This window comes from Flavobacteriales bacterium (assembly GCA_025210805.1).
Lineage (GTDB): Bacteria > Bacteroidota > Bacteroidia > Flavobacteriales > CAJXXR01 > JAOAQX01.
This window is the reverse complement of sequence record JAOAQX010000032.1, coordinates 1-57,671: the sequence shown is the minus strand read 5'-3', so window position 1 is coordinate 57,671 and position 57,671 is coordinate 1. Positions and strand designations below refer to the sequence as shown.

At 33.3% G+C, this 57,671-nt stretch carries 52 protein-coding genes and 1 tRNA gene (1 of these 53 running past the window's edge); 17 read left to right on the top strand and 36 right to left on the bottom strand.

Annotated elements, in window-relative coordinates; genetic code table 11:
• The 4 genes from N4A45_12520 to N4A45_12505 all read right to left on the bottom strand — a co-directional run.
• Nucleotides 1–1,318, bottom strand: partial view of a TonB-dependent receptor gene (locus tag N4A45_12520; protein MCT4666044.1) — the 5' portion only. It extends 1,088 nt beyond the left edge of the window; 1,318 of the gene's 2,406 nt are visible here — the first part of the coding sequence; the start codon lies at nucleotides 1,316–1,318; the stop codon falls past the left edge of the window.
• Between the two features lie 12 nt (nucleotides 1,319–1,330).
• Nucleotides 1,331–3,019 (bottom strand): M23 family metallopeptidase, encoded by a 1,689-nt coding sequence (locus N4A45_12515; GenBank protein MCT4666043.1) that lies wholly within the window; start codon nucleotides 3,017–3,019, stop codon nucleotides 1,331–1,333.
• Nucleotides 3,016–3,921, bottom strand: coding sequence for a tRNA (adenosine(37)-N6)-dimethylallyltransferase MiaA (gene miaA, locus N4A45_12510; protein ID MCT4666042.1), 906 nt, complete (start codon nucleotides 3,919–3,921; stop codon nucleotides 3,016–3,018). Before miaA ends, N4A45_12515 begins: the two co-directional genes overlap by 4 nt.
• A 77-nt stretch (nucleotides 3,922–3,998) precedes the next feature.
• Entirely contained in the window at nucleotides 3,999–6,293 is a 2,295-nt protein-coding gene (locus N4A45_12505; protein ID MCT4666041.1) for a BamA/TamA family outer membrane protein, read from the bottom strand.
• Between the two features lie 13 nt (nucleotides 6,294–6,306).
• Between N4A45_12505 and N4A45_12500 the strand changes: the two genes are divergently transcribed.
• Nucleotides 6,307–7,035 carry an RNA methyltransferase gene (locus tag N4A45_12500; protein MCT4666040.1) on the top strand — a complete coding sequence of 243 codons (729 nt, stop codon included), beginning with the start codon at nucleotides 6,307–6,309 and terminating at the stop codon, nucleotides 7,033–7,035.
• 79 nt (nucleotides 7,036–7,114) lie between these two features.
• Nucleotides 7,115–7,189 (top strand) — tRNA-Pro (locus N4A45_12495).
• 38 nt (nucleotides 7,190–7,227) lie between these two features.
• Here N4A45_12495 and N4A45_12490 read toward each other — a convergent pair.
• The 12 genes from N4A45_12490 to N4A45_12435 all read right to left on the bottom strand — a co-directional run bounded on the left by N4A45_12490 (nucleotide 7,228) and on the right by N4A45_12435 (nucleotide 20,475).
• Complete coding sequence (locus N4A45_12490; protein MCT4666039.1) at nucleotides 7,228–8,382, bottom strand: T9SS type A sorting domain-containing protein; 1,155 nt, start codon at nucleotides 8,380–8,382, stop codon at nucleotides 7,228–7,230.
• A gap of 212 nt (nucleotides 8,383–8,594) precedes the next feature.
• Complete coding sequence (locus N4A45_12485) at nucleotides 8,595–9,752, bottom strand: T9SS type A sorting domain-containing protein (GenBank protein MCT4666038.1); 1,158 nt, start codon at nucleotides 9,750–9,752, stop codon at nucleotides 8,595–8,597.
• 557 nt (nucleotides 9,753–10,309) lie between these two features.
• Entirely contained in the window at nucleotides 10,310–10,825 is a 516-nt protein-coding gene (locus N4A45_12480) for a GNAT family N-acetyltransferase (protein ID MCT4666037.1), read from the bottom strand.
• Between the two features lie 87 nt (nucleotides 10,826–10,912).
• Nucleotides 10,913–11,389 carry a VOC family protein gene (locus tag N4A45_12475; protein MCT4666036.1) on the bottom strand — a complete coding sequence of 159 codons (477 nt, stop codon included), beginning with the start codon at nucleotides 11,387–11,389 and terminating at the stop codon, nucleotides 10,913–10,915.
• A 77-nt stretch (nucleotides 11,390–11,466) separates the two neighbouring features.
• The gene (locus N4A45_12470; protein ID MCT4666035.1) at nucleotides 11,467–12,489 is read right to left on the bottom strand and encodes a type II toxin-antitoxin system death-on-curing family toxin; all 1,023 of its coding nucleotides are present in this window, start codon (nucleotides 12,487–12,489) and stop codon (nucleotides 11,467–11,469) included.
• A gap of 376 nt (nucleotides 12,490–12,865) precedes the next feature.
• Nucleotides 12,866–13,753, bottom strand: a complete 888-nt coding sequence (locus tag N4A45_12465; protein MCT4666034.1) for a hypothetical protein — start codon at nucleotides 13,751–13,753, stop codon at nucleotides 12,866–12,868.
• Between the two features lie 325 nt (nucleotides 13,754–14,078).
• The gene (locus N4A45_12460; GenBank protein MCT4666033.1) at nucleotides 14,079–15,380 is read right to left on the bottom strand and encodes an aminotransferase class I/II-fold pyridoxal phosphate-dependent enzyme; all 1,302 of its coding nucleotides are present in this window, start codon (nucleotides 15,378–15,380) and stop codon (nucleotides 14,079–14,081) included.
• A gap of 86 nt (nucleotides 15,381–15,466) precedes the next feature.
• Nucleotides 15,467–15,856, bottom strand: coding sequence for an OsmC family protein (locus N4A45_12455; protein MCT4666032.1), 390 nt, complete (start codon nucleotides 15,854–15,856; stop codon nucleotides 15,467–15,469).
• Nucleotides 15,857–15,859: 3 nt separating this feature from the next.
• Nucleotides 15,860–17,467 (bottom strand): M1 family metallopeptidase, encoded by a 1,608-nt coding sequence (locus tag N4A45_12450; GenBank protein MCT4666031.1) that lies wholly within the window; start codon nucleotides 17,465–17,467, stop codon nucleotides 15,860–15,862.
• Nucleotides 17,464–17,811 (bottom strand): DUF1801 domain-containing protein, encoded by a 348-nt coding sequence (locus tag N4A45_12445; GenBank protein ID MCT4666030.1) that lies wholly within the window; start codon nucleotides 17,809–17,811, stop codon nucleotides 17,464–17,466. Before N4A45_12445 ends, N4A45_12450 begins: the two co-directional genes overlap by 4 nt.
• Before the next feature lie 3 nt (nucleotides 17,812–17,814).
• Nucleotides 17,815–19,938 carry a cation-translocating P-type ATPase gene (locus N4A45_12440; GenBank protein ID MCT4666029.1) on the bottom strand — a complete coding sequence of 708 codons (2,124 nt, stop codon included), beginning with the start codon at nucleotides 19,936–19,938 and terminating at the stop codon, nucleotides 17,815–17,817.
• A gap of 3 nt (nucleotides 19,939–19,941) precedes the next feature.
• Nucleotides 19,942–20,475 (bottom strand): hypothetical protein, encoded by a 534-nt coding sequence (locus N4A45_12435; GenBank protein ID MCT4666028.1) that lies wholly within the window; start codon nucleotides 20,473–20,475, stop codon nucleotides 19,942–19,944.
• Nucleotides 20,476–20,958: 483 nt separating this feature from the next.
• Between N4A45_12435 and N4A45_12430 the strand changes: the two genes are divergently transcribed.
• Entirely contained in the window at nucleotides 20,959–21,780 is an 822-nt protein-coding gene (locus tag N4A45_12430) for a mechanosensitive ion channel (protein MCT4666027.1), read from the top strand.
• Nucleotides 21,781–21,909: 129 nt separating this feature from the next.
• Here the strand turns inward: N4A45_12430 and N4A45_12425 are convergent, their stop codons facing one another.
• Together N4A45_12425 and N4A45_12420 are read right to left on the bottom strand one after the other, a co-directional pair.
• A complete protein-coding gene (locus tag N4A45_12425) occupies nucleotides 21,910–22,788 on the bottom strand; it encodes a bifunctional 5,10-methylenetetrahydrofolate dehydrogenase/5,10-methenyltetrahydrofolate cyclohydrolase (protein ID MCT4666026.1) in 879 nt (292 codons plus the stop codon).
• 403 nt (nucleotides 22,789–23,191) lie between these two features.
• Nucleotides 23,192–24,112, bottom strand: a complete 921-nt coding sequence (locus N4A45_12420) for an SRPBCC family protein (protein MCT4666025.1) — start codon at nucleotides 24,110–24,112, stop codon at nucleotides 23,192–23,194.
• Nucleotides 24,113–24,204: 92 nt separating this feature from the next.
• Between N4A45_12420 and N4A45_12415 the strand changes: the two genes are divergently transcribed.
• Nucleotides 24,205–24,330 carry a hypothetical protein gene (locus N4A45_12415; GenBank protein ID MCT4666024.1) on the top strand — a complete coding sequence of 42 codons (126 nt, stop codon included), beginning with the start codon at nucleotides 24,205–24,207 and terminating at the stop codon, nucleotides 24,328–24,330.
• Nucleotides 24,331–24,649: 319 nt separating this feature from the next.
• Here N4A45_12415 and N4A45_12410 read toward each other — a convergent pair whose 3' ends face one another.
• The 8 genes from N4A45_12410 to N4A45_12375 all read right to left on the bottom strand — a co-directional run bounded on the left by N4A45_12410 (nucleotide 24,650) and on the right by N4A45_12375 (nucleotide 32,654).
• Nucleotides 24,650–25,201 (bottom strand): hypothetical protein, encoded by a 552-nt coding sequence (locus N4A45_12410; GenBank protein ID MCT4666023.1) that lies wholly within the window; start codon nucleotides 25,199–25,201, stop codon nucleotides 24,650–24,652.
• Nucleotides 25,202–25,263: 62 nt separating this feature from the next.
• Complete coding sequence (prfH, locus tag N4A45_12405) at nucleotides 25,264–25,977, bottom strand: peptide chain release factor H (GenBank protein MCT4666022.1); 714 nt, start codon at nucleotides 25,975–25,977, stop codon at nucleotides 25,264–25,266.
• A gap of 90 nt (nucleotides 25,978–26,067) precedes the next feature.
• Nucleotides 26,068–27,462 carry an RtcB family protein gene (locus N4A45_12400; protein MCT4666021.1) on the bottom strand — a complete coding sequence of 465 codons (1,395 nt, stop codon included), beginning with the start codon at nucleotides 27,460–27,462 and terminating at the stop codon, nucleotides 26,068–26,070.
• A 730-nt stretch (nucleotides 27,463–28,192) separates the two neighbouring features.
• Nucleotides 28,193–29,398 (bottom strand): MFS transporter, encoded by a 1,206-nt coding sequence (locus N4A45_12395; GenBank protein ID MCT4666020.1) that lies wholly within the window; start codon nucleotides 29,396–29,398, stop codon nucleotides 28,193–28,195.
• A gap of 98 nt (nucleotides 29,399–29,496) precedes the next feature.
• Nucleotides 29,497–29,832, bottom strand: coding sequence for a hypothetical protein (locus N4A45_12390; protein ID MCT4666019.1), 336 nt, complete (start codon nucleotides 29,830–29,832; stop codon nucleotides 29,497–29,499).
• A 79-nt stretch (nucleotides 29,833–29,911) separates the two neighbouring features.
• Nucleotides 29,912–30,154 carry a 50S ribosomal protein L28 gene (gene rpmB, locus N4A45_12385; protein ID MCT4666018.1) on the bottom strand — a complete coding sequence of 81 codons (243 nt, stop codon included), beginning with the start codon at nucleotides 30,152–30,154 and terminating at the stop codon, nucleotides 29,912–29,914.
• Between the two features lie 117 nt (nucleotides 30,155–30,271).
• Nucleotides 30,272–31,765, bottom strand: coding sequence for a histidine ammonia-lyase (gene hutH, locus N4A45_12380; protein ID MCT4666017.1), 1,494 nt, complete (start codon nucleotides 31,763–31,765; stop codon nucleotides 30,272–30,274).
• 139 nt (nucleotides 31,766–31,904) lie between these two features.
• Entirely contained in the window at nucleotides 31,905–32,654 is a 750-nt protein-coding gene (locus N4A45_12375; GenBank protein ID MCT4666016.1) for a nicotinamide mononucleotide transporter family protein, read from the bottom strand.
• Nucleotides 32,655–32,749: 95 nt separating this feature from the next.
• On the opposite strand from N4A45_12375, the gene recR reads away from it, so the two are divergent.
• From recR to idi, 8 genes are all read left to right on the top strand, one after another.
• Nucleotides 32,750–33,370 (top strand): recombination mediator RecR, encoded by a 621-nt coding sequence (recR, locus tag N4A45_12370; GenBank protein MCT4666015.1) that lies wholly within the window; start codon nucleotides 32,750–32,752, stop codon nucleotides 33,368–33,370.
• Nucleotides 33,371–33,379: 9 nt separating this feature from the next.
• Entirely contained in the window at nucleotides 33,380–35,314 is a 1,935-nt protein-coding gene (locus N4A45_12365; protein MCT4666014.1) for a glycosyltransferase, read from the top strand.
• Nucleotides 35,311–36,141 (top strand): 50S ribosomal protein L11 methyltransferase, encoded by an 831-nt coding sequence (gene prmA, locus N4A45_12360; protein MCT4666013.1) that lies wholly within the window; start codon nucleotides 35,311–35,313, stop codon nucleotides 36,139–36,141. Before N4A45_12365 ends, prmA begins: the two co-directional genes overlap by 4 nt.
• Nucleotides 36,142–40,458, top strand: coding sequence for a hypothetical protein (locus tag N4A45_12355; protein ID MCT4666012.1), 4,317 nt, complete (start codon nucleotides 36,142–36,144; stop codon nucleotides 40,456–40,458). It abuts the gene before it with no gap.
• Nucleotides 40,459–40,520: 62 nt separating this feature from the next.
• Nucleotides 40,521–41,114, top strand: a complete 594-nt coding sequence (plsY, locus tag N4A45_12350; GenBank protein MCT4666011.1) for a glycerol-3-phosphate 1-O-acyltransferase PlsY — start codon at nucleotides 40,521–40,523, stop codon at nucleotides 41,112–41,114.
• A 1-nt stretch (nucleotide 41,115) separates the two neighbouring features.
• Nucleotides 41,116–41,499: a hypothetical protein gene (locus N4A45_12345; protein MCT4666010.1), complete on the top strand. Its 384-nt coding sequence runs from the start codon at nucleotides 41,116–41,118 to the stop codon at nucleotides 41,497–41,499.
• The gene (locus N4A45_12340; GenBank protein ID MCT4666009.1) at nucleotides 41,489–42,205 is read left to right on the top strand and encodes a LytTR family DNA-binding domain-containing protein; all 717 of its coding nucleotides are present in this window, start codon (nucleotides 41,489–41,491) and stop codon (nucleotides 42,203–42,205) included. The genes N4A45_12345 and N4A45_12340 overlap by 11 nt, the downstream gene beginning before the upstream one ends.
• 4 nt (nucleotides 42,206–42,209) lie before the next feature.
• On the top strand, nucleotides 42,210–42,713 hold the full coding sequence (gene idi / locus N4A45_12335) for an isopentenyl-diphosphate Delta-isomerase (GenBank protein MCT4666008.1): 504 nt from the start codon (nucleotides 42,210–42,212) through the stop codon (nucleotides 42,711–42,713).
• Between the two features lie 6 nt (nucleotides 42,714–42,719).
• Here idi and N4A45_12330 read toward each other — a convergent pair whose 3' ends face one another.
• Nucleotides 42,720–44,531 carry an SH3 domain-containing protein gene (locus N4A45_12330; protein ID MCT4666007.1) on the bottom strand — a complete coding sequence of 604 codons (1,812 nt, stop codon included), beginning with the start codon at nucleotides 44,529–44,531 and terminating at the stop codon, nucleotides 42,720–42,722.
• 388 nt (nucleotides 44,532–44,919) lie between these two features.
• Here N4A45_12330 and N4A45_12325 point away from each other — a divergent pair, with 388 nt between their 5' ends.
• Entirely contained in the window at nucleotides 44,920–45,240 is a 321-nt protein-coding gene (locus N4A45_12325; GenBank protein MCT4666006.1) for a septum formation initiator family protein, read from the top strand.
• A gap of 2 nt (nucleotides 45,241–45,242) precedes the next feature.
• Nucleotides 45,243–46,133, top strand: a complete 891-nt coding sequence (locus tag N4A45_12320) for a tyrosine recombinase XerC (GenBank protein MCT4666005.1) — start codon at nucleotides 45,243–45,245, stop codon at nucleotides 46,131–46,133.
• Nucleotides 46,134–46,146: 13 nt separating this feature from the next.
• Here the strand turns inward: N4A45_12320 and N4A45_12315 are convergent, their stop codons facing one another.
• The 5 genes from N4A45_12315 to N4A45_12295 all read right to left on the bottom strand — a co-directional run bounded on the left by N4A45_12315 (nucleotide 46,147) and on the right by N4A45_12295 (nucleotide 49,257).
• Nucleotides 46,147–46,689 carry a hypothetical protein gene (locus N4A45_12315; GenBank protein ID MCT4666004.1) on the bottom strand — a complete coding sequence of 181 codons (543 nt, stop codon included), beginning with the start codon at nucleotides 46,687–46,689 and terminating at the stop codon, nucleotides 46,147–46,149.
• A gap of 67 nt (nucleotides 46,690–46,756) precedes the next feature.
• Complete coding sequence (locus tag N4A45_12310) at nucleotides 46,757–47,086, bottom strand: thioredoxin family protein (protein ID MCT4666003.1); 330 nt, start codon at nucleotides 47,084–47,086, stop codon at nucleotides 46,757–46,759.
• Nucleotides 47,087–47,186: 100 nt separating this feature from the next.
• A complete protein-coding gene (locus tag N4A45_12305; GenBank protein MCT4666002.1) occupies nucleotides 47,187–47,663 on the bottom strand; it encodes a PD-(D/E)XK nuclease family transposase in 477 nt (158 codons plus the stop codon).
• Nucleotides 47,650–48,156, bottom strand: coding sequence for an Rpn family recombination-promoting nuclease/putative transposase (locus N4A45_12300; GenBank protein ID MCT4666001.1), 507 nt, complete (start codon nucleotides 48,154–48,156; stop codon nucleotides 47,650–47,652). Before N4A45_12300 ends, N4A45_12305 begins: the two co-directional genes overlap by 14 nt.
• A gap of 36 nt (nucleotides 48,157–48,192) precedes the next feature.
• A complete protein-coding gene (locus tag N4A45_12295) occupies nucleotides 48,193–49,257 on the bottom strand; it encodes a HesA/MoeB/ThiF family protein (GenBank protein ID MCT4666000.1) in 1,065 nt (354 codons plus the stop codon).
• A 422-nt stretch (nucleotides 49,258–49,679) separates the two neighbouring features.
• Here N4A45_12295 and N4A45_12290 point away from each other — a divergent pair, with 422 nt between their 5' ends.
• Together N4A45_12290 and N4A45_12285 are read left to right on the top strand one after the other, a co-directional pair.
• On the top strand, nucleotides 49,680–50,660 hold the full coding sequence (locus tag N4A45_12290) for a ribonucleotide-diphosphate reductase subunit beta (GenBank protein MCT4665999.1): 981 nt from the start codon (nucleotides 49,680–49,682) through the stop codon (nucleotides 50,658–50,660).
• A 30-nt stretch (nucleotides 50,661–50,690) separates the two neighbouring features.
• Nucleotides 50,691–52,358, top strand: coding sequence for a ribonucleoside-diphosphate reductase subunit alpha (locus N4A45_12285; GenBank protein ID MCT4665998.1), 1,668 nt, complete (start codon nucleotides 50,691–50,693; stop codon nucleotides 52,356–52,358).
• A gap of 144 nt (nucleotides 52,359–52,502) precedes the next feature.
• Here the strand turns inward: N4A45_12285 and N4A45_12280 are convergent, their stop codons facing one another.
• The 4 genes from N4A45_12280 to bioB form a co-directional block, all read right to left on the bottom strand.
• Complete coding sequence (locus tag N4A45_12280; protein MCT4665997.1) at nucleotides 52,503–53,450, bottom strand: peptidylprolyl isomerase; 948 nt, start codon at nucleotides 53,448–53,450, stop codon at nucleotides 52,503–52,505.
• Nucleotides 53,451–53,540: 90 nt separating this feature from the next.
• Nucleotides 53,541–54,728 (bottom strand): peptidylprolyl isomerase, encoded by a 1,188-nt coding sequence (locus tag N4A45_12275; protein ID MCT4665996.1) that lies wholly within the window; start codon nucleotides 54,726–54,728, stop codon nucleotides 53,541–53,543.
• Between the two features lie 2 nt (nucleotides 54,729–54,730).
• Entirely contained in the window at nucleotides 54,731–55,261 is a 531-nt protein-coding gene (locus N4A45_12270; protein ID MCT4665995.1) for an FKBP-type peptidyl-prolyl cis-trans isomerase, read from the bottom strand.
• Nucleotides 55,262–55,270: 9 nt separating this feature from the next.
• A complete protein-coding gene (gene bioB, locus N4A45_12265) occupies nucleotides 55,271–56,347 on the bottom strand; it encodes a biotin synthase BioB (GenBank protein MCT4665994.1) in 1,077 nt (358 codons plus the stop codon).
• 334 nt (nucleotides 56,348–56,681) lie between these two features.
• Here bioB and N4A45_12260 point away from each other — a divergent pair, with 334 nt between their 5' ends.
• Nucleotides 56,682–57,326 (top strand): hypothetical protein, encoded by a 645-nt coding sequence (locus N4A45_12260; protein MCT4665993.1) that lies wholly within the window; start codon nucleotides 56,682–56,684, stop codon nucleotides 57,324–57,326.
• The last annotated feature ends 345 nt before the right edge of the window (nucleotides 57,327–57,671 follow it).

Here is a 57,671-nt window from a genome sequence, read left to right as displayed (position 1 = left end):
TCCATTGTGATTTTTCATCGGGGTTTTCCTTTTTGAAATTTAAGGATACTCTATTTACTTGAGCCGAAAACCTGTTTCTTGCATGATTAAGATACTCTCCTACTCCAGTGATATTTGAAACATTACCAAAATTTTCTGAACCTGGATTATTATCTACTTGCCCTAAAATATAATAACCATCAATATCATAAAATTCTTGCTCAACGGTTCTAAAATGGCTGTATTGTGCACTTATTTCCGTGTTTTCATCAATATTTCTTTGATATTTTAAAGCCAAATTTGCACTTTCGTAATCGTCTATTTCTTGCCCTTCAAAAACCACACGAAGCTGCTTGATATCCTGTACTGTTCCAAAGCTTGTAGTACGAGTAGAGGGAATAAATTGATAATTGTTTCTGCTATAATTTCCTAAAAAAGATAGACTAGAAACGGCATTCAGATCATAGTGAACATAAGCCTGCGCATCAAAAAACTGAGGTCTATAATCTCCTTGTGTATCTAAGGATTTAAGAATAAAAGCTGGATTTTTATATCTAAAACTCCCCAAGAAGGTAAGCTTATTTTCTTTTATTTTCAATGGTGACCCAATGGTAATTCCTCCACCTTGGAAACTCATATTTCCTTGTAGTCCAAATTTTTCTGGTCGGCGATAAGTGATATCCAAAACAGAAGCCATTTTATCCCCATATTCTGCTCCAAAACCTCCCGCTGAAAATCGGATGCTTTCTACCATATCAGAATTAATAAAACTCAATCCTTCTTGTTTACCCGAACGTACTAAAAATGGGCGGTAGATTTCTAATCCATTTACATAAATAAGATTTTCATCAAAATTTCCACCTCTTACAGAGTACTGAGAACTCAACTCATTATTGGTAGTGGTAGAAGCCGAGATAGAACGAATCATACCTTCTACGCCTTGGTTTACACCTGATATTTTATTTATATCTTTCACTTTTACCTCTGTAGTATTGGTGGTACGGTTTTCTGATCGGTCAGTAACTGTTACTTCTCCAAGTCCTTCTACTTTTTCTTCCAGCACAATATGTTGAGCCGTATTCTGATTAGCAAAAATACTTACGAGGACTTCCTTTTTATGATGAGAAACTGTAGAATATGACACCTTGTGAGTTCCCACAGGTAATTCTAATTCATATTTTCCTAATTCATTTGATAATGCCGTTGCTTTTCCTGAAATTACGTGAGTTTCCGAAATAGGTTTATTGTTTTTATCCGTAATGGTTCCTATCAATGTTCCTGTTTGAGCAAATGATTGAGAGAGAATAATCAAAAAGAAAAATAAAAAACTGTGTTTCATAACTAGTAATCCCTAACGGATAAATTCTGTTTTTATGATTTTAGAATTGCCACAATTGTCGGTTATTTGAAAACTAAACTGATGTTTTTTTCCATTTGGCTTATTTTCAAAATAATGGTAAAAACGATTCCTTTTGGCATCATAGTCTACAATAACCCATTTTCCGTTGAGTTTTGCTTCATATTTTTTTATGCCAGATTGTAAATCTAATCCTTTTATAATGATCTTTTTCTTTTTTGTAAGATTTTGCCCTTTCTTGAAATTTAAGATTTTGATATAAGGTCGGTCATTATCATAATCTAAGGTGAAATCTTTGAGATTCCTTGTTTTTATAAAAATTCGCTTGCCTTCAAAACGGGCCTTTTGATAACTTCCATTAAACACAAAACAAAGCTTATGAATTCTAGAGAGTAATTTCTCTGGGCAATCCATTTCAATTTTTATTTTCTTATGAATTCCATAGTTCTCAGGTTCAATATCTACTTTAGGAATACCTTTTACCCATTGGGTATCTAGTGTAAAAGCGATATCGTGATATAAACTCTTAGACGAAAACGCCATTTCAATTCCTTTTTCATCAACAATAGAAGCTTCTTTATAAGATAAATTGAGTCCTTCTTTTAAGGAGCTATTTTTTTCTTCTCTAGATTTTTTAAACTTCCACTGTGCTACCGAAATATTTCCTTTTATATCTTTTACAATCACTTTTGCCTGATGCACAAGATTGTCCTCTATTTCTTTAAACAGTATTTGCTTATCATAATCTATGACACTCAATTTCATATTCGGCATAGGAAATAGTCTTAAAAATCTTTCTTTCGCTTTTTTTAAAAAATCGTAATCTACTAAAGCATTTATGTATCTACTTTCTGCATAAGAATACTCGTCCATAAGTACTGAAAACGCCTTTTGATTATCCACATAATAATCTAGGCTATAAAATCCGTTTTTGTTTTTTGCACCATTTGCCCGATCATAAATTTTTATTCCAAAGGCAGGAAATCCAGTCGTTTTAAGCGTGTCTGAAATCATATATTTTCCGCTTCCTGTTTCCTTAAAGGTGAATTTTTCACGACGATTAATGAGTCCCTCTGCATCTGAAGCGAAATCATACACCATTAAAGATGAAATATCTGGTGGTATTTTGTCGCTCACTTTTTTAAAAACATACTGAGGATTTATAGGGTGCTGATTTGCCATATTTCTTACCTCAAAATGCAAATGTGGACCTCCAGAACCTCCAGAATTTCCAGAAAGACCTATTTTCCCTCCTTGTTTTATGGGTAATTTGCCTTCCTTAACGGTTAAATCAACTTCATTCTTCTTATTTCTTTTTTGATACGATTTTATAAAACGATCTATTTGAGGGTTGAACTTTTGAAGATGCGCATAAACACTAGTAATCCCAGATTCAGGATGGTGGATATATAATGCTTTTCCGTATCCGTATGGAGAAATTTTTATCCTCGAAATATATCCATCGGCAATAGAAACAACCTTTTTTCCCTCTACTCCTCCTGTTTTAATATCTAATCCGCCATGGAAATGATTGGAACGTAATTCACAAAAATTTCCCGATAGTTTCATGGGGAAATTCACTGGTGGTACAAAGTGGTATTTACTTAGTTTTTTTTCCCAATTTGTTTGACTCCATGCAAACTGACTGAGGAGTAGGAATAAAAAGATGATTTTTTTTATCATAAATATTTTTCTATAAATTGTATTATTTCTTGCTTTTCCGAGGGATGAAAGAACTGCATTTCTTTATCTCTTCTAAACCAAGTCATTTGTCTTTTTGCATATCTTCGTGTGTTTTGTTTTATTTTCTCCACACAGGTTTTTCGATCTATTTTATTGTCAAAAAAATCAAAAAACTCTTTGTATCCCACAGTTTGAAGTGCTTGTCTGTGTTGATGATTAATCAACTCTCTAACTTCGTTTTCTAATCCCTCTTCCATCATCAAGTCTACCCGATGATTAATACGTTCATAAAGTTCTTCTCTTTCTCTCTGAAGAGCTATTTTCAATACGCTAAAAGGTCGTTCTTTCGCCTTTTTGTTTTTTTGATAATAACTTAAATTTTTTCCTGTTTGCCAATACATTTCAATAGGACGCATCAATCTTCTATGGTTTTGTTGATCCACTTGTGCCCAAAATTCTGGATCTATTTCTTTTACCAGTTCTTGAAGACCTACTAAGCCTTTTTGTGCAAAAAGAAGTTCTACCCGATCTCTAGTTTCTTGTTCAATGGGCGGAATATCATCAATCCCTTCCAGTAATGCCGAATAATATAAACCAGAACCTCCTACAAGAAAAGCGATATTCTTTTTTTGAAACAATTGTTCTAAAATCTGTAGAGCATCTCTTTCAAATTTACCAACGGAATAATGCTCATCAAGTGATAAATGCTGAACAAAATGGTGTTTTACATCTTGCATTTCTTTTTCACTTGGCACAGCAGTTCCAATAGACATTCCCTCAAAAAACTGACGAGAATCACATGATAATATTTCTGTACCAAAATATTTTGCCAATTCTACGCTCAAATTAGTTTTTCCAATGGCGGTTGGACCTGTTAATAAAACAAGAAATGGTTTTTTCATCAGTTTTTTTTAAATAAAACACAAAAGTAAGAAAAAGAGATTGTACAATTTTGCTTTCCTTATTTGAACAACATGACCTAAAAAGGATATCCAATTCCAATATTTAGCTGAACATTAGAAGTGGTAAAAGGCTGATTAATAATCCACCTTTCAGATCTTGGTAGTGAGATATACTCTTGACTCCCTGGTTGATTTTTGTCGTAATTTGGATTTCTTTTACCCAAAGTAGGATCATAAAGCGGATATCCTAAATCGACTCTAAAAACAGCAAAATCGAAATCGAATCTTAAACCAACTCCTGTACCCAAGTACAATTGGGTATAGAAATTATCTAAAGCGAAAGTTGCTCCTGGTCTCAATAAATTCCCTTCATTATCACGAGATTCTCTTAAATCCCAAACATTTCCTGCATCTACAAAAAATGCTCCTTTAAAGGATTCATAGATGGCAAAACGATATTCAACATTAAGCTCTAATTTAATATCTGCGGAATAATTGAGGCGATTGTTATCGCTGTATTCTCCAGGTTCTGAGACTATAGGAGGAAAAGCACGAATATCGTTAGAACCTCCAATAGTATATTGCTTGTTAAACGGTAGTGATACAGAATTTCCGTAAGGGATTCCAAGACCGGTAAACATCCGAACTCCTAATTCTGTTTTCGTTCCAAACTTAAAAAAATGTCGATAATCCAAATCTAGTTTGATGTATTGAGAAAATGGAATTCCCAAAACGGTATAAGTACCCTCTTCTGTAGTCTTAAAAATACTCGTAAGATTACCTAAGGTTCTGAGTATATTTCCACTAAATTCCACCCGTCCTATAAAGTAATCATAATCTAGTGATTTTCTTGGATTTTGATTATTATAAGTAAATACATAACTGGTAGATGGGTTGGCAAAATTGGAAAAATTCTGTTGAATCTCTGGACCCGAAAAACCTGATAAATCAGAGTTTTCATCCATTCTAATAAAGTTGATCTGAACAGGATTTAGTTGATGCCCTGTTTTTCCAAATTTCCAAGAATAACCAAAATAAGCACTCGACTCTACCCTTCCATACAAAGGGTTTTTGAATCTATTAAAACTCAATGCTACCTTTGTTTTAGCATAACTGGTGGGTGGAAATAGTTTCTGGGTATTAAACGGAGATAAAATTTTCGGGAATGTGATATCCGTTTCAAGACCATAGGAATGAATACTGAAAAAGTTGAATCTTTCATTTTCCCCCAAATTATTGAGATCTCCCCTCATGGATCCAAATAACTTTACTCCCCAGGTTTCCCCTCCTCTAAATAGATTACGCCTCGTAAGCTCTATTCTTCCAGAAATACCAAATGCTCCAGTATGGTGGATCCCTTCCAAAAGTTGTGTCTGAGAATAGCGTTTTTGTTCGTTGAGTTCTATAAAAATGGCAATATTTTGAGGTGATGACTCAGATATATTAATTCTAATTTGCTCAAATACATTCAAATTATTGAGCTTAGAATAGGTTAAATCTATTGCTTCTCTATTATATAAGTCCCCTTTTTTGAACAAAAGACTTGAAGTAATTACCTGTTTTTTTAAAGGAAAAGGCTTATTGTTTTCTAAGTAAATGGTGAGTTCAGGATACTTTACTGTATCAATCTTTACTACAGCATCTGACTTAGAATCAATCAATCTGATATAAATATCTTCATAGGTATATTTTTTAAAATTAGAAACCACAGAATCCTCAGATATTCTCCTATGAATAAGATATCTAAGTTCAACATTTCCATTTTTACCCAAAGTATCCGCAACAAAACGGATATTATTTTCATTAAAATCAAAATATCCTTTACTTGCCAATAATTTTTTAATGTGTAGTCGTTCCTCTGCTATTTTCCAATAATCGTAGGCATCACCTTCTCTTAGTCTATTTTCATAAGGAAATCGTTCTATCAAATGGGCAATCGCCGAATCTTTTATTCCTGTTTTATCCATTTGAGAAACAGGATAAGATTTTCCTCTGTAAACTCTATAGATTACTTTCGTTTTTCGTTTTTTGGTAATTTCTTCAACCGTTACACGGTTTTGGAAATAGGATTTATTTTTAAAATAAAAATGTAGCTGTTCTCTTGAATTCTCTGTAGCAGCCGGATCATATAGGACTTTTACATTTTTGAGACCCATGAACTTTTTCTTAGGCTTTTGCTTGATATATGAAAGGATTTCTTCATCCTGACTTTTTTTTCCGTCAATAAAAATCTCTAAACCCGTAAGAATAGATTGGGTTTCTGGAACCCCTTTAGTAACACTACATGACAAAAAATGAGCAGACAGCCCTAAAATAAAAAGGAATCGTATAATTTTACCCAGAATAATTTTATTCGCTATCATTCGTTTCATTCAAATACGTGGTATGTTATCAAAAGCTAAACAAAAGTACATACAATCTCTCCAAAGAAAAAAGATTAGATATAAAGAAAACCGATTTATCGCCGAAGGGAAAAAAACCATCGACACACTCTTGCAGTCTAATCTTGAAGTAGAACATCTGTTTTCTTTACAAGAATGGAACCAATTTACGCAATATCAAAATACTAATTTTCACTTAATTTCAAAAGAAGAATTAGATTCTATTTCCAATATGTCTCAGGCTGACGATGGTATTGCTATTGTAAAAATACCTGAAGAAGCTATTAATACTTCAGAAATATCGGAATGGAGTATTTTATTGGATCAAGTAAACGACCCTGGAAACCTTGGGACTATTATCCGTTTAGCAGACTGGTATGGTATCAAACAAATTTTTTACACCAAAGGAACTACAGATCCTTATCAACCCAAAACGGTTCAAGCTTCTATGGGTGCTATTGGAAATATTACAATCTCTGAAGTTCCTGATCATTTTTTATCCAATATTGAGCTTCCAAGTTTTGGAACGGTGATGGATGGCGAAGCTCTAAAAGCTGGAGATTTTCCTGAAAAAGGTATTTTAATTATGGGAAATGAAGCAAATGGAATCCGCCCAAATATCTTGGAACAGGCTGACAAAAAAATTAGAATTGATGCACATTCCAATACTTTATCGGAGTCTTTAAATGTGGCTATGGCAACAGGAATCTTTCTAGATCGAATTTTTCATTAATATTTTTTTAGCTAAATATTGTTTAAAACAAAATAAAAACATAATATTGCACCCGCTAAAGGGCAAAAACACTAAAATTCGGGGTGTAGCGTAGCCCGGTTATCGCGCCACGTTTGGGACGTGGAGGCCGCAGGTTCGAATCCTGCCACCCCGACTAAAAAAAGCATTTGATTTTCATCAAATGCTTTTTTTTTATAAACTAACTTTGAGTATCTCTCGTTCCTCTTCCCCTTGTAAAACAACAATATATAAAGCATTTGGAAATGCTGAAAAATCTATTTCTTGTTGATTATTTAAATTTCCAAAAAAGGAGACCAATTGACCCGAAGTATTGTAAATTCTTAAAGAATACTCTTTATCAACTTGGAGAAGTTTTAAACTTTTTTGACTTGAAAGGTATATCATTTTAGAACGCTCAGCAGAGGTTTTTTCAACTGAAAGATTGGTATTAAAATACATCCGACTCATAACTCTAGTCATCCAATTCCCGTTTTCATAATTTTCAAATTTCTTTTTCCAAAAAGCCTGAAAAGGAGTCTGAATAGATAAAGAAAATCCATCTTCAAAAGGTTCTACCGTTTTTAGCTCAGACCATGAAAAAGGGATTAGAAAGTAGGTACTCCTATCACTTGGTTTTAAATTTCCAGAGTGAATAACATAATGCGTTGCTGTTACTTTACCTTCTTCATAAACAAAATTTGTTTGAGAATCATCTGTCCATATTCCTTTCTTTTTCCTTGTTACTTTACTTTGAGACAATAAATTATCTAGATCATAAGAGTATTCTGTCTTATAATCAACAGAGGCAATAAGATCCTTTGAATATGTGGAATCTACTTGTCCATTTGCATTATAATACAAGAATATTTTTTGAACAGTATCTTGCTCTGAAGGATAAACTTTTACATAAGTAATTTCACTCAATAAACCCATTGAATTATATTCATAGAGTTTTCTTTTATAATCCAATTTTTTATCAAAGAAATCAAAATTATCTCGATGTTCCTTTAACTTTCCATTTGGATAAAAAATACTCCTAAATTCTCTTGTCGTATCACTATTTCCATTAAAAAATCCAGTTGTAACATAAGTTCTTACTTCATTTGGAGAATATGAATATTTTGTTTGAGTATAAGTGGTGGATGTACCACTATAATAGCCTCTGTTTTCACTAGAAACACATTGGTTTCCTATAAAAGTAAAATGCCTTCTATAACTATTGGAATCTAAAGAACCATTATTCCAATAATAATCCACCACAACTGAACTATCTACTCTGTGAAGATTCTGGGCATAAGAAGGAAAAAAATTGTACAAGATCAAAAAAACTAAAACTAACCTATTCATTTTCTGATGGTTTTAAAGGTGTAATCATAAAAATAATAAAAAAATCTAGATTACACCATTTATGAAGCTAACTCACTCATTAACAATGGTGAAATACTAAAATCAACCACAAAGTAGTGACTTAGAGAGTAGTTTTAGCCAGTAATCGTTATTAATCCATTTCAATCTGGTTTTAACCAAAGCCAATCCCGTCCTTAAAGTAGAAATCCGTTCTATAGTTTAAATTTCAATACTTGACGCCCCTTTTTACTTTGCAAAACGGCAATATAAATACCCGTACTCAATTTTGGAAGTTGAATATTTGTTTCTCCTATAATCCCGCCATATTCATTTATTGTTTGTCCTGTAATATTCAAAATACTCAAAGAAGAATAATTTTCTAATTGTGTAATTTTCAACAAACCTGTTTGGGCTTCGTAATGCATTTTTGCAAGTTCGTTTTCTTGATATTCTTCTACAGAAATTTTTGGCGTGAAATAATATTTTGTCTTTTCATCTACAATCCAAGTTCCAGAATTATTGAGATCTACTTCTACTACCTCTTGTGTAAAAGCGTTTACAGGTAAATTACTCTCATAATCAAATGGGTTTGTAAGTTTAAGAGGCGAGAGAGTATGATCCCAAAGGTGGTTGATAATATCATAGGTTACTCTTTCTTTAGATTCCCAAACTCCATTTTCTCCAAGTAATGTTTCTTTTATTACTTGGGTCGCACTATTGGTATAAGTAATATCTTTATTCTGCTCCCAAAAAATGTCACTAAAATCATAGATCTTTTCACTAGTAAGCTTCCCGTTTGTATAAAAATAGTGATATTTATTTGCTACTCCTATATCACCATGAAGTGTTTCAACTATAGAATCTAATTGTGATGAATTATTATAATAAAAATGTGCAACTTTATTAACCACAGGAGGTGTTTGAGATACATTATAGTTTATTAACTTATTGATTCTTCCTTGTGAATTGTATTCATATTTCACTTTGATAAACTGAGTAGAATTACCCATAATTTTCAGAAACAATTGATGCTCCACCAATCGGTTATTTTGATCATATAAGTTTCTTGTGTGGCTTAAAGTATCTATAGAACCATTGTTTAAAGTATCTATATATCGCACATTCGCCTCATTTGCACCATACTCAAAATCAATAGCATAATTATCGAAAATAGTATCTTCAACATAGGTTATATACCCTTTTGAACATTGATTTCCTGTATATTCAAAGTCTACAGACTGGAATGCGGTATCAATTCCATCATCATAATGATAATAGGTTATTTCCCTTATACTATCTAACTGATTAGTAATTTGAGCAGATGCAACTGCAAATAGTAATAAACTAAAAGTGAATAGATTTTTCTTCATAGCTATGAATTCGTATTTGTTTTAAAATTATGCTCAAAATTATCGTCTTATTTTTTATTCAATATTATTTTTCAGTTCAATACACCTATTCAATCGACTAATAATAAATATTTTACACCAATTATTTATTCAGCACTTACATTAAAATGGTATTAAAACCATTTACTCATATTCGCACTCAATTAAAAAAGCCTAATCAAAAAATTTCTTGATTAGGCTTTTTAAAAATATTTTCAGATCCTGAGTTCTAGCTCAAATTCAATCCTTCAGCTAATGCATCTCTAAGAACGGTAAAACCTTCTGCTTCTACAGAGCGTGCATACACATTGTTGAACTAAACCCGTTTCACTGGTAGCTTTTTCTTAAAAGCACCTAAAACTACAAAATTCTCTAATTTTAAGAAAGTTAAAGATCATGAAAAAAGACCTTTGATTACTCAAAAGTCTTTCGATATTTTCTAAAAACGTCCTGTTTAGAGATTTTAGGTTTTAGCCGATCCCGATGTTTTCGGGACAAGCTATTGTCTTCAGATTTTGCTCTGCGAGGAATTTGAAGACTTAGTTATTGTACTGCGTTTTATTTATTCTATAATATACTGAGTTCTCAATCCCTTCACAACTGTCATTTTTCCAAAATTTCATTTTCAATTTTTCTAAAACTACAATAGACGCTTTATTATCAATAGAAGCTCGCCCAATAACTTCATTAATTTTTAAGTTATTGAATCCGTATTCCAAAGAAGCTCTTGCCGATTCAGTTGCATAACCTTTTCCCCATTGATTTTTGAAGAAACGAAAACCTAAATCGATTAATTTTTCTTCATTGAGTTTTAATCCACACCAACCTATAAAATCATTAGAACCCTTAGAAATTACTGCCCAACGTCCAAATCCATTTTTTTTATAATCATTGTAATTTCTCAAAAATGATTCAGCTTCAGAAACTGATGAAAAAGCTCTATCTCCTGTATATTTTAAAACTTCAGGGTCTGAATTTAGATTATAAAAATCTTCTGAATCCGAAATATCTAGTTCACGCAATATAAGTCTTTTTGATTCAATTATTTTTTTCATTCCTTAATGCAATATTGTTAGTTTAGTTAAAAATTTAAACTTAGGCAAGTTTACAATTATATTTCTTTAAACCGTCAAATTGTAAGTTTATCGAACTTTGTTATTTGTACCAATTTTTTCTAATTCTTTCCATTTTTCATAAGAAATAATTCCATTTTCGGGTTTTCCTTTTCCATCCAAAATTCCAATATATTCAAGTGAATGTCCATCAGGGTCTTCAAAATATATCGATATAGCAGGCATCCAAGCAAAAACCATAGGTCTCTCAGTTCCATCGTTTAGGAAATTCCGACACTTAATATTATGTTTTTTTAAATATTCAACAGATTCATTTAAAACCCAATCAGGTTCACATTCAAAAGCAAAATGTCTTATATCAATTTCCTCTTTTGGTTTTTCCCATAGTCCTAACATAAATTGCTTAGGTTTTCCAATCCAAAAAAAAGCAGCTCGCCTTTCATCTTCAAAATGGCATTGTTCTAATTTCATTTTTTTCGAGTAAAAATCAATCGATCGTTCAAGATTTTCAACAAATAAATGTGTTTCAAAAAGTCCTTTAATCATCTATATTTCCTGTTTTTCAATGTAGTACAACGTTTCGGCTATGTGTAGTGTCCCGAAGGGCATTACGTATATTAGGCTTAGTTTTTTATTAGGTTCATTATTAATTTCAGAATAGTATCTCTTTGCTCTGGCAAACTTTGAGCAACAGCAAGTGCTAATGTTACAAGAGTGTTGTCATCAATTTTTCTTTTTCCTACTTGATTTTTGTGATAATTATTCTGCTCAAGGAACCAAACAAAAATGAACGATCCAATTCTTTTATTTCCATCACTAAAGGCGTGTCCCTTTATTATTGAGTACAATAACTGAGCAGCTTGTTCTTCCACTGTTGGATATGCAAGTTTTCCAAATACTGTTTGAGATATGCTTCCTAATATTCCTTCAAATGATTTGTCTTTTTCATTTCCGAAGATTTCAGACGCTTCTCCTTTTTGAATAAGAGACTGTTTAAGTTCTTGGATTGCCTTCTTTACGTCATCGTAGTTTATTATGTAAATAACATCTTCATTCAATCCTTCCATTGACAATTCTTCTGTGTCATATTTATTTAGAAGTTCGAATGATTTTGAATAGTGTCCTATTATTGAAAGGAAGCCATCGGTTATTTGTTTTTGATTTTGAAAAGCAGCTTCATTTAAGTAGTCTATCTGTAATTCAAGCTCTTTAATTTTTTCGGCACTAGATTGAAGAAGGCTTTTATTTATGGTGTAACCTTTAAGTAAATATTCCTTTAATTTATCTGTTGCCCATATTCTAAATTCCGTTGCTAGAGGAGACTTTACTCTGTATCCTACAGATATTATTACATCAAGGTTGTAATGAACTACTTCTCTTTGGACTTCTCTACTGCCTTCTAGTCGAACTTGTGCAGTTTTTGCACTAGTTGCTGCTTCATCAAGCTCTCCTTCTTTAAAAGCATTTTTTATATGTCGATTAATAACAGTTCTATCCCTTCCAAAAATATCTGCAATTTGAAGCTCAGTTGCCCAAAGAGTATCAGCACCTTTGTCCAGAATTACTTGGTATTCAGTAACACCTTGAGTAGGCTTAAAAGCAACTAGTGCTCTCTTCTCATCAGTATTTTTAGATTCTGTGTTCATATTGTGTTTTCAAATTAACCCCAACGGTGCGTATAAGAATAGTAGCAGACTGTGTGGTACTTTCCTATCAAGTTACAGAAAAGTTAAAGCGGGCTACAGCCCTTGAATTCACTACTATCTCGGCTATTATTTTTATAAAGTGTTCAACTAAACCCGTTTCACAGGTAGCTTTTTCTTAAAAGCACCTAAAACTACAAAATTCTCTAATTTTAAGAAAGTTAAAGATCATGAAAAAAGACTTTTGATTGCTCAATAATCTTTTGATATTTTCTGAAAACGTCCTGTTTAGAGGTTTTAGGTTTTAGCCGATCCCGATGTTTCGGGACAGGCTACCTAGTTCAGATTTTGCTCTGCGAGGAATTTGAAGGCTTAGTTATTAGGTGCTGTTATTTATTATTCTATTAATTACTTTCATTTTACGTCTTACGGTTCTATAACTTAAATAATGACTATAAAATTGATTTTTATAAGTATTTAATAATGCTTGCATTTGGATATACTGGTGAGTACAATCTAATAAATCTTTATCAAAAACTTTAGTGATTTCTAATTCATAGTATTCTTTTATTAAATCTAACGATGGCTTTATTACATAATTATAAGTGATGTAATAATCTGTTCTTTTGTCTTCATCTAAATTTTGCCAATCAAACCATATCAAATCTTGTTTATTTATGAATTCTGCAATTTTACTGGGTAATTCTTTACCGTTAACTTCTACCATTAAGTGGTCAAAATTTAATCTGAATTTACCTAAAGCATCTTTATATTTATTATGATATCCAATATGTTTATCAACCATTGTTATTAAATCAGGTTCAATCCTGTTTTCTGTAAATTTTAGAACTTTTAACGAAGCCCAAAGCTTGTGGAACGAAATCTCGTCTTTTTTTCTATTGCAAAAGCAAAATTTCCATTTTCTTTTAATTCGATATGCTTCGTATATATCTGTAAATTTAAGCTCATAAAAAGTATCTAAATATGTTAACTCTTTATGAGTTAAACTCCAACTTTGATTATGTTCTATGGACACTGTTTTGTGAAATTTAAATACATTTGACTCAGAAACTTCAAGTTCACTAATAGTTTTACTTATAAGTATTTTTATAGTATTTCGAATATCCTTTCGCTTTTTAAATTCATTACTTTTTTGAAACAAATACTTAACGATTCCACCTGTTATAAAAATGAATAGGGAGATTATCGCTGTAAAATAAATTTTGTTTGCAGGGTTATTAATAAAATCCCATAATGTTTCTTTCATTAAAGTTCACGGTTTTAATAGTGCCTAACAACCATATAAACACCCCCTCACATAACACAGGTGCATTTATACGCCTTATACGTTTATACTTTTTGTCATAATCAAAAACACAAAAAGCCCAGTAAATACAAGTTTTGGAAGTAAATCTAGAGGTACTATTTATATTTTTGAATATCATGATACTAAGGTACAAAAAACATTTTTATGGAGAAAAAATAAACGAATAATACCAATTACTATTTTTCAACTTCAAGCAAAAAGCCTGATCAAGAAATCTAAGTAAATTTCTTAATCAGGCTTTATTAAAATACTTTATAATTTGAGTCTAGCTCAAATCCAATCCTTCCGCTAATGCATCTCTAAGAACGGTAAAACCTTCTGTTCCTACAGAGAGTCTTACAAGAGAATTGGTAATTCCTCTTAAACATCTTTCTTCTTCTGGCACTACCGAGTGAGTCATACTTGCGGGGTGTTCTATATAAGAAATTACAGAACCTAAACTTACCGCCAATTCCATTGGTGTTTCAGGTCTTGCAAAGTAATTCATTAGGCTTACTCCTGCATCAAAACCACCTTTTAGTTCAAAGGCGATCATTCCTCCACCATTTCTCATTTGTGTTTTGCACAATTCATGATCTGGGTGAGACTCAAGTCCTGGATACCATATTTGATCTACTTTTGGGTGATTCTCTAAAAACTCTGCAAGTTTTTGAGCAGTACCACACTGAGCTTCCATACGGATTCCTAAATCTTGTACACTCAAGCTATTCAACCAAGAATCAAAAGGTGAAGGTGTAGGTCCGAAATCTTTATAAGCTAAGAAAAGATCATTTGAAAAATATTCAAATGGTCCTAAAGCCGCACCTGCAATAGAAGCAGAATGCCCATTTACATATTTTGTTAAAGAGTGAATAACGATATCTGCTCCTAGCCTAAAAGGTTGTTGTAAATAAGGAGAACAGAAAGTATTATCCACAATCAAAAGTGCTTCATCGGCTTCAGTTATCTGAGATAAAGCTTCAATATCGCACATTCTTAATGTAGGATTATCTGGTGTTTCTACAAAAAGCGCTGCAATATTGTGGTGTTTTTCAAACAAGGCCTTAACTGCTTCGGTGTTTGTAGCGTCCACAAAGTGAACCTCCACTCCCCAACGTTCCTCTAAATACCTTGCAAAAGAGTCTGTACAACCATAAACATTACCAAAAACCAAAGCATCACCTGGTTTTACAAATCCCATAATTGTTGTTGAGATTGCTGCCATCCCTGATGAAAAAACCAATGTTCCAATAGTTGGTTCTTTTTCATCATTTGCCAAAGCATCATCTATCAAGTGCTTACATTCAAGCTGGAACAATACTTTTTCTAAATACTCTGTATTTGGATTTCCTAGTCGGGTATAAATTCTTGCAAAGGGTTTTTCTCCTGAAGGGGAAACTCCTAAGAATCTGTCAGCTCCATCTTGTACATTACGAAATTTGAATGTAGATTTTTGATGAATACTCGGCAAACCTGTACCAGAACAAATTGCGTTGAACACATCGGCATTCAATTGTTTTTCTTCTGAGCGGAGGTATTTATTTTTTTTCTCAACCCAATTGGGCCACCAATCAAATCTTCCTTTCATGGGTGATTTATTTTAATGTTTACTATAATTTTAGGCGAATTTATTCCTATTTTTTGAATAGGAAATTATCCATTCTTCAAGATTCTTTAAAAATCCCAAGAAACGGTAATTTCACTGTTTCCTGCCAATAATTTATGTACAGGACATTTTGGCGCTATTGCTTTTAATCTTTTTTGCTGTTTCTCATCAAAATCACCCTCAATAGAAATATGAATATGAAAAGCTGTTGAACGATCTTCTTTCATTTCAAAACTGGTGTCGGCAGTAATACTTCCTACTTCCCATCCTTTTCTCTCAATATACATTTTGAGCGTCATCGTTGTACAACCACCCAATGCTGCAGTTAAATGCTCTTTTGGACTTGCTCCATAATTCCCTCCATTATTTGCAGGTGAATTATCCATTTGGAGATTATAATCTCTTACCGCTGTATCAGTTTTGTACTGATCTTTTGTTGTTGTTTTTGTAGTAATCATGTTTTATTTTAGATTGATATCAAACAGAAAGTGTCTAAAAAGATAATTTTGAAATTCTTCCCGATGTTTTTTGGGAATTTTTATCTTGTTTTTGCTCAAAATATATTTTCGATTGCCAATTTCGATAGGAATTTTAAGATTACCTAATCCTTCCAGATAAATAAGATCCTTTCTTCGCTTTCTTTTGATAAACACTCGGGGGATTTCTTTTTGATCTAAATAGACCTTAAAAAATACATCCAACTCTTTATCAAGAGATTGTTCCAAAAAATCTTTTACTTCTTCTCCTGTTACAATTTGATGGCGAAATTTAAGTGATAATTTTTTAATGGTTTGTAACCAAAGTCTATCATCAGCCACGATATTTCTCAAAGTATGCAACACCCAAGTTCCTTTAAAATAGATATCAGTGTGGTGACCACTTTTATGAGTATGAGGAACTCCTTGCAGAGGAGCATCGTGAGTAATTCTTTTTCTTTGATAAGCTAAATAATCTAACATCGACTCATAACCATACAAATCCTCCACATACAAAGCTTCTGAATACGTACAAAAACTTTCGTGAATCCACATATCTGCACGATCTTTCATGCTCACAGAGTTTCCCCACCACTCATGACCACTTTCATGAATAATGATAAAATCAAAATCTATTTCCTTTGGGTAAGCTCCTAAATACCCCTTTTTGTATTGATTTCCATAAGCGATTGCAGACTGGTGTTCCATACCTAAATAAGGTGTTTCTACCAAGGCATAACCGTCTTTTGGAAAAGGATACGCTCCGAAATATTTTTCGAAACTACGAAGCATGGGTTTCACTTGTGTGAATTGCTTTTTGGCTTTTTTAAGATGATTTTTTAAAACATAATAATCTAAATCAATAACAGCTCCATCTACACTTTGAAAAGTATCAGAAAAATGGGTATAATTTCCAATATTCATAGTGATATTATAATTATTGATGGGATGATGTGTTTTCCAAGTTGTTTTACGCCACCCGTTTGCTAAAATAGAATCCGCATAAAGGTTTCCATTGCTCACAAAAAATAATGAATCAGGGTAAGTGCAAGAAAATGTTACACTATCTGCTTCATCTGACAACAAATCTTTATTTGGCCACCAAGTACTGGCACCATCACCTTGACAAGAAACCCCTAACCAAGGATTTGCTTGCGTATCTTGATACCATGTAAAACCGCCGCTCCAAGGGGGATTTTTTGCTTCAAGAGGACTCCCTTCATAATATATTGTAAACTGACTATTACTTCCTTTTTTTAACATTTCAGGAAAAGTGATCATCACTTGTCTATGAATTCTTTTGAAAGGAAGTGACTGCCCACTCCAAATAATTCTATTTATAGATAAATTTTTGTGTAAGTCAACAGAAAGTTTTTCCGTTTCATTATTAAGTTCAAAATAAACTGTGACATGCCCTTTCAGCTTTTTCTCCTCAAAACTTACTTGTAAATCTAGTTCATAATGATGAACATTATAGGCTAATCTTTCTTTGTTTGGCGTTGCCAAAAGAATATTTTCTTGTCCATAAACAGAGGTTTTCAAACTTAAAAACATCGATAAGATCAAAAAAAATGTGATGGTATTTTTATTCACAACTGATGGTGTTTTTTTACAGTTTCTAATATTTCCAAAAATTCTTCTTCGGGAAAATCGCCCTTGGGGTCAAAATGAAATACTTTCACCCATTTTCTTCCTTCAAAAACTAATCTAGGGTGATCATAATTTTCACCTTGCATAAAACCTAAATAAAATGCTTGCTTTTTTTCATTTTTATATAGATAAATTACGTTTTTTCCATTCAGACAAAAAAAAGGAACTCCATACTTTTTCGCTTCATCAAATTCTGGAATACGCTTTTTGATCAATTCTCGGATATACAAATAAGTAGCACGGTAATTCTCCGAAAGATTGTGGTAATATTCCTCTACAGCATTCATCTTCTATTTTTTTGTTTTTAACCAAAGTGAATTCCCCACTACTACGACATCAGAAAATGCCATAAACAATGCAGCATACATTGGATCTACAAATCCTAGAAGTGCCATGGGAATGGCAACCAAATTATAAGAAAATGCCCAAAATAGATTTTGCTTAATTGTTTGATAAGTAAGGTAAGAAATTCGATGTGCCTCTTTTAATTGACCGATTTTATCAGGATTCAACAAGAGAATATCTGCTTGGTGCTGGGTAATATCATTGGCATGAGTAAAAGAAACACCTATGTCAGCTTTTTTCAAAGCGGGTGCATCATTTATTCCATCTCCTACCATAGCTGTATGTGCGTTTTGAGATGCTTTTTGAATAAGCAAAAGTTTTTCATCTGGCAATAATTCGCCCTTTGCTTCTATTCCGAATTCAATGGATAATTCATCTACTTTTTCCTGTTTATCTCCGCTGATAATTGACAAATTAATTCCACTTTTCTCAAAATATTTTAAAGTTTCTTGGGTATCTTCTTTTACCTCGTCACTCAATTTTACAGAAGCAATATGCACTTGATTTTTAATCAAAAATAGATGAAAGTCTTGAGCTTTATTTTGCTCAGGCAACCATCTATAAGAACCTAATTTCCAAATATTGCCCTCAGGATCTTTACCAAGTATTCCGAAACCCGCTTGCTCTTCAATATCATTTAATTCTATTATTTCTTTTTCATGATCTATTAAAGAATTTCTTATTGATTTAGCGATAGGATGGGAAGAATGGGATTCTAATGCATCTATAACACTTCGCACTTTTAGGGCAGATTCCTCTCCAAATATTTTAATTTCATCCACCACAAATGATCCTTTGGTGAGCGTTCCTGTTTTATCTAAAAATATTTTTTTCACTTTTGCAAAATGCTCTAAAGCTTGAGCAGATCGAAACAAAACTCCTTTTTTAATTGCTTTTCCAATTCCCACGACTACCGCTGTAGGCGTTGCTAAGCCTAATGCACAAGGACAAGAGATTACTAAAACGGCAATACTTCTGAGTACCGAAGCTTGTAAACTAATATCAAAAAGGAAATAGTTTAAGAAAAAACCTAATACAGAAATACTCGCAACAATAGGTACAAACCAAGCACTCACTTGATCCGCCAAATGCTGAATGGGCGCTCTTTGAACTTCCGCTGACTCCATCATTTCTACAATTCTAGAAAGTGTACTGTTTTTTGAGACTGCTTCAACACGCATCACAAAACTTCCATGAACATTAATAGATCCACTTTTTACGGTATCTCCTTGTCCTTTTGTTATCGCATGAGATTCACCAGTAAGCATAGATTCATCAAGAGAAGCGTCTCCAGACTCTATCCTTCCATCGCAAGGAATTGCGTCACCTTGATTAATCATTACATAAGCACCAATGGGAATATCTTTTGTTTTCTTTTCTTCTAATCCTTCGGCTGTTTTTACGGTGTAAACATCCTCTTCAAAACTTCTTAGCTCACTCAAAGCTGTATTGGTTTTTTTGAGGGCATAATGCTCGATCACAGAACCCAAAAGAACCAAAGTAATTATGGTTGCCGAAGTTTCAAAGAACATATATTCGCCAGGGTTTTGAGTAAAAAACAACCCGTATAAGCTGTACCCAAAGGCCGATAGAGCCCCCATAAGAATCAGAACATCCATATTGGCTAATCCTGCACGGATAGAACCTATTGCACCTTTTCCGTAATTCATCAGCCCGATAATCAAAACAGGAATAGACAACACTAGCTGAACATAACCATTTTGTATCCAGCTTCCTTTAGAAAAAAACATTGCTGAAAACAATAATAAAGAAAAGGGCAAAGTCAAAAAGAAATACAAGACTGCTTTATGGGTGCTTCTTTTGCTTTTTAGTGCTTCAATATCGTTATTTTCATCAATAATTTGTGCTTTAAAACCCGATTTTTCAATGTCTTTTTTAATGGTTTCTAGGTCAATATTCTCCACAAAATCAAAACGCACTAAATCGTCTTGAAATCTTACATCAACGTTTTTGAGCCCCTTAGCTTCAAGTGTTTTTCTTACAGAAAGTGCACAATTTGCACAGGTCATTCCTTCTACAATAAACTCTTGTTTTTTTATACTAGCCATGGTTTAAAATTGTTTGGCAACTTCCGTTCGAATTTGAACCAAAGCCATATCCGCTATCCATTCAACCGCTTCTTCATGTTCTTCATCTAGCTTCGCTTGCATCATTTGGAAAAATGCAGGCGATGGCGTTTGAGGAGGCATTCCTTTTGACAATTCTGCAAGCTCCAACACTACTTGATTTTTTGCAGCTTCAATGGTTTCCCAAAGCTCACGAGACACATATATTTGCTGTGAAATATTGTGATCAAATTCTTGCTGAACACTTTGTTGTAAAACATTTTTATACTCCATTGCCGAAATATTTTCTTGAGGATGCATTCGTATGATCAAGCTTTTTGGATGAATTCTTTCAAGAAATAAAGCCAACCTTTCATAAGCTTGTAGCCTTGCTGGTGTAGCAATTTGTTGATTCATTTTCCTCAATTCTAAATAACGCATTTCTTCTTCTCTTTGTAAAAAACGCTGAATAAGTAGATAAATTCCACCCAAAACAATGAGAAAAATTGCTACAATACTTAAAGTGATATATAATTCCATATTTATTGTTGTTTTAGTCTTACTTTGGTAAAGGTAAGCATTGCTCTGAATATTCTGAACAAAGCTAAAAGCGCTTCCCTCAAAAATAGATCTTCTGCGACAACAATTATCATCAAAAACGGCAACTACAGCTAACAAAGATTAGATATAAATATTTGTTGGATATAAAAGAATCATTCGATATTATTATCGACTTTACACCCTTTTCCCCCATTTATTAGCAGAATCACAATGTATAACTACACTTTCACCTTTGAATTCTCTTTTGATCTTCAAATAGAATTAATTAAGCTCAAATCCCAAAAAACAACTGACAAATCTCGAAAAATTGAATTTAACTAACATTTTACTACAATTCACTTTTATAACACTCCATTTATAGAAAAATCATTTGCACATGAACACAATCTATCTTAACTTGTAGTCATAAATCCTAATAGAACTATAATTAGGATAGAAACTTTAACATTATTATAAAAAATTATGGAAACGATTAAACAATCTTTAGATGCATTTATTACATCTGGAATTCAAGGTGCTGGAGAATGGGCACCAAAACTTTTAGGAGCATTAGTTGCTTTATTTATTGGTTTTCTTATCATACGTCTTTTGATTAAAGGAATTTCGAGGTTAATTCATGCTTCTAAGATGGATGCCACTTTAAAACCATTTATCATTACCACTGTTGGGCTCTTGCTTAAAGCCTTATTATTTATTTCTGTTGCTTCCGTTTTAGGTGTAGAAATGACTTCTTTTGCAGCTTTATTAGGAGCAGTTGCTTTAGCAATTGGAATGGCATTCCAAGGTTCTTTTGGAAATGTAGCTTCTGGGGTAATGATTCTCATATTCAAACCTTTTAAAGCCGGTGATTTAATTGAAGTAAATGGACATTTAGGTTTTGTAAAAGAAGTATCCGTATTTGTTACATTTTTAGAAACTTTTCAAAACAAAACAGTAATTGTACCTAATGGAAAAATCACTGCCGAATCTATTGTGAATTTCTCTGCAAAAGGAAATGTAAGAGCAGATATCCCTTTTGCAGTAAGATATGATGCAGACCAAGACAAAGCTCAAGAAATTGTTTTGAATGTTCTTAAAAACTCACCAATTGTTCTACAAGATCCAGCACCTTCTGTTTATGTAACAAATCTTGGAGAAAGTTCTGTAGAATTTCTTGCTTTACCTTTCTGTACTGTTGAAAATTACTGGGATGTTTATTGGGGATTAAGAGGACAAATAAAAGCTGAGCTTGGAAAAGCTGGGTTTGAAGCTCCGTTTAAGCAAGTGGTTTATAACCAAAAATAATCATTGAAAATTTTAGCGAGTAATCGTATTACTCATTAAAAAAGGAGTTGAACCATTTGATTGGTTAACTCCTTTTTTTTTGATTTATACCGATGAATAAATTAACACCAAAAATGGGCTATTTTTTATTTAGTTCGCAAATTTCTGGTATGCTTTTAAAGTATTCTGTAATAAAGAAGCGATCGTCATGGGGCCTACACCTCCAGGTACTGGTGTAATTGCTTGTACTTTTTTAGAAACTCCAGCAAACTCAACGTCTCCTTTCAGTCTAAATCCTCTTGGAGCCTCAGGATCATCGATTCTATGAATACCCACATCGATCACCACGGCACCTTCTTTTACCATATCTTCTTTTATAAACTCCGCTTTACCAAGTGCCACAATCAAAATATCAGCATTTTGGCAATGTTGCTTTAAATTCTTCGTTCTACTATGCGTAAGCGTTACGGTAGAATTCCCCCCTAAAACATTCCTACTCATCAAGATACTCATAGGAGTTCCTACAATATTACTTCTTCCAACAACCACACAATTTTTACCTTCGGTTTCTATATTACTCCTTTTCAAAAGCTCAACAATCCCATTAGGTGTTGCTGGTAAAAATGTATCCATTCCTAAAACCATTTCACCAATATTTTGTGGATGAAATCCATCCACATCTTTTGATGGATCAATCGCCATAGTGACATTTTCTTCTGATATATGCTTAGGTAAAGGAAGCTGCACAATAAAACCATCAACTGAAGTATTTTGGTTTAACTTTTGAATCTCTTGTATCAATTCTGACTCTGATATATTTGCATCAAATCTCAAAATTTCTGAGGCAAAACCTACATATTCACAAGCCTTCACTTTTGCATTTACATAAGTTCTACTTGCTCCATCATCACCCACTAAAATGGCTATAAGTTTTGGTGCTCTTTTTCCTTCTTCTTGAATTGTTTTACAAGTATCTTTTATTTCATCTTTGATGCTTGCAGAACATTGGGTACCGCTTAAGAGAATCATGCTAATTTATTTTAATTGAAACATAAACTAGCGAACAAATTTACATCAATTTTGTTATTATTATTTAGAAAAAAAAATGAAGATTTCAACAACCAAAAATTAAAGAAAAATTTAAAATATGTATTTACAAGTATTTTAAATAGATGTTTAGTTTTTAACATTTCAAAAACTAATGAATACTAAATAAGAATGTTGTATATTTATCATTATACTTTGTTATAATAACGCCTTTAAAATGTATTATTTTTATAACAATCTATATTTTTTTTATTATATTTGTAAATACATTTAAATATTCGAACAGAATCTGTTCCTATACCTATAAATGTATTATTGTGCGAGTTAGAAAACCCCTATTTGTCAACGGACAAAAGGGGTTTTCTTTTTATATTTATTTTCAAAATTATTTTTTAGCAAAACAAATATCTACAACAAGCTCAGACATCGACGTGTCTCCTGGACTGTTTTGATAAACTTCAAATGGATGGTAGTTTTTCTGCGGTTTAAACTCCTTGTTTCTTTGCATCATTACTTGTGCTGCCCAAGCATTTCCAAGATGTTCGTAGCGTCCCTTATGCCTCACTTTATTAACAGAAATGGCGGGCAAATTACCGGTTATTATTTCTCCAGACAATTCCTTTGGTACATTGTCTACTGGGAAACCAGCTGTGTAAACAACTTCTTTACTTACAAAATCAAATTTGTGATACTGAGAAAACGGCAATGTGTTCATCTCTAATTGACGCTCTTGTGCAAACTTTGTAAGTGTTAGGAAGTCTTTTTTCATCATGTCTCCCATTTCCTCAATAGTTGTCGATCTTTTAATTCCGATAAAAGTACAACCGTCAAAGTGTTCATCTGGCTTAATTTCGAGTGAGCTTTCTACAGTACCCAACTCTATAAAATCTTTTAACATTTTGAGCCCTCTTTCATAATCCATCCCAACATAGGCTTCCATTTGTTTTTTCATAAAGAACATAAACCAAGGCATCTTACTTTCCATCGTCCATGTGACTTCAACTCCGTCATTAATATCTTTCAAACGAAAACTTACATTTGCTTTAGATTTAAAGGGCTTTAGAAATGCTAAACGATACTTTATTTCATCTCCTAGATCTTCGGTTACTTCCATTTCACCTGCTCCTACTCTTTTCCCTTCCCAAGAATAATAGCTTTTAGCTGAGTTCACTTCCACTTTTGCTTCGGGCTCACAGATAAGCCACGGCGACCAATTTGTCCAAGTATTAAAATCGACTAAAACATCGTGAACTTTTTGTTTATCAGCATTAATCATAATTTTTCTGTGGATATTCATTTTCCCCATAATGTTCTTTTTTAGATAATTAATAAATAAAAATACCCATTTTTTGATGATTTTTGATCGTTTGGATAAAAAAAATACTCTTGAAGAAAAACATGAATCTAGTTATCGAAGAAATTCTAACAGAAATTAAAATGCAAAACAGAAAATTTGGCGTTCAAAACTATACAGCAGTGGAATGGATTCCTATTTTTCGTATAAGAAATAGGCGAAACCAGTAAAGAAATCGTAGATTATCATGAAGTGAAATAAATGAGTATTGAACAAGTAATCGGTATGATTCAAGTAGCAGCACTCGCTATTCAAATGATTGATTCTTTATATCTTAAAAAAATTAGTTTATTGCTATTTAGAATAATTAAAAATAAGTAACTTTGGAGCCACAAAGAATTTATATGGGCTCAAAAAAAACGAAGAAAAAGGATCATAAAATTATGGTAAAACATTTGGATTCAAGCGAAAAACTCAAATCCAAATGTTGTGATAAGTACAAAAAGTCTGAGAAAAAAAGGTGCAAAAAATGCCCATGTTTTGATTTAATCAAAAAAACAGCCTAAACCCCTTTTTGGTCTCTTTTTGAGGCAATACCTCTTCTTTTTGCACTTTAGGTAATCTATTCATTTTTCTTTGTATTCTATCCTTTTCACTTTTAATATAGCTCTCAAATTCTGCATTATAACCATGCAATAAGGCATCATTGAGTGCTTCTTTAGCTTCTGCAAATTTTTGTTGATATTCAAACATGATTGCTTTTTGAACAAAAAGGCTTCCTTTGTCGACACCCCTTACGGTTAGTCCTCTTTTTATGACCTTTTCTGCAGCTTCATATTCTTCATTTAAAATCAACAATTTTGCATAACTAGGATACAATTCTATTGCATCTATATTAATACTAATGGCCTCTTTAAAATAATATTTCGCCATTCTATAATCTTGTAAATATTCCGTATAAATTTTCCCCATAAGAATCAAAGCATTCACTTCTTCTTGATTATAACTTAAAGCTAATTGCAAGGCTTCAACTGCTGTTTCAAGCTCATAAGGGTAAGCATTCATTGCTTTCAATACATATTTTTGTGATAAAGTTGTCATTTCTATTCCTCCTTCATTTTGACTCTTTCAAGTCTATTTTCAAGAAGACATTACTTAGGTAATCAAGTTTCTAAGCGGATCTTCTCAAGTTCATTTTTTAATTTTTGTCTTTGTGATTTATAAGGCTTTTTGCGTTCTTTATTTTTTCCAAAACTTGCCTTAAAATCTTTGCCTTTAAAAGTTCTAACAGGATTTCCTCTTTCTATTTCTTGATGATTTTTCCAGTATTCTTTTACTTCTTTACGGAGTTTATCCATCTCAAAATTCGTGAGTTTCTCACTGAGTCGTTCTTTTGCCAGTTTTTTATTCATTTTTTGTGATCTTCTTTCGCTTGCAACCACCTGCAAACCTGTAGGTAAATGTTTTAAACGAATTGCCGAACTCACTTTGTTTACATGCTGTCCTCCTGGACCAGATGCTCGGATGGCTTGGTATTTTAAATCTTCATCTCGTAAGGTCTTTTCTTTCAAAACACCCCACTCTTTGCAGGCGATATACCAGTTTTTTCTTTTATGGAATTTTCTATATTGAGAAGTTCCAACCCATAAAATGGTTCCACACCATTTAGAAGACAATTCCGACAATCCTGTCCCTTTTATTTGAATTATAACCGACTTGAGCGTTCTTTCTAATGCTCCTTTTTCTTTATGAAGAATTTCATAATCTATTCCGTTATTTTTAAGATCTTCCAAAAGGACTTTGAGTACTTGTGCAACTACCCAATGGCATTCCACTGGACCTGCTCCTGCAGTTAATTGCCATATTTTAGTTTTCATAATCTTGTTGTTTTTGTTTCCAAAACCATTGATTATTTAGCGAAGTTATTAACAAGCTGTGTCAATTATTGTCACTAAATAATCATGATTCTACTTATTCATTCTCACAATTTTTGGCTCAAATTTCCCTACGATTTCAATTAAATCCGTCTGAGCTTCCATCACTTTATGAATATCTTTATAAGCCATCGGGGCTTCATCTACAGAACCTCCAATAAGACTTACTCCATGTGTTTTCAATTTCTTACGGATATCACTTTTTGTAAATTTACTTTTACAAGCAGACCTCGAATGCTTTCTTCCTGCTCCGTGTGAAGCGGAATTTAAAGACGCTTCATTTCCTTTTCCGCGAACTAGAAAACCTGGTTCTGTCATGGTTCCTGGGATAATTCCATATGCTCCCTTGGATGCCGGAGTTGCTCCTTTTCTATGGACAATCAATTCTTGCCCTTGATGCACTTCTTTCCACGCAAAATTGTGATGATTTTCTACAGAAGCCAAAAACCTTGTTCCTAAGAGCTTACTAATTCTGTAATGAATATTATCATGACAGGCTTTGGCATATTCTCCTGCCAAATTCATGGCAAGCCAATATTCTTTACCATCATGAGTATTGAGATCTAACCAAGCTAAATGTTCTACATTTTTAGGCAATGGACATTGTTTCTTTGCCAAATATGTATAGTGTTTTGCCACATTAGCTCCCAAACCTCTTGATCCACTATGAGTAAGTAATGCCAAGTATTTTCCTGGAGATAAATTCATTGCATTTGTTTCATCGTAGATACTTAGAGCGCCAAATTCCACAAAATGATTTCCTCCTCCTGATGTACCTAGCTGATCATAAGCTTTTTTCTTAAGTTGCTTTAGGATAGGAATGTCTTGAAACTCTGATCTCGAGAATAATTCGTGATCCATTTTTTTATCATGAGTTTCACTCATCCCAAACTTGGTATGATTTTGTAGAATTCTTTCAAACATCTCTCTCTTTCCTTTTAAATAATCTACAGGAATAGGAAAAACACTTAACCGCATTCTACATCCAATATCCACACCTACGCCATAAGGAATTACCGCATTTTCGCAGGCCAAAACACCTCCTATAGGCAATCCATATCCTGCATGTCCGTCGGGCATTAAAGCTCCAGCTTTAGCAATAGGTAGTTTTAAGGCACTATACAGTTGATATTTTGCCATATCGTCTATGGCATCTTCTCCAAAAATTTTAAATGGAGCTCGAGTACTCATCAGCTCATGCCTGCGTACCTCTACAGGTTTTGTTAATCCTTCGGCTACTTTTGCCCAAAATGTATCGTTTATATACATTTCTGGAGATTTCAAAACTTCTTTCGCTTCTTGAAGTACCGTTTCCTTTTTTTCTTTTTTACGATACCTGTTTATAAGTCCTAAAGCGATATTTAGACTATTTCCTTTTTTGGGAAAACCGATTCTTATCAAATCTTTCCCGCGCATTTTATTTGCCATGATATTTTTTTTTTAAATGCATGGACTCTTAGCCTTCCTAAACTCAAGAATATTCAACACACTAGTAATCATCAAGTGAATATTCAAGAAAATAGTTCAAGAAGAAAAAATTGCGACTCAAAAAACGGTTTCGGAAAAAGTCCGTAGCAAAAAAAAATCCGAAACTCTAGGGCTTCGGATTACTAATCATATTTGCTTTTCTTAGACTAAATAGATGGGTAATCACGAAGCATCATTGTACCTAAACTTGGTACAGAATGACTGAGCCCTTGGCTAAAAGTGTATGTATCAATCATATTACTTCGTTGTTTATAAGAATCAAATAATGACTCTTGGTTCTGTGCTTTATTGCGATGCAAATATTGGAATAAAATTTTAATTACCAAAACTCAAAATGCTATATATCAATTCCTTAAATATAAAAAAAGACAATAGAATTCCTCTCGCTCGTTGGCGATTTTATATTTCGTTGTATTTGAGATATTTTGGAATTGGATGTTTTGTCAAAATTTTGGCAAAAAAAAATCCAAATTTTTCAATTTGGACGTTTTTAATCAAAATGGATTTATTTAAACCCTATTTTCCTTGTTGAAAATGACTAAAAACGTCCTGTATGTCTATAAAAATATTTTGCATCTGCTTCTTTTTGGGGTTAGTAATGGTACAAATATGCACTTTTTTTTCGGTTTTTATGATTCCCTCTTTTATTTATCCACTTCTTTCTGGGGTATCATTCCTCAAGTAGTTGACGTTTTCCATAAAGAAATAAAATACCACAAGCTAGGAAAATAAGTACAATCATGATCCACCAAGTGAGATCGTATCCAAACTGATGAATGATTTGCATTCCTGAATTATGACCAAAGATATGCCCTACTGAAAAAGTAATACTATACAGTGCCATATATTGACCCTGCAAACCTTTTTTTGCTGAATTTAATGCAATGGCATTAGAAAATGGAAAAGCAATCATTTCTCCAAAGCTCATCAAAGCCATTCCCAAAATAATAATACCAATATGAACAGAGAAAAGTACTACAAAAAGACTCAACCCCACCATAAGTGTTCCGACGATGAGCATCTTAACATTGGAAAACTTTTGATTCTCTAGGTATTTCACTAAGGGCATTTCGGCAATAAATATCAGAATCCCATTAAAAGCCATCAATAAACCTATTTGATCTTCACTTATACCCGCAATATCTTTGTAAAACAAGGGAACTGTTGAGAAATATTGTAAAAAAACAAGACTCATAAACATCAAACCTAAGAGAAACAATAGATAAGATGAATCTTTCCAAGGTGACAAAGGGTTTTCCATTTTTTTGATTTCATCTAGAATGACGCTCTTTTTGGGACTCAATAAGAATATCATTAATATTCCTGCAGAAATACAGGTAATTCCATCAAGCCAAAAAAGATACGCATAGCCTAATTGATGAATAATCCAACCGCCAATTGCAGGTCCAATAGAAAACCCCAAGTTAATCGCCAAGCGAACCAAACTGACACTTCGGATTTTATTTTCGGGTTTACTATATTGATTTAAAGCCACAAAAACGGCAGGACGAAATGCATCTGCTAATATCATCAAAACCAAAATTCCAATTCGAAAATCCCAAAGCGAAGTAAGAGATTGAAGTACAAAAAACATAAGCCCTGAACTAATCAAACTTAGAACCATCACTAAATAGGGACCTATTTTGTCTGTTAATTTTCCACCGATCCAAGATCCAATTACAGATCCGATTCCAAAAAAGGTCATCACCCACCCTACTTCTGCTAAACTAAAACCTAAAGATTTATTGAGGTAGAGGGAAATAAATGGTATAACCATAGTTCCTGACCTATTGATGAAGGTGATGAGAGATAACCACCATACTTCCACTGATAAACCAGTGAAAGCGTTATAGTAATTTTTAAAAAGTGTATTCATTTCCTTATATTTTGCTTGTTTGATAAAAATACAAAAGCCCGTTTAGAAACGGGCTTTTAAATGATTGATAAAGGTAATAGACTGATTAATAAAATCGATTACGCTATTTCATTTTTTCCAATTTCTTCTATTTCACTGAAATTTTGAGGTTTATTTTGCCATTTTTTAGATAATAACTTATAAAAAACAAAGGCGGATAATGCTCCTATGAACATACAGCCATAGTTGATTATTGTAAAATTAGAATCTTCTATCCACATGAATGTTTCTTCATCAAATATTGACCATATTCCAATTATTAATCCAATAATAAATATTGGAAAATAATAGGATACAATTCCCAAAATGACATAAACCCACTTTGATTTTCCATGGACTTCTGCCAGTTTGAAGAAATATCTTCCAATAAAATAAATTACTAAAATCGCTAACATTGTTATTTACTATTTATAAAACCCCAAAAAGCCATCAACTTTTCAGAAGATGGCTAGATATTTTGGGAAGTATTAGAAATTATTTTCCTGAATACGTTCCTGCTTCTTTAGCTCTTTTAATGGCTTCCGAAATTCCAACTTTGTTGATTGTTTTCAAAGCTGAAGCAGCGATTCTCAAAGAAACCCACTTATCTTCTTCTGCAATGTAAAAACGTTTTTTGATCAAGTTTACATCAAACGTTCTTTTCGTTTTTCTCATAGAGTGCGATACATTGTTCCCAACCATCGCTTTCTTTCCTGTTAATTGACAAACTCTAGACATTGTATGTTTTTTTTACTTTATTTCTACTTTTTAAGGTCAGCAAATCTACGCAATCATTTTTAAAATACAAGGCTTATAATGATTTATTTAAGTCAACCTTACTTTCTTTCTTCTCACTTATTCAAAATCAAATCGCAATTGATCTATAAAGTTAAGACTTTTCTGCATATAATCATGGCTAAGAACATCTTCATCAATAAAAGGAATATCAGCTCGATATGCTTTTAAAAGACTTTCACCTAAGGTTCCTGTTTTATAAGTCCTAAAAGACATTGCTTGGGATGCATTTAATAATTCTATTGCCAAAACAGACTTAGTGTTTTTTACAATTTCCCACATTTTAGTAGCGGCATTTGCTCCCATGCTCACATGATCCTCTTGCCCATTTGAAGAAACAATAGAATCCACTGAAGCTGGGGTTGCTAATTGCTTACTTTGACTTACTATGGAAGCAGCAGTATATTGAGGAATCATCAAACCTGAATTTAGCCCTGGCTTTGCAACCAAATATGCTGGCAACCCTCTTTCTCCTGAAATCAATTTATAGATCCTACGCTCTGAAATAGATCCTATTTCAGCCATTGCCAAAGAAAGGAAATCAAAACTTAAAGCTAAAGGTTGACCATGAAAATTCCCAGCAGAAATCACTCGATCTTCGTCAGCAAAAACATTTGGATTATCTGTAACCGAATTTATCTCTGTGATAACTACTTTTTCTATATGGCTCAAAGCATCTTTACTTGCTCCATGAACTTGTGGTACACAACGGAAAGAATATGGGTCTTGCACATGAACTTTTTCTTGTCGAATCCCTTCACTATCCTCCAATAATTCGAAAATTTTCTCTGCTGTGTGTAATTGTCCATTATGCGGTCTAATGGCATGAGAGAATACTTCAAAAGGCTCTATTCTTCCATCAAAGGCATCTAATGAAATAGAGGTAATGATATCCGCTAACTCCAATAGTTTTTTTGATTCCAATAAAGAAACAACTCCATAAGCTGACATAAACTGCGTTCCATTCAGCAGCGCCAACCCTTCCTTGGATTTTAAAGTAATTTCCTCCCAACCCATTTTTTGGTTAAGTTCTTTTCCTGAAATTTCTTTCCCTTCAAACACTACTTTTCCTGCTCCAAGAATAGGTAAACTCAAATGAGCTAATGGAGATAAATCACCTGATGCCCCAAGACTTCCTTGCGTGTAAACTACAGGAAAAACATCATTATTATAAAAATCAATTAATCTTTGAACCGTCTGCAATTGCACTCCAGAATGCCCGTAGCTCAATGATTGAATTTTTAAAAACAACATCCATTTTACCATTTCGTGAGGAACTCTCGCTCCCATTCCACAAGCATGAGAAAGCACCAAATTCTTTTGCAATTGACTCAATTCTTCTGTTGAAATACTGTGATCACAAAGTGAACCAAAACCCGTGTTTACCCCATAAATTGGCTTTTCTGTAGAAGCTGTTTTATGATCTAAATACGCTCGGCATTTTTCTATTCTCTGAATTGCTTCGTCTGATAAAGCCAATTTTTTTCTTTCTGAATGCAAAGAAATAAGCGTGTTCATCCCTATAAAATCGGGTGAAATATGATGGATTTCCATAGTTTTAAATCTGATTTTTATACAAACGCACAAAGATAATAGGAATCCTGTTGATTTAAAAATTAATCCCTACGAAAGGATTGAAAACCGTTATGATAAATCTATTCAACAAATAGACACAAGAAACGTAAAATCCTATCTATCGATCTTTCCGATCTCCATTCATTTTCCAATCCGTAAAAGTAAAAATGGAATTGAAGAGATAGAAGATATACTTTGCCACATTGGGAATATTTCCTTGAAGCCCATTTTTAATGAGCTGTATAATATTATAAGCAATCCAACTTAAAAAAGTGTCTTGATATTTAAACACATTAGAGAAATTTCCATTGATAGAAAGTCCGAAACTAATGGCAATAGAATGAAAAAGCATGGCTTTAGTTTCCAAAAAATTGGAATCATCAAAAAGCCAAAACCCTAGGTAAACCAAAGCATATCCTAAAAACAGTCCAAAAACATTGATGAAATAGAAGAATCTATCAGGTTTTTTTATCCGAATTCCTTTTACCCAACGATATGAAGCTAGAATATGTGCCAAAAAAGAAAAAGGATAAGTAATAATTGCGGATCTGTTTCCTAATAAAAAATCATTGAGTCCTGAATTAATCGTGGTAAAAATGGAAATAATATTTCCTTTATTATTTTGTCTTCCCACCAAACGTGTTGTGAGTAAAGAAAAAACCGCACCAACTGTAGCCAACAAACCTAAAGGGTAAGCCCCTGATAAAACCGCTTCCCACCAAAACTCTAAAGATCTAGTACTGCTTATCTCTCCATTAAAATATATGGTCTTATGATACCCTTTCACCAAAGTGATAACTAGAACCAAAATCGCTCCAAAGAGGTCCAAAAAAGGGGAATTTACCCATTTACGCACCCAGTTTTTCATGATATTTTTCCTGAAAATTAACGGCTACAAAGGTAGGTTTTTTAGCTTGTAGAAAGCCTTCAAAGCACTAAAAAATTCTAGTATCTTTGTGCCCTATGAAATTATCTTCTAAAATACTGGAAGAAGCCGTAGAACAAATTGCGGCATTACCAGGTGTGGGTAAAAAATCGGCATTTAGACTTGCCTTGCATTTCTTGAAGAAAGACAAAGCCTTTGCAGATCGTTTTACTCAAGCTATTTCTACACTCAAAGAACAAGTTTTTGAGTGTGTAGAGTGTCATTATATTTCTGACCAAGAAGTATGTGAGATTTGTTCAAACCCTACAAGAACGAATGATTCTATCTGTGTTGTAGAAGATATTAACGATGTGATGGCTATTGAATCTACCCAACAATTTAATGGGAAATATCACGTTCTTGGTGGTGTAATCTCTCCAATGGATGGAATTGGTCCTTTGGATTTACATATCAATGACCTAATTAGCAAAGTGGAAAAACATCAACCAAGTGAAGTTATTTTAGCCTTAAACCCCACTATGGACGGAGACACTACACAGTTCTATTTATACAAAAAACTCAAGAATTTCTCGGTAGAAATCTCTACATTGGCAAGAGGAGTTTCTTACGGCGAGAACCTTGAATATACTGATGAAACAACTCTTGGAAGATCTCTTCACCAGCGATTACCTTATGAAAAAACTGTCAAGCGAGCTTAAAAAGTATCTATGAAACTCTCCATCATCATTGTGAACTATAATGTTCGTCACTTTCTTGAACAAGCCATTTACGCTGCCGAAAAAGCAATCAAAAATATGGATGCCGAGATCCTTGTGGTGGATAATAATTCTCAAGATGATTCTGTAGAAATGATGGAAACCGTGTTTCCTCACATCACATGTATTGCAAACAAGGATAACCCAGGGTTTTCTAAAGCCAATAACCAAGCTATGAAAATAGCAAAAGGGGAATATTTCCTATTGCTAAATCCCGACACTTTAGTTGCAGAAGATACTTTTGAAAAATGCTGTGATTACCTTGACAAACATCCAAAAGTTGGTGGTTTGGGTATCAAAATGATTGATGGAAAAGGAATTTATCTTCCTGAATCAAAAAGAGGTTTACCCAGCCCAATGGTGGCTTTTTATAAAATTTTCGGACTTTCTGCTATTTTTCCAAAGTCTAAAAAATTTGGAAAATACCACCTCTCCTATCTAGATAAAAATGAGAATCATCAAATAGAAGTCCTTTCGGGTGCTTTTATGATGATGAGAAAAACGGCACTTGACAAATGTGGCTTACTAGACGAAGATTTCTTTATGTATGGAGAAGATATCGATCTTTCCTACAGGATAGAGCTTGCTGGCTTTGAAAATGTCTATTTTGCCGATTCTCAAATTATCCATTATAAAGGAGAAAGCACAAAGAAAGGCTCTATCAACTATGTTTTTGTTTTTTATAAAGCCATGATTTTGTTTGCAAAAAAACATTTTCAGAAAACAAATTCTTTCCTGTTTCAATGGGCTATTTATTTGGCTATTTATCTGAGGGCTTTTTTGGCTCTAGCCAAAAGGTTTTTTCAAAAATTCACTTTACCCATCATTGACGCTAGCGTATTAACGCTATCTTTTGTGTTTATAAAAAACTATTGGGAAGCCAATCACTTATATATTTTGGGAGGTGAGTATCCCAGTTTTTTACTCCAAAACATGCTCCCGATGTATATAGGTATCTGGATGCTCGGTTTATTCTTTAGCAGAACCTATCACAAAACCGAAAAAATTATTTCCTCACTTAGAGGAATTGCTATGGGATCTATAGGAATTCTGGTATTCTATTCACTACTACCCGAAAGTCTTAGAACTTCAAGAGCGCTTATTTTATTAACTTCATTGGCAGGTGGAGTTTGGTTATTTCTTAGTCGAACTTTTTTCCAACTCAGAAACCAACATAAAAACCACCTAAAACAAGGGAAAAACAGAATTCTTATTCTCTCCACAGCAGATGATTATAAGCAAATTCTCCAAAAAAAATTACTCTCAGAAGAACAAAGTTATCACAAAGTGATTCATGAAAAATGGTCTGTTAAACACATTAAAAACACCATAAATACTTTTCAAATAAACCAAGTTTTATTTTCTAATAGCCTCTTATCTCACAAAGAAATTATTGCACTAATGGAAGCTCTTCAACCATTAGATTTAGAATTTAAAATAAAATTACAAGAAAAAGATTTTATCTTAGGCTCAAACTCAATTCATCGTCAAGGAGACGTAATTACCGATATGAAATTAAACCTCGCCCAAAAAGAAAAACAATCTCAAAAAAGACAATTAGACTTTGTACTCAGTCTGGTTCTTTTGTTAATTTCGCCCTTATTATTCTTATGGATGAATCATCCTGTGGGATTTATCAAAAATATCTTCTTTGTACTTTTTGGAGACAAAACGTGGATTGGATATCTTCCTCAAGAAGAAACAGACCCAAGACTCCCTAAGATAAAGGAAGGGATTATTCATCATGCTATCGCCAATGAAAATTGGCAAACACTCAAACCCGAAGAAAAAAAGGAACTTAATTTTCTTTATGCCAAAGACAATAGTTCTGAAGAAGACTTCTCATTACTTCTTAAAAACCTCAAAAAACTAGGAACAGAATCATGAAATATTTCGAATTTTTAATTGATGTAGAAACAGCCTACCCAGGAGAAGTGGCTATCTGGTCGCCAATAATTACTGCCGAACTTGCTGAAATAGGTTTCGAAAGTTTTGTGGAAGAAGGTAATGTTCTAAAAGCGTATGTTCAAGAGGAAAACATGGACCATAATGCGCTAGAAGATTTATTTTGTCTTCAACAAAAAAACTATACATTCCAAGAAATTGAAAATCAAAATTGGAATGCAGAATGGGAAAAGAATTATACAGCAATCAATGTGGATAACCAATGCGTAATTAGAGCCGATTTTCACCCAAAACAACCTGTAGAATTTGATATTCTTATCAACCCAAAAATGTCTTTCGGGACGGGGCATCACGAAACCACTCACATGATGACTTCGTTTGTCCTAGAAACTAGCTGCGAAAACAAAGATATTCTTGATATGGGATGCGGAACAGGTGTTTTAGCCATCTTAGCAAAAATGAAAAATGCGGCCTATGTTGAAGCGATTGACAATGACGAATGGGCTTTTGAAAACAGTGCTGATAATATCCGCCTAAACAAGCAAGAAATCACTTGTAAACTAGGAGATGCAAGCCTACTTGGAAATCACAGTTTTGATATTATTTTAGCAAATATCAACAGAAATATCTTGCTTAATGATATGCCAGAATATGTGAAAAATCTAAAAGAAAATGGCTTAATTTTCTTTAGCGGTTTCTATACAATGGATATTGAGAAAATAGAAGCTAAGGCCAATGAACTTGGACTTCAATTATTGGATCAAAAAGAAAGAAACGATTGGGTTTCTCTTAAATTTCAAAAAGCATAAATGAGCCGAGCAAAACTTCTTTTCGTCATCATATTTGGATTTTCTGCTAGTCTTTCTTTTGGACAAACAGAAACGGATAAAGATCTTTTTCTTAAAAAACTTAAACAAGAAATCTATCCTTACCTTCATGCCGATGTGTACCAAGAAGGGAAAGTTTTTATAAATTATTATAGGGAAAACAACCACCCTATATTAGACCGAAAAATGCGAACTTTCCATCAGCTCATGAAAGAGAATCATCTCTCGGTTTCTGAGGATTATTTTCACCTTTTCAGAATTTACAACGCTTATTACCAAGGAAAATTTGACGAAGACCAACTGCTTGATCTTATCAATTTTTCGGGGAAGTTTCTTCAAAACGCAAGAGTATCAGAGATCAAAAGGCTGGTGGTGGTTCTTGCCAATTTCTTGGAAGAAACTACTCTTTTCGCTTCTCAAAATTATTCTTGGAAAATAGAAACAGACAAATGGAAATTTGAAACAGAACCCACAGCAATTATTCATTTCCCAAAAGCCAATTTGATTTGTTCAAACGGAGATGATGAATTTAAAATACGGAGTACAAAAGGAGATTACTATCTACTCAATGGAGATTTTGTGGGACAAGGAGGAAATACTTCTTGGCAAGGTGGACAAAGAAAAGCAGAAATAGGAGCTTATCAGTTTAAAATAAATAGTATTTATTTCCAATCTGAAAATGCCACACTTTTTGATCGTAGTATTTCTCACAAACCTATAAAAGGAACACTTACCCACAGAATGTATTTTCAAAATGAAGAAAATATCGCTTTGGAACCACAATTTGTGAGTACAGAAATTATCCCCATAAAAAGGAAATCTCCAAACCTCAAAATAGAATCTGGGATCCACGTAAAAGGGCATCTACTAGATTTAATTGCCCCCAAAGGAAAAAGCTCAAAAATCACTTTTTATCAAGACGGAAAAGCCTTTGTAAAACTAGATGCTCAAAAATTCACCCTAGAATCTGGACGTTTTTTTGCTAGAGAAGTAATGTTTAAGCTCTTCTTACTCAACGATAGTATCACACACCCAAGTATTGATTTAAGTTTTGATATCAATGCACTAAAAATGGAGGCAAAAAGATCTGAGAACAAACTAGGAAAAACCCCTTTTTATGATGGACTACATGAGCTCCAAATTGTGGCAAACTTTCTTACTTGGGAAGATAAAAATAAAGAACTGATTTTCATGAATAAAGCCATGTCTCGTTTAGAGCCTGTGTATTATCAATCTCTGCATTTTTTTGATATCAACTGGTATATAGACTTATTTGATTTTGGCACAAAACATCCTACATCTGGACTTCTTCAACTCACGAAAAGAAATAAAGATAGAAGAAGTTTTTACCTCGAAGAATTATTTGAAGTTTATAAAGAAATGAAAGAAGAAGAACTCATTTCTTTAATGGAGGACTTTACGAATCAAGGCTTTGTTTATTACAACCCTTTTGAAAGAAAAATAGAAGTTAAAAACCGATTTTTTCGTTTTGTAACTGCATTAAATACAAAATCGGATTATGATCAAATAAGATTCCGATCAAATATCAATAATCGCCCTGCAAGTATCATTGATTTGGCTTCTGGAGACATGACCACTTTTGCTGTAAAAGAAGTCCAAATTAGTCGCCCAAAAGATGTTTCGCTCCATCCATCGGACCAGCAATTATTAATTTATCCAAAACTGGATATTGAATTTGATGGACTCACCACCTGCGGAAAATTTGGTTTTTTTGGAAACAATCAACTCTTCAGATATGAAGACTATGTCGTAGATTTCGAAAAAATAGATTCTTTTAGATACCTCTTAGAATCTAGAATGCACCCTGAAGATACTTCGATCCTTATTAGACCTTGCCAAACTTCTATTCAAGAAGTAACTGGACTTCTAAAAATAGATAAACCCAAAAATAAAAGTGCAAAAAAAGAACACCAAGAATACCCTATTTTTGAAAGTAAAGAAAATAGCTATGTCTTTTATGACCGAGTAAGAGACGGACTCTACCCTAAAGAAGATTTTCACTTTGAAGTATTTCCATTTAAGATTGACAGTTTAATGACCAAAAATACTTTTAATCTCAGCTTCGGTGGAACTTTAGTATCTGGAGGAATATTTCCTAATATAGAAGAACGTCTGTCTTTATTCCCAAATGATCAACTGGGTTTTGAAAGAAAAATGACCCAAGATTATGCACTTTTTGAAAAAGGAAATTATCGTTCTTATCTTAGACTAAACAATGATGGACTGAATGGAAAAGGAACAATTAATTATCAAGATATTTATCTAGAAGCAGATTCTCTTGATTTTTACCCAAGTTACCTTTTTGCTGATGTACAAAAAATGACCAACAATTCTACACAAAGCTTTTCTCCTAATCTAAGAGGAAAAAACTTGCGTTTAGACTGGTTTAAATCAGACGAAATTTTGGAATTCAAAACCCAAGATCAACCCATTTCAGTTAACCACACCTCTACTTTAGAAGGAGGAATAGAGATCAGTCCTTATGACTATATTGCCTATGGAAAATGGCAAGATCGAAACATATTCCTGAGAAGTGATTCTATTTTACTCACAAGAGAAAATATGCAAGCCAATAAAGCATTTTTCAAAGTATTTGACGAAAACACTCAGAACTTTTTAGAACACGAAATTGTATTAACCGCACCTAGCTCTCAAGTGGAATATCAATATGGTAACGATATGTTCCAGAATAATGACATTGAAAAATCTAGTAAATACACGTCCCCTTTTTTAAGGTATCGTTTTGTTTACCCAATGTTTACCTACGAAAGAGCTAACTCCGAGATATTTTTTGAAGAAAACACAGAAGACAGCACTAAGCAAACAACAATAGTAGAATCTTTAAACCCGTTCACAGGACAAATAAAATATTTGAGTCCCACTGCTCATATTAACATGAAAACACACAAAGTTTCTATGTATGATATACAAGGAATTCAAGTAGCCGATGCACAGATAAGACCTAAAGAAGAAAAACTTACCCTACTTGCAAGTGGACTTCCCGAAAAACTTTACGGAGCAGACTTAGATCTCATCAACCCTGCGGGAGATATTCGTTACTCCTTTGAAAATGCGGATATCAATATCATTCATGCTGATGACTATATCGCTTCCGCCGATTTTATTTATACCAATAGATTAGGAGAAACTCAAAAAGCCCGTTTTGACAGTCTCCAAGTCTCAGAAAATAAAATTTCCTATGGAAGCACCGAGGTTTCCTCTAATTTTAAAATAGATCCTCAAATGAGCTACACAGGTACATTGGACCTCAAAGAAAGTAGTAAAAAAATGGAACTAGACGGACATTTAAGCTTTGATGATCCCTGCTTAGGGAACAGCTCAGAACTTTTTAGTTATCAAGATACATTGAATAATGAAAATATACAATTTGGATCTGTCGAGAGCAAAGACTCTATACTTCCAGAAGCCCGATTTGTTTTCAACACATTTAGTCATCAATTCTATGTACAATATGCAAGTAATCAGCTTTCTTCAAACGAAGTTTCATTAGTAAATATCCCTGGAACATTCCAATTTGATGATCAACAAGGATATTACACATACCAAGGCTCAGATGAAAATGATCTGGCAAAATTTGATTCAGAAAGATGTATCTATGAGCTCGAATCTTTTTTAAATCTTAGTCATACAAAATCGTTAAAAAGCTATGGATATGGACGATTTTTCCATGAAGAAAACAAAGCAGATTCTTTAATTTTCCAAGCACATCTAGGACTGGATCTTCCATTGCCCAAAAAAGCTCTTAAAGAATTCTATAAAGATTTCAGAAAACAGACACGAGATTATGAAACAACCTATGAAAGTAGTGAGTTATTTGTAGATTTTTTAAGGAAAATTATTGGCGAAAAAGGAGAAAGAAAATACTACAAAGCAAAGAGTCGTAACAAAAAGTACGTTCCAAAACCCATGCAAAGCACCATCTTCTTCACAGACCTTGAGCTTCAATGGAATGCAAAAAGACAAAGATTTGAAAACACACTTCCTTTAGAAGTAAATCATATTAGGGGAAAGAAAATAGATAGAATTGTAGAAGGTTTCTTGGTTTACAAACCCGAGCAAATTCACGATATGTGGAAGATTTATCTAGAATTTGAAGAAAATCAATTTTATTATTTCGAACTCAGAGATGGTATTTTATACACCTCGTCATCCAATGATAGATATAACAAAATCATAAATCAAAACAAAAAAGCAATAAAGAAAAAAGGATACCATTACAAGGTTATCTTTCACAATCCTAGCGACGAACTGCATTAATTATTAGATAAGCGTATTTTCAAAACAAATTTTGTACCTTTGCTACTGCCTAGAAAAGATTTATGGAAATACTATTATTATACATTGCAGCCTATTTATTAGGATCCATTCCCACGGCAGTACTCGTCAGTAAAAAGTTTTATGGTTTAGATGTAAGAGATTATGGAAGCGGAAACGCTGGAGCAACAAACACCATTAGGGTTTTAGGAACAAAAGCTGGTGTGAGTGTTCTTATTTTTGATATTCTTAAAGCATTTGCAGCCGTTAAATTGGCTTGGCTTATGGGAGATGAAAACACAACGCTCTTAAAATTAGGTTTAGGAATTACTGCAGTCTTTGGTCATATTTTCCCTGTCTTTGCAAAATTCAAAGGAGGCAAAGGTATTGCTAGTTTGTTAGGATTCTTACTCGCAGTATATCCATTGGCAGCCTTATTATCTATCGGGATATTCGTAATCGTATTTATATCAACTCGTTTTGTTTCACTTAGCTCAATCTTTGGTGCGTTTTCACTTCCTTTTTGGATGATCGCACTAGGTATTAAAGACAGAGAATCCCTTATCTTCGGGATCATTATCAGCTGTCTTGTTCTTATTTCTCATCAAAAAAATATAGAACGCCTAGTACGAAAAGAGGAGAGCAAAATCAAATTATAAATTGAAAACATCTATTAATAAATTCAATCAAAATGCCTCTTTGTCAAATGATTTTTTAGCGACCTATTTTTTAGGAGCAAATGATCTTGCTGAAGAAGCTTTTCAACTATTTAAAGAATCATTAAGTGAAGAGGTTCCTATTCTGGAAAACTTGTTCCAGAAAAAAAATGGTATAGAATATGCTAAATTGTTGCATAAGTGGAGTCCTAATTTCAAAATTTTCGGACTAGACACCATATACGATCACCTAAAACGAATGGAAAAAGAGCTTAAAATCAATCCCTCATATATTGTTTCTAAAATAGAACATAATAAGGTGGTTGAAATGATAAAAACAGGTGTTATAGAAGTAGAATTTATTTTAAACCAATCCAATGAAAACTAATCTTGATATTATTGTAGTTGATGATAATGAAGTTGCACAAAAACAACTCATTTCTATGTTATCAACAATAGAAAATTGCAATATTGTTGAAACTTTCACAAACCCTTTAAAAGCCATAGAATTTGTAAAATCAAATTCTTGTGATGTGGTTTTTTTAGATATCGAAATGCCAGAACTATCGGGAATAGAACTCGTACAATCAATGCGTGCTCATTTACCACAAGTAGTATTTTATACCTCAAATCCTGAGTATGCTTTGGAATGCTATGATTATAATGTTACAGACTTTCTAAAAAAGCCCGTAACCCTTCCAAGACTTCTCAGCTGTATTGATAGAATTGAGGACAAGAAAAAAATCATTGAATCGGCAGTAAAAACTGATAAAAGCGAGATAAACTCTCTTTTTATTAAAACAGATTCAAGATATGTAAAGCTCGATTTTGATGAAATTCTCTATGTAGAAGCCAGTGGTGATTATGTTGTTTTTAAAACCACAGAGCGTTCTTATATTGTACACTCTACCATGAAGAATATTGGAAACAATCTTCCTAAAGAACACTTTATCAAGGTTCACAGATCTTATATTGTAAATAAAGATAAAATTGTGGATATTGAGGATATGAGTTTAATGATTGGAAGAAAAGTAATTCCTATTTCACGTTCTCAACGAGAACCTCTTATGAATTCTCTCAATCTTTTGAAATAAAAAAATGGTTATACTTGTTGACAAACAAGACAAAGAACTTGGAACGATGGAGAAACTAAAAGCGCATGAGCTTGGTTTACTCCATCGTGCTTTTTCGGTGTTTCTGTTTAATTCTAAGGGTGAAATGCTTTTACAAAAACGAGCAAAAGAAAAATACCATTCTGGAGGATTGTGGACAAACAGTTGCTGTAGTCATCAATTACCTAATGAAAGCTCAGAGAAAGCTGGAATTAGAAGACTCAAAGAAGAAATCGGAATTGAAATTTCAACATTGGAAACTAAAGGACACCTTCTTTATAAAACCGAATTTGAGAACGGTCTTGCAGAACATGAATACGATCATATTCTCTTCGGATTTACCGATGAAGAGCCTATTTTGAACCCAGAAGAAGCAGAAGCATTCCGCTATATCTCCACTTCTGATCTCTTAATAGAAATAAAAGAAAAACCAGAAGTTTTCACTTTCTGGTTTAAAGAAATTATCAAAAAATATCCTGAGATTTTCTAGAGGAAACTACTTTGCTTCAAGGTAGTTTATTTTTTCTTTCTGATACTCCTTGATTAACCAGTAACTAGTATCATCAGCATATTTAAAATTCTTCATATTGAGCCATTCAGTCTTTAACAAGAATAACTCATTAAGACTACTATCCCATTCAAAATCATACCGTTTATACCCGTTATCTTTCACCTTGACAGAGGCACACCCCAAACAATTTTCCCAATAGGGAATTTCAAAAATCACTAAATCATCTTTAACAGAAGCTCTAAACGCTCCGAATCCCTTTTTTAGAATTTTGGAATTCTCACCAAATACCTCAAACTTCCCATTTTCATTTTGAAGGTATACTCCAATAATTCCATCATCAGACGTATATTGCCAATCAACAACCTTTTTAAGTTTTCTACGAAAACTGGCAACAAAATCTTTTCTACCATCCTTGTTGACATCTATCTTAAAATAATTATCTACCACCCAATTGTTCGTTTTTGCTCGCTGATAAATAAAATCAAAATCGCCAGGGTTTTCAACCATCTTTTCTCCTGTCCATTTATACTGTTTACTTTTAGCATTATAAGAAAAATAGGTATCAAATACATCTACCCTTTGTGAAAAAAAATCTTCTCCTTCAATAGATGAAAAAGTTAGAATATTTTCCTTCAGGTGGTTTTCAGAAAAAGTTCCATATCCTCCATCACCCATGGAAGTATTGTGAAATAGAAAACGAAGTTTGTTTCCTGCCCTGGCAATATAAACATCCCCTGACTCCTTTCCACAAGCTTCTCCAAAATATTGTAGTTTGAGTATTCTATCCACATTTTTTAATTTTGGTGTAGAAACCTCTGAAATACGTTCGGGAAAAAATCTATTTTTTTCCATATAAGAATAGGTATCCACTACTTTTCCTTTATTCAACAAATAGACATTTCTTGAGGTAATCTTATAAGCTATTCCTTCATCATAAATACTTTTAAAATAAACCAGAGGCTTCTCTAACAAATGATTCCAAACAAAGGCTTTTTCATTGTTAAAATTCACAGGAAACCAATAACCGCTCTTCCCAGCTATCGTGTCTTGTACTATTTTCACTTTTGGAAAAGATTCAAGGGAATCCCCATGATTTAACTGAACAACAACTTCTGAATCCAAATTTGGTTCTTTCCTAATATTCACTTTATCACCAATAATCCACCATTTGTTAACTAGGTATCCTGAAGGAATATTTTTATTATACAAGAGTTTTTTATTGTTTTGAAAAGTCAACTTGCCATTTTCTAAAACATAAGTATAATGTTCCATTTTCTTTTCACCTTTGTTATAATACATAAAATACAAAACGGATTTATTTGGATAGTCTTTCAAATCTTGAAAATAATAAACCGTATAATCTTTCTGTTCTTTATTCACCCATGAAAAGTCTTGTACAAAATCAAATAAGTTTTTTTTATCATCCATGATCACAAACCTAAAAGAACGATTATTGTCAAGTTTTTTAATTAATAAAGTCTCTCGATTTTGCATAAAAAAAGTATTATCAGAATTAGTTTCATTCCAAATATATCCCTCAACACCTTCATGTTTTATCGGCAACCAGTAAGATTTAATACCATCAATGGTGTCTGAAACATATCTTCCATTAGGCACAAAAACAATTTTATCACCTTGATGCATTTTACCAATTATTGATGCGTTAAGTCTAGGAAATTCGTGGATATTCACAACGGAATCTATAATTAAATTCCGTATCCGAAACTCAGAAACACCTTGAGCTTGAGAATATAAAAAGCTAAAAAAGAAAAAAAGAAAAAACGGATACTTCATCATCAATGTATTTTTTTTATAAAACTACTAATTGTGTGCTAAATTAAAAAATTAAGTACCTTGTTAATGTTGTTACCTTTCTAAAAAATGTTTATACAATACCGATTACTTACTAACACTTCTCGTTCACTCCTCGTTCTTCTCACTGCGTTCATGGTTGATTTTCAGCATCTATTAGTATTACATGGTAAATAAACGAACACCACAAATGACATAACAAGTGAGTAATCAGTATGAATGAACATTTAGCAAGTAATCTATATAATTCAAACAAAACCTTTACCTTTGTATTTAGTAAAAACAAAAGTTCGAAACCTTTAAAGAAACTGATGTTAAAATCAGATTATCAGAATAGGTTTTGCGAATTTATTTTAATATAGTGAGCGAATAAATGATCAAGAAATTAGAAAAAATTCATCCATTTTTTCAGACTAAAGCATGGAAAATAACTACCAATAGATATGTCATTATATCTATTGCAGCAGTTATTTGGCTTTTATTTTTTGATCAAAACTCCTATTTAGCTCATCAAAAACTTAATGGTGAAATAAAAGAAATTCAAAAAGATATCGTTTATTATAAGAAACAAATAGAAAAAGATAAAAAGACCTTAAGAAATTTGGACTCTAAAAATACTTTTGAACGTATTGCAAGAGAACAATATTTAATGAAAAGACCTGAAGAAGAAGTTTTTATCCTCGAAAAAGAATAAGCATGTCCGTCATTGATGACTTTATTTACTATTTACAACTAGAAAAAGGGCTTTCTGAAAACAGCTTAAAAGCCTATCAATCTGACTTATACAAACTAGAATCATACGCCACTACTTTTGAAATGGGCGAAATACAGGATTTTGACACCGAAAAGGTTCGATCTTTTCTCTACACCCAAAGTGAAGTATTGAGCAAACGTTCTATTGCTAGAATTATCAGTTCTTTAAAGGCTTTTTATGACTATCTCCTTTTGGAAGAAATAATTATTGTAAGTCCAATGGACCAAGTGGACAGTCCTAAAATTGTAAAGAAAATTCCCGAGTTTCTTGAACTCGAAGAAGTAAACAGAATGATAGAATCTGTGGACATGGAAGATCCTAATTTCTTTAGAAACACAGCAATTTTGGAGATGTTGTATTCTTGTGGACTACGAGTTTCTGAGCTTTGCGATTTGAGTTTAAATCGTGTTTTTTTAGAAGAAGGATTTATTCAAATTATCGGAAAAGGAAACAAAGAAAGAATAGTACCTCTAAGTGATATCTTAAAAGAATCTATAGAGATCTATTTAGAAAAAGAAAGAGATATAATGGTGAGCAAAAAAGCATGTACGGAACATCTTTTTTTGAATAATAGAGGAAAAAGAATTAGCCGTATTATGGTTTTTAATATCGTAAAAAAGCAAGCAAAAAAAGTGGGGATAGAACGCAATGTTTCCCCCCATTCTTTTCGTCATTCTTTTGCTAGTCATATGGTAGAAAATGGAGCTGATCTTAGAATGGTACAAGACTTACTAGGTCATGAAAGCATTTTGACCACCGAGCTATATTCTCACCTCAATAATCAATTTATTAAGCAAGATATCCTTTCTAAACATCCAAGAGCCAATAAATAAATCTTGGTGATTTTTATTTTTTTGATTCTGTTTTACGAATGCTTAAAATTGGATTTTCTTGTGCCGTTACTGTACTTTCACAAGAACCTGTGGTGCTTTCACAATAGTATCCTTCTTTAGAAAGACTTATCATGCAATTTACAGAATTACTATCAGCGGGTTTACAATAGCCCATACTTGCATACATTTGTTTTCCTCCTAAATCATGATCTGCCTCATAAAGCTTATTCTGAAATTTTATGAGTTTAACACCCAATGGGATTCCACTATTGGTTTTTGCTACTAATAGAAATGAAGAATCGAATGCTTTAATTTGCATAGTTTCAGGTAAAATTTGGGATGAAAAATGAACTCTCTCTATAGGATCATTATCCATATCTCGAATATTTTTCGACCAATAATTCGCGACTGTCTCCCTTTCAATTAGTAAAAACTCACTGCCTTTTATTTCTGCAATAGGAGCATCAAAATAGGGCTTTTCTACATCTGAAGAAAGGCTACAGGACAGTATACTTAAAGAAAAAATTATCAAACTAATTTTCAAAAAATTGATCATAATATTTGTTATTTATCATTTATTTATGATGCAATATACAAATTTTCTTTCAAAGATAATTCAAGAGTTAATCGAACATTAAGGTTTGATAACGAGCAATTTCAGACTCTAATTCTAGCAAACTAAAATTTCTAGATTTACGAATGGTTTCTTTCCCGTCTAGAAAAACTAACAAACTAGGAACCACAAAAATTTGATGCTTTGCAAATAGTTCTTGATGTACTGTTTGCATTAGACTATAGAGTTTAAATTGGGGGTATTTTTCTTTGAGTAAAACATCAAGTTTTGGAGCAACTGCCTCACCTACAGAACAGGTGCCATCAGAAAAATAAAGTACAATTGCTCTTTCCTCTTTTAGCAAATTCTCTAAATGTTGTTGATCTTTAATATAGTTCATCCGTCTTTTTTTGCAAAAGTACAGAAGAATCTATTAGAAATATGGAATGTTTGGCACTTTAATAAAGGAAAACTACGTTGATACAATAATGAGCAAACTACTAATTTTCACGTTCTTTAATCAAAAGAATCTCTTCTTCGCTTAAACCTGTTATTTGAGCAATAGTAGCAATATTAATCCCTATCTCAAGAGATTGTCTAACAATTTCTATATTCTTTTGCTCAACTCCCTTTTCAATTCCTTGCTCTATTCCCTTTTCGATTCCTTGCTCTATTCCTTGTTCTATTCCTTGTTCGATTCCTTGCTCAAAACCGTCATCATAACCATCTTCAAAGCCATCCTCAAAACTAGTATCGAGTACATTTTGCATATCTCTATAATATTTCAAGCTTCCTTCGTATGAATCAAACTCTTTTCTACTCATTTTTGCGATTTCTGCGGTTTCAAATAATTTTTCAAAAATAGATTCTCTAAGTGAATCAGGAATTCGATGTAATTTGTTTAGATTCTTAAGTACAAATAACCATTTCTCAAATCGTGTTTTTAATTCTTCAACACTTTTTTCAAATTTTGGCATCTCCAAATAAATGAAAGTCAATTTTTTTATAAAATACCTTTTTTGTATCAACATCCATCAACTGAACATCGTATCTGTATTTATCATCACTTCCAAATTCATCATCAAACACAAAATCCAAAATTCCGATAGTGTAAACGGCTTTAAGTTCAAAATTCCAAGTAGATTTTGGAGCTTGCTCCCTTATTGGGAAAGTTGAATAAAAAACGCTTCGGTCCTTAAAAAATTTTTGTTTGGCTTTTTGGAGCTCAACAATAAATTTCTCACCTTTTTCGTTTTCACAATAAATGTCAAAGATAGCTTTTCGATCAATCGCTGTTGCTCCAAGGTGCTCATTTTTCAAATAACTCAATTCTACAATTTGACCTTCCCTATCCCTCAGTAGCTCGTTGAGGAAATCTAATAGTAAATCCTTATTAGGCTCTTCTCCAAAAAGACGCTTGAAGCCATAATCCGTAAATGGGTTAATATATTTTTCTTGAAAACCTGTCATTGTAAGTAGTATGAAAACTCAACAAAATTACAAAAACTAATTCAATTTCAATTTATTAGGCAGTACATCTAGACCGAATTTTAAGTTTATCAAATTTCTTAAATTAAAATTTTCCAAGACCTCAATAGCTCGGAGACTTCGAATACCTTTTTCGCAGAAAACTAATATCTGTTGATCTCGTGGAAGCTCCATTGTTCTCTTATCCAGCTGAGACAACGGAATGTTCACTGCTCCTAATATTTTTGGAAATTCATCCTTTTCCCTTACATCCAACAAAAACATATTTTCACAAGAGACATCCCAGTTACTTTTATTCTGAAAAGAAGTTGCCCTGCAAGAATATTCAAATATTCGTTCTTTGAAAGGTTGAGAATCATTCAATACACTATTTATTATATACTCATCTTTTTCAATACACCATTTTTGCACATTCATTGAAAGTGTATCGATTGTTATAAAAGCACCTGACAAAACATTTCCTATCTGTAAAATTATTTTGAGTACTTCATTTGCTTGCCAAGTTCCTAAAATACCAGGAAGTACACCCAAAACGCCAAGCTCTTGGCAAGATGGAGCATCTTCTGGCTTTGGCGGTTCAGGGAAAAGACAACGATAACTGGGGCCATTCTGGTAATTAAACACCGACAATTGACCCGAAAATTTTTGAATGGAAGCACTCACCAGAGGTTTCCCTGTAATGAGAGACGCATCATTTATCATATACCGACTGGAGAAATTATCTGTTCCATCCACAATGATATCAAACTGAGTAAAAATCTCCAAAGCATTTTCTGGAGAAAGGAAAAAAGGGAAAATTTGATACTGGATTTCAGGATTGAGTTGTTCCAATCTCTTTTTTGCCATCTCAGCCTTATTTTTTCCAATATCCTGAGTGGAGAATAAGATTTGCCTTTGAAGATTAGAAATCGAAACTTGATCTCCATCTACAATTCCGATAGTACCAACACCCGCAGCAGAAAGATATTGTAAAACAGGACAACCTAGGCCGCCTGCTCCTATAACTAAAACCTTGGATAGTCCAATTTTTTTTTGTCCAGCAATCCCTATTTCCTCCAAGCGAATATGTCTATCGTATCTCATGAAGCAAAGTTCTCATTTTTTATCAAAAGTGCGTTTTTTTCGCACCAGAAAAGAAAACACAATACTCATCACACAATAAAACAAACCGTAGGTTTCAAGCTTAATAAATCTTCACATTATTTACTTTTTTTCGTAATTCAACTTGGAAATATCAAAGTTAATTTTTAGTAGAATAATTATCGGAAAAAACAAGCCATTTAACGTAAAAATCATTAAAAAAACTGGAATATTTCATATTACTTTGATTCTAAGCATGGAAAACATTTTTGTAAACTTTTTTACAACACAAAAAATAATAATCACTGATTATTAGTGTTTTACGATTTTTTTTTGTAAACTTTCTGAAATTTAATATTGAAAAACAACTATAATTTATCAGATTTTTTATCTTTGCTTCATCAAAAAATGCAAAGCGAAAGAGCATGAAAAATATTTTCCAAAAAAGAGTGGCATATAAGCCTTTTGAATACCCCGAAGTGTTAGACTTCATCAATCCAATCAACCAAACCTTTTGGGTGCATTCTGAAGTGGATTTTACGGGGGACGTTCAAGATTTCAAGGTAGATTTTGCAGCACACGAAAAAAACGCCGTAAAACGTACACTTTTGGCTATTGCTCAAGTGGAAGTTGCGGTAAAAACTTTTTGGGGAAATCTTTATAATCATCTTCCAAAACCAGAATTCAATGGTCTTGGTTCTACTTTTGCAGAATGTGAGTTTAGACATTCAGAGGCCTATTCTCGTTTATTGGATGTTCTAGGATTCAATGACGAATTTGAATCAGCTTTGGAGTCTGAAATTCTACAAGAACGCTTAGCTTTTCTTCAAAATAAAGATTTAGCGAAAGGCTGCGAAAATGAACAACATGCTTTTGCTCTTAATTTGGTTATCTTTTCTCTTTTGGTAGAAAATGTGTCACTTTTTAGTCAGTTTGCAACTATTTTATCCTTTACACACTTCAAAGGATCTTTAAAAAACACGAGCAATATCATTGCTTGGACTAGCAAAGATGAACAACTTCATGCCAATGCTGGAATTTATATCTTTAATGCCATCATGAAAGAGAATCCTCAATGGTTTTCAGAGGATTTTAAAAATCTTATTTATGATACAGCTAAAGAATCCATTGAACAAGAAAAGAAAATTCTTAATTGGATTTTTGAAGAAGGTAGCTTAGAACATTTGAGTAAAGAACAACTACTCAATTTTATGAAAAACCGTATAAACATTAGTCTTAAAGAAATAAACCTTGAGCCAGTGTTTGACATTGATGAAAAATTACTTTCTGAAATGAAATGGTTTGATGAAGAAGTTACAGCCAACACTCTCGACGACTTTTTCGCAAAAAGACCTGTAGAATACTCTAAGCATAACCAAGCTTTTACTGCCGACGATTTATTTTAATATTTTCCAACGATAAAATTTCCAACAACCATGTTTACACTCTCTCCAACTACAGTGAAATATCACTGGGTGAATGACGAAACTATGACCATGCTCAAGCGTGGATACCTTCTTAAAGGTGAAAATGTAGAAGATGCAGTAAAAAGAATTACTACTGCGGCTGCTAAAAACCTCAACAGAATGGACTTGCAACCAAAATTTGAATCTCTTATTGCGAATGGATGGCTCTCGCTTTCTTCTCCAGTTTGGGCAAATATGGGAACCAATAGAGGTTTACCGATCAGTTGTTTTGGATCCTATGTAGAAGACAGCATGTCTGGAATCACCAAAACACTCTCTGAGAGTATCATGATGACAAAATTTGGAGGTGGAACATCTGCCTATTTCGGTCACCTGAGAGAACGTGGAGCTCCGATAAAAAATAATGGTAAATCCTCAGGAGCAGTATCTTTTTTAAAGATGTTTGACGCCATGATAGACACTGTGAGTCAAGGAAATGTACGTAGAGGAGCTTTTGCAACTTATTTAGATATTGAACACCCAGACTGTAGTGAGTTTTTGGAAATAAAAGATATTGGAAACTCTATTCAAAACTTATTTTTTGGAGTGTGCGTTACCGATAAATGGATGAACGAAATGATTGCTGGCGATGTAGAAAAACGCTCTCTTTGGGCAAAAGTTCTCCAAAGTCGTCAAGAGAAAGGTTTACCCTATATTTTCTTTACAGATAATATAAACAACAATAAACCTGAGGTATATAAAGACAAAAGGATGCCTATTTATAACTCTAATCTTTGTTCGGAAATTGCTTTGCCTGTAAGCGAACACGAAAGTTTTGTATGCTGTCTTTCTTCTATGAATCTAGAGTTATATGACGAATGGAAAGATACAGATGCAATAGAACTATCGGTGTATTTCTTAGATGCTGTTATGGAGGAGTTTATAAACAAATCTGAAGGAGCTGAATACATGGAACGCACACACAATTTTGCAAAAAGACACCGTGCATTAGGTTTAGGAGTATTGGGTTATCATGCGTATCTACAAAAAAACAATATTGCTTTTGAAAGTTTTGAGGCAAAACAGTTTAATTCCAAAGTATTCCAAGAAATTGAACAAAAAGCCTACCGAGCATCTGAAAAATTAGCCAGAGAATATGGTGAACCAGAAATGCTAAGAGGATATGGAAGACGAAATACCACCTTAATGGCTGTAGCTCCAACAACTTCTTCATCTTCTATACTAGGACAAACTTCACCAGGGATAGAACCTTATAGCTCAAATTATTATAAAGTAGGATTAGCAAAAGGAAATTTCATTCGTAAAAACAAATTCTTGAAACAATTACTTCAAGAAAAAGGACAAAATACTGAGGAAGTTTGGGATTCTGTAATGGTCAATAACGGTTCTGTTCAGCATTTAGATTTTTTATCAGACCATGAAAAGAATGTTTTTAAAACTTTTAGAGAAATAAGTCCTCAAGAAGTCATCATTCAAGCATCTATCCGTCAAAAATACATTGACCAAACGCAATCTTTAAACCTAAACATCCCTCCTACGATGTCTCCTAAAGAGGTAAATGCACTTTTGATTGAAGCTTGGCAACTTGGAGTAAAAACTTTATACTATCAGCGTTCGTTCTCGGTAGCACAAGAAATGATCAATAAATTTAAGGAGTGTACAAGCTGTGCTGGTTAGTCCTTTATTGATTAAATGTGTTCGCTTAGGGAGGATTGAAAGGTTATACATTTGATTTTCCTTTTATAGCAAATATATTCACATAAAAAACGGTTACTTATCTATACGACAAGTAACCGTTTTCATTTGTTATAATTTCATTAACTATTTAAAATCCAATAGTTCTACTTCAAATTCTAAAGTGGCTTTTGGTGGAATGGCACCTGGATAACCTCTTTCTCCATACGCCAAGTAATAAGGAATGATTAAACGTGCTTTTTCTCCTTTTTTCATACCATCGATTCCTAGTTCCCATCCTGGAATAACCATTCCAGCACCAAGTTCTAATTCAAAAGGCTCTCTTTGAAGTGAAGAATCAAATACTTTTCCGTCATCCAACATACCTGTATAATGAACAGTAACTGTGTTACCAGACTTACAAGCATCTCCTTCACCTTCTTTTTCGATTACTTTTATTAATCCAGATTCGTGAAAATTAGCATCAGGATATTGGTCTTTGTATTTATTTACAAAATCCATCATTTCTTTTTTCAGAGCTTCTACCTCGGCATTTTGTGCCTTTTTGATGGTATTTTCAAATACTTCTTGAGCATTAAAATCTGCTGCTTCTGTTCCTACTGCTTCTATTTCTACCTTTTCGATTACATCATTTCCTGCAATGGTGTTTACCACGTCCATTCCTTCGGTAACATGACCAAAAACAGTGTGTTTACCGTCTAACCAAGGTGTTTCTACATGAGTAATAAAGAACTGTGAACCATTGGTTCCTGGACCTGCATTTGCCATTGAAAGAATTCCTGGCTTATCATGTTTTAGTTCAGCTACTATTTCATCTGGAAATTGGTATCCTGGTCCACCAGAACCACTACCTTTTGGACATCCTCCTTGAATCATAAAATCGTTGATTACTCGGTGGAATTTTAATCCATCATAGTATGGAGTTCCTTTTGGTTTTTCTGCATTTTCAATTTCACCTTTTGCAAGACCTACGAAGTTAGCAACGGTCATAGGTGTTTTTTGAAATTCTAATGAAATGGAAATTTTTCCTTTTCCTGTGTGAATATGGGCGTATAACCCGTTTTGATTTGACATTTTTTTGGTGTTATCTGTTGTTAAATATACAATAAGCCCCCTACAAAGGAGGCTTAGTTGAAGTTTATGAACCCAAACTTTAAGGTGTTTTTATTTTACATCAACAATTTCGATATCGAAGATCAATGATGAGTAAGCTGGAATTGGTCCATTATCTCTTGGTCCGTAAGCCAATTTTGATGGAATGATCAAAGTTCCTGATTCTCCATTTTTGAATAATGGAATCCCTTGCATCCATCCCATAATTACCCCACCTCTAGACATGTCTAATGGTAGTGGAGCATAAGGTCTTTGTGCATTATGAATTCCGTGCTTTTTTGCTTTTTCTTCCCAAGAAGTATCAAATACTTTTCCGTCCTTCAATTTTCCTAGGTAGTTGATTTCTACTTTTGAAGTAGGTTTAATTTCTGATCCTTTTTTGTTTGTTTTTGATTTTACATAGAAGAATCCAGATTCATGCTTTGTTGCTTTTGGATAATTTGATTTTACCCAAGTAGCCAAAGCTGCATCTTCTTCTGCAAATTTACCTTGCATTTCTTCCATTTGCTTTTTACGTGCCTCTTCAGCTTGTTTTTGCTCAGCTTCCACTTTGGATGCCAATTCCATTTTAGCTGTGTTGAAAATACTTACTGCATTTTTCACAAATTCCTTTGCAGCTTTATTTTTTGTTTCAATTTCAACTTTGATGATATTATCTCCTTGAGCAATGGTATCAACAATAGCTTGACCTTCTAAAACATGACCAAAAACAGTATGACGACCGTTTAACCATGGGGTTGCTTTATGAGTAATAAAAAATTGTGATCCATTTGTTCCTGGTCCTGCATTTGCCATAGACAATATCCCAGGCCCGTCATGCACTAGTTGAGCATCGATTTCATCAGGGAACTGGTATCCAGGATTTCCTTGCCCACTTCCTTGTGGACAACCACCTTGGATCATAAAATCTTTTATTACTCTATGGAATACTAATCCATCGTAAAAAGGAGTTCCTTTTTCTTTGTCATCATTTTCCATTTCACCTTTAGCAAGTGCTACAAAGTTAGCTACTGTCATAGGTGCTCTTTCAAACTGAAGACCTAATTTGATATCTCCTTTGTTTGTTTTAATAATAGCGTGAAGCCCTGTATCCTTAACTACTGGCTTTTTTTGCTCTTCTTTTTGCTCAATGTTTGCCGCAGCTTTTTCTACTTCTTTTAGCTTCTGATTATCTGAGTTTCCACAAGCTACAATACTTGTTGAAATCAAACCCAATGCTATTAATTTTAGGTTTTTCATTTTTAGTTTATTTTTTTGAGTTTTATAGAATACAATAATACTTGATTAGGCTTTATTCGGTTCTCATCTCCACGAGTTCCATGACCTAAATGCGAAGGTACAATTAATTTGGCAGAACTTCCTTCGCACATCTGCCCAAGTGCTTCTGTTACACCATTTACATGGTAGTCTTTATGAAAAATCACTCTTGTGGTTTCTTTTGGATAAATGGGTTTATTAAAAATATCCCTTATTTCCATTTCTACCAATAAGTAATCATCCACTTTTGGTTTCTTTTTCCCTTCACAATCTTCTTCTCCTAACTGAATTCGCAAACCTGTTGCCGTTTTTTGGTACTCCCAATGATTAATTCTCATCAAAGTATCAATAGCATTTTGCTCATATTGCGTCCTACGGATATTCTTTTTTATTAATTCTTGCTCAATAAGATCTTCTGTGGGTTGGATTCCTTGTACTGGAGCCATTTTTTTATTCTCTTCGCAAGAGCTTAGCCATAGGAAGCTAAGAAACAAAAGTGGAAGTATTTTTAACATGGTAAGTATTTATCTTTTCTTACTTGCTTCAATATTTCTCTCAATTTTATGAGCAGGGCGTGTCCATTTCAATTCCTCACGAGACGATTTTGGAATTTCTTCTTGTTTTACTTGTGGCTTATCACCTTTTTTATAAGGTTTTCTAGGCTGTAGCCCTAATATTTCAAATAATTTTAAATCCTCGTTAATATCAGGATTTGGCGTTGTAAGTAGTTTGTCTCCTGCAAAAATAGAAGCCGCTCCTGCCATAAAACACATGGCTTGTCCTTCTTGACTCATCGTTTGACGACCTGCCGAAAGGCGAATCATCGTATCGGGCATTACAATTCTTGTAGTAGCAATCATTCTTACCATATCCCAAATAGAAGTGAGCTCTTGCTCCTCTAATGGTGTTCCTTCTACAGGTACTAAAGCATTGATTGGTGTAGATTCTGGATGAGGAATCATTGTAGAAAGTGATAATAACATTCCTGCTCTATCTTCTGCAGTTTCTCCCATTCCTATAATCCCACCAGAACAGACTGTTACATTTGTTTTCCTAACGTTTTCGATCGTTTTCAAACGATCGTCATAGGCTCTTGTTGAGATAATTTCTTCATAGAAATCTTCGGATGAATCAAGATTATGATTATAAGCGTATAGCCCAGCATTTGCAAGTCTTTTAGCTTGATTCTCCGTAAGCATCCCTAAGGTACAACATACCTCTACATCTATTTTATTGAGGGTTTCTACCATTTCAACCACTTGATCGAAATCTTTTCCTTCTTTTACATTTCTCCAAGCTGCACCCATACAGATCCTTGATGAACCCGCCGCTTTTGATCGCAAAGCTTGTGCTTTTACTTGCGCAACACTCATTAAGTCATTACCCTCTATATCTGTACTGTATCTCGCTGCTTGAGGACAATACCCACAATCCTCTGGGCAACCTCCTGTTTTGATGGAGATTAATGTAGAGATTTGCACTTCTCTAGGATCATTGTATTGTCTGTGAACTGTTGCCGCTTCATAAAGTAACTCAATCAGCGGTTTGTTATATATTTCCAAGATTTCTTCCTTGGTCCAGTTATGTCTAATTTCACTCATCATTCTGTGATTTTTAAGTGCGAAAAATATACGCAAAAAGTCGAGCTAATCTACATATTTTGTTTCGAAATAAATGGGTTTTATATGCTAAAATTAATCAAATACGCTTCATCCTGTTTTAAAAACTGAAACAAAGAATTTTAAATTAAAAAAAGGAAAAATTCATCTCAATAAATATTAAACCCTAGTAGATCTAATATAAAATAGCGTTTCTATTCATTTTCTAACAAAAAAAGATAATCAACACAAAAAAACAACAATATATTAACACATTTTTTTTTATCAGCTGATTTCTTATTCATAGATTCGCCCTTTATTTTTAAAAAACTCGCAAATGAAAACAACATTACAATTCGCATTGTTCATAGCATTGCTATGTACTTATGAATCTTTTGCCCAAGTGGGTATAGGAACAGTTCAACCCCATACTTCTGCTATCTTAGAAGTAAAAAGTACCACTCAAGGTTTTGTACTTCCTAGACTATCTAATGCACAAAGAGGCACTATCAACAACCCAGCCGAGGGTTTAGTCATTTACAACACTGATGAGTCTTGCTTAAATGTCTTTAATTCCAATTCTTGGGTAAATTTATGTGGAGGCGGAAATTCGAACAACCCTAATCAAACACCAGACGCAAGTGATATCACCAACCTTAACTGTTCTACTATGCAAATAACGGCAAATATCGCAACAGTTAATACTGCATTCACTTCTACTATTTCCATTCCTTATGTAGTAGCTACTAATAATGTTGCCTATGCTGGTGGGCATGAAATTACTCCAGCTGTGGCGGGAACAACAGCTAATAATAATTTTAAATTAACCTTAAGACCAGGGAATACGGGAAGTACAGGTGTAGATACTTTCTTTTATGATCTTACAGGAACAGCCACTACCATAGGGAATGTTTCTTTTATTATCGATTTCAATGGAAACCCTGTAGGAGGTTGTGGAGTTAATATAACTGTTACGAATTAATACCATTTATCATCATTAAAAAACGAGACTCATCTTTTATGGATAGTCTCGTTTTTTTGTTTACACCTTTCGAATTATACCGTTTATGGTGTTAATTTATCCAACGGTTTTAGTTTCTTTTTACGGGATATTGCATACTGGTTCATAATCGAATTACTTTTCTTTTTTAATTTCTTTTTCGGGGTGTTTGCGTTGTGTAACATCCCCCTACCCCCTTCAAAGGGGGATGTTTCATACTGTTTCATAATCGAATTACATTTTCTTTTTTAATTTCTTTTTCGGGGTGTTTGCATTGTGTAACATCCCCCTACCCCCTTCAAAGGGGGATATTGCATACTGTTTCAT

What these genes read in the sequence shown, in the direction of transcription:
- miaA (MCT4666042.1), bottom strand. Translation starts at nt 3,921, where the DNA reads ATGAAAAAACCATTTCTTGTTTTATTAACAGGTCCAACCGCCATTGGA.
- hutH (MCT4666017.1), bottom strand. Translation starts at nt 31,765, where the DNA reads ATGGAAATCCATCATATTTCACCCGATTTTATAGGGATGAACACGCTT.
- recR (MCT4666015.1), top strand. Translation starts at nt 32,750, where the DNA reads ATGAAATTATCTTCTAAAATACTGGAAGAAGCCGTAGAACAAATTGCG.
- N4A45_12435 (MCT4666028.1), bottom strand. Translation starts at nt 20,475, where the DNA reads ATGGAATTATATATCACTTTAAGTATTGTAGCAATTTTTCTCATTGTT.
- N4A45_12305 (MCT4666002.1), bottom strand. Translation starts at nt 47,663, where the DNA reads ATGCCAAAATTTGAAAAAAGTGTTGAAGAATTAAAAACACGATTTGAG.
- plsY (MCT4666011.1), top strand. Translation starts at nt 40,521, where the DNA reads ATGGAAATACTATTATTATACATTGCAGCCTATTTATTAGGATCCATT.
- N4A45_12290 (MCT4665999.1), top strand. Translation starts at nt 49,680, where the DNA reads ATGAAAAATATTTTCCAAAAAAGAGTGGCATATAAGCCTTTTGAATAC.
- N4A45_12400 (MCT4666021.1), bottom strand. Translation starts at nt 27,462, where the DNA reads ATGGCAAATAAAATGCGCGGGAAAGATTTGATAAGAATCGGTTTTCCC.
- idi (MCT4666008.1), top strand. Translation starts at nt 42,210, where the DNA reads ATGGTTATACTTGTTGACAAACAAGACAAAGAACTTGGAACGATGGAG.
- N4A45_12285 (MCT4665998.1), top strand. Translation starts at nt 50,691, where the DNA reads ATGTTTACACTCTCTCCAACTACAGTGAAATATCACTGGGTGAATGAC.
- N4A45_12415 (MCT4666024.1), top strand. Translation starts at nt 24,205, where the DNA reads ATGAATCTAGTTATCGAAGAAATTCTAACAGAAATTAAAATGCAAAAC.
- N4A45_12270 (MCT4665995.1), bottom strand. Translation starts at nt 55,261, where the DNA reads ATGTTAAAAATACTTCCACTTTTGTTTCTTAGCTTCCTATGGCTAAGC.
- N4A45_12420 (MCT4666025.1), bottom strand. Translation starts at nt 24,112, where the DNA reads ATGGGGAAAATGAATATCCACAGAAAAATTATGATTAATGCTGATAAA.
- N4A45_12390 (MCT4666019.1), bottom strand. Translation starts at nt 29,832, where the DNA reads ATGTTAGCGATTTTAGTAATTTATTTTATTGGAAGATATTTCTTCAAA.
- N4A45_12505 (MCT4666041.1), bottom strand. Translation starts at nt 6,293, where the DNA reads ATGAAACGAATGATAGCGAATAAAATTATTCTGGGTAAAATTATACGA.
- N4A45_12430 (MCT4666027.1), top strand. Translation starts at nt 20,959, where the DNA reads ATGGAAACGATTAAACAATCTTTAGATGCATTTATTACATCTGGAATT.
- N4A45_12330 (MCT4666007.1), bottom strand. Translation starts at nt 44,531, where the DNA reads ATGATGAAGTATCCGTTTTTTCTTTTTTTCTTTTTTAGCTTTTTATAT.
- N4A45_12280 (MCT4665997.1), bottom strand. Translation starts at nt 53,450, where the DNA reads ATGTCAAATCAAAACGGGTTATACGCCCATATTCACACAGGAAAAGGA.
- N4A45_12425 (MCT4666026.1), bottom strand. Translation starts at nt 22,788, where the DNA reads ATGATTCTCTTAAGCGGTACCCAATGTTCTGCAAGCATCAAAGATGAA.
- N4A45_12440 (MCT4666029.1), bottom strand. Translation starts at nt 19,938, where the DNA reads ATGGCTAGTATAAAAAAACAAGAGTTTATTGTAGAAGGAATGACCTGT.
- N4A45_12460 (MCT4666033.1), bottom strand. Translation starts at nt 15,380, where the DNA reads ATGAAAGGAAGATTTGATTGGTGGCCCAATTGGGTTGAGAAAAAAAAT.
- N4A45_12445 (MCT4666030.1), bottom strand. Translation starts at nt 17,811, where the DNA reads ATGAATGCTGTAGAGGAATATTACCACAATCTTTCGGAGAATTACCGT.
- N4A45_12260 (MCT4665993.1), top strand. Translation starts at nt 56,682, where the DNA reads ATGAAAACAACATTACAATTCGCATTGTTCATAGCATTGCTATGTACT.
- N4A45_12395 (MCT4666020.1), bottom strand. Translation starts at nt 29,398, where the DNA reads ATGAATACACTTTTTAAAAATTACTATAACGCTTTCACTGGTTTATCA.
- N4A45_12320 (MCT4666005.1), top strand. Translation starts at nt 45,243, where the DNA reads ATGTCCGTCATTGATGACTTTATTTACTATTTACAACTAGAAAAAGGG.
- N4A45_12455 (MCT4666032.1), bottom strand. Translation starts at nt 15,856, where the DNA reads ATGATTACTACAAAAACAACAACAAAAGATCAGTACAAAACTGATACA.
- N4A45_12325 (MCT4666006.1), top strand. Translation starts at nt 44,920, where the DNA reads ATGATCAAGAAATTAGAAAAAATTCATCCATTTTTTCAGACTAAAGCA.
- N4A45_12340 (MCT4666009.1), top strand. Translation starts at nt 41,489, where the DNA reads ATGAAAACTAATCTTGATATTATTGTAGTTGATGATAATGAAGTTGCA.
- N4A45_12295 (MCT4666000.1), bottom strand. Translation starts at nt 49,257, where the DNA reads ATGAGATACGATAGACATATTCGCTTGGAGGAAATAGGGATTGCTGGA.
- prfH (MCT4666022.1), bottom strand. Translation starts at nt 25,977, where the DNA reads ATGAAAACTAAAATATGGCAATTAACTGCAGGAGCAGGTCCAGTGGAA.
- N4A45_12410 (MCT4666023.1), bottom strand. Translation starts at nt 25,201, where the DNA reads ATGACAACTTTATCACAAAAATATGTATTGAAAGCAATGAATGCTTAC.
- N4A45_12275 (MCT4665996.1), bottom strand. Translation starts at nt 54,728, where the DNA reads ATGAAAAACCTAAAATTAATAGCATTGGGTTTGATTTCAACAAGTATT.
- N4A45_12480 (MCT4666037.1), bottom strand. Translation starts at nt 10,825, where the DNA reads ATGAAAAAAATAATTGAATCAAAAAGACTTATATTGCGTGAACTAGAT.
- N4A45_12485 (MCT4666038.1), bottom strand. Translation starts at nt 9,752, where the DNA reads ATGAAGAAAAATCTATTCACTTTTAGTTTATTACTATTTGCAGTTGCA.
- prmA (MCT4666013.1), top strand. Translation starts at nt 35,311, where the DNA reads ATGAAATATTTCGAATTTTTAATTGATGTAGAAACAGCCTACCCAGGA.
- N4A45_12475 (MCT4666036.1), bottom strand. Translation starts at nt 11,389, where the DNA reads ATGATTAAAGGACTTTTTGAAACACATTTATTTGTTGAAAATCTTGAA.
- N4A45_12465 (MCT4666034.1), bottom strand. Translation starts at nt 13,753, where the DNA reads ATGAAAGAAACATTATGGGATTTTATTAATAACCCTGCAAACAAAATT.
- N4A45_12515 (MCT4666043.1), bottom strand. Translation starts at nt 3,019, where the DNA reads ATGATAAAAAAAATCATCTTTTTATTCCTACTCCTCAGTCAGTTTGCA.
- bioB (MCT4665994.1), bottom strand. Translation starts at nt 56,347, where the DNA reads ATGAGTGAAATTAGACATAACTGGACCAAGGAAGAAATCTTGGAAATA.
- N4A45_12500 (MCT4666040.1), top strand. Translation starts at nt 6,307, where the DNA reads ATGTTATCAAAAGCTAAACAAAAGTACATACAATCTCTCCAAAGAAAA.
- N4A45_12365 (MCT4666014.1), top strand. Translation starts at nt 33,380, where the DNA reads ATGAAACTCTCCATCATCATTGTGAACTATAATGTTCGTCACTTTCTT.
- N4A45_12310 (MCT4666003.1), bottom strand. Translation starts at nt 47,086, where the DNA reads ATGAACTATATTAAAGATCAACAACATTTAGAGAATTTGCTAAAAGAG.
- N4A45_12470 (MCT4666035.1), bottom strand. Translation starts at nt 12,489, where the DNA reads ATGAACACAGAATCTAAAAATACTGATGAGAAGAGAGCACTAGTTGCT.
- N4A45_12375 (MCT4666016.1), bottom strand. Translation starts at nt 32,654, where the DNA reads ATGAAAAACTGGGTGCGTAAATGGGTAAATTCCCCTTTTTTGGACCTC.
- N4A45_12300 (MCT4666001.1), bottom strand. Translation starts at nt 48,156, where the DNA reads ATGACAGGTTTTCAAGAAAAATATATTAACCCATTTACGGATTATGGC.
- N4A45_12355 (MCT4666012.1), top strand. Translation starts at nt 36,142, where the DNA reads ATGAGCCGAGCAAAACTTCTTTTCGTCATCATATTTGGATTTTCTGCT.
- N4A45_12315 (MCT4666004.1), bottom strand. Translation starts at nt 46,689, where the DNA reads ATGATCAATTTTTTGAAAATTAGTTTGATAATTTTTTCTTTAAGTATA.
- N4A45_12490 (MCT4666039.1), bottom strand. Translation starts at nt 8,382, where the DNA reads ATGAATAGGTTAGTTTTAGTTTTTTTGATCTTGTACAATTTTTTTCCT.
- rpmB (MCT4666018.1), bottom strand. Translation starts at nt 30,154, where the DNA reads ATGTCTAGAGTTTGTCAATTAACAGGAAAGAAAGCGATGGTTGGGAAC.